The 57,671-nt window shown below is 44.3% G+C and carries 53 protein-coding genes, 1 tRNA gene, 1 pseudogene and 1 riboswitch (2 of these 56 running past the window's edge); of the genes and pseudogenes, 8 read left to right on the top strand and 47 right to left on the bottom strand.

Annotated elements, in window-relative coordinates; genetic code table 11:
• Both CI597_RS03290 and CI597_RS03285 read right to left on the bottom strand, forming a co-directional pair.
• Nucleotides 1-156, bottom strand: partial view of an electron transfer flavoprotein subunit alpha/FixB family protein gene (locus CI597_RS03290; protein WP_034549674.1) — the start only. Its footprint begins 825 nt before the window's first position; the window shows 156 of its 981 coding nt (coding positions 1-156); its start codon is at nucleotides 154-156; its stop codon lies off the left edge, out of view.
• A gap of 12 nt (nucleotides 157-168) precedes the next feature.
• Nucleotides 169-915, bottom strand: a complete 747-nt coding sequence (locus CI597_RS03285) for an electron transfer flavoprotein subunit beta/FixA family protein (protein WP_024728150.1) — start codon at nucleotides 913-915, stop codon at nucleotides 169-171.
• 263 nt (nucleotides 916-1,178) lie between these two features.
• On the opposite strand from CI597_RS03285, the gene CI597_RS03280 reads away from it, so the two are divergent.
• Nucleotides 1,179-1,568 carry a tautomerase family protein gene (locus CI597_RS03280; RefSeq protein WP_024728151.1) on the top strand — a complete coding sequence of 130 codons (390 nt, stop codon included), beginning with the start codon at nucleotides 1,179-1,181 and terminating at the stop codon, nucleotides 1,566-1,568.
• 21 nt (nucleotides 1,569-1,589) lie between these two features.
• Here CI597_RS03280 and CI597_RS03275 read toward each other — a convergent pair whose 3' ends face one another.
• The 10 genes from CI597_RS03275 to CI597_RS03230 all read right to left on the bottom strand — a co-directional run bounded on the left by CI597_RS03275 (nucleotide 1,590) and on the right by CI597_RS03230 (nucleotide 14,931).
• Nucleotides 1,590-3,131 carry an AAA family ATPase gene (locus tag CI597_RS03275; protein ID WP_024728152.1) on the bottom strand — a complete coding sequence of 514 codons (1,542 nt, stop codon included), beginning with the start codon at nucleotides 3,129-3,131 and terminating at the stop codon, nucleotides 1,590-1,592.
• Nucleotides 3,132-3,193: 62 nt separating this feature from the next.
• Nucleotides 3,194-4,627, bottom strand: coding sequence for a glycoside hydrolase family 1 protein (locus tag CI597_RS03270; RefSeq protein ID WP_024728153.1), 1,434 nt, complete (start codon nucleotides 4,625-4,627; stop codon nucleotides 3,194-3,196).
• Nucleotides 4,628-4,640: 13 nt separating this feature from the next.
• Nucleotides 4,641-6,416, bottom strand: coding sequence for a beta-glucoside-specific PTS transporter subunit IIABC (locus CI597_RS03265; protein WP_024728154.1), 1,776 nt, complete (start codon nucleotides 6,414-6,416; stop codon nucleotides 4,641-4,643).
• Nucleotides 6,417-6,512: 96 nt separating this feature from the next.
• A complete protein-coding gene (gene licT / locus CI597_RS03260; RefSeq protein ID WP_024728155.1) occupies nucleotides 6,513-7,376 on the bottom strand; it encodes a BglG family transcription antiterminator LicT in 864 nt (287 codons plus the stop codon).
• 354 nt (nucleotides 7,377-7,730) lie between these two features.
• On the bottom strand, nucleotides 7,731-8,882 hold the full coding sequence (locus tag CI597_RS03255) for an iron-containing alcohol dehydrogenase (protein ID WP_024728156.1): 1,152 nt from the start codon (nucleotides 8,880-8,882) through the stop codon (nucleotides 7,731-7,733).
• 37 nt (nucleotides 8,883-8,919) lie between these two features.
• On the bottom strand, nucleotides 8,920-9,705 hold the full coding sequence (locus CI597_RS03250; RefSeq protein WP_024728157.1) for a 5-deoxy-glucuronate isomerase: 786 nt from the start codon (nucleotides 9,703-9,705) through the stop codon (nucleotides 8,920-8,922).
• A 15-nt stretch (nucleotides 9,706-9,720) separates the two neighbouring features.
• Nucleotides 9,721-11,658 carry a 3D-(3,5/4)-trihydroxycyclohexane-1,2-dione acylhydrolase (decyclizing) gene (gene iolD / locus CI597_RS03245; protein ID WP_024728158.1) on the bottom strand — a complete coding sequence of 646 codons (1,938 nt, stop codon included), beginning with the start codon at nucleotides 11,656-11,658 and terminating at the stop codon, nucleotides 9,721-9,723.
• 6 nt (nucleotides 11,659-11,664) lie between these two features.
• Nucleotides 11,665-12,681 (bottom strand): 5-dehydro-2-deoxygluconokinase, encoded by a 1,017-nt coding sequence (gene iolC, locus CI597_RS03240; protein ID WP_024728159.1) that lies wholly within the window; start codon nucleotides 12,679-12,681, stop codon nucleotides 11,665-11,667.
• A 359-nt stretch (nucleotides 12,682-13,040) separates the two neighbouring features.
• Nucleotides 13,041-13,652 (bottom strand): DUF3793 family protein, encoded by a 612-nt coding sequence (locus CI597_RS03235; RefSeq protein ID WP_024728160.1) that lies wholly within the window; start codon nucleotides 13,650-13,652, stop codon nucleotides 13,041-13,043.
• Between the two features lie 247 nt (nucleotides 13,653-13,899).
• Nucleotides 13,900-14,931 carry a LacI family DNA-binding transcriptional regulator gene (locus tag CI597_RS03230; RefSeq protein WP_024728161.1) on the bottom strand — a complete coding sequence of 344 codons (1,032 nt, stop codon included), beginning with the start codon at nucleotides 14,929-14,931 and terminating at the stop codon, nucleotides 13,900-13,902.
• A gap of 174 nt (nucleotides 14,932-15,105) precedes the next feature.
• On the opposite strand from CI597_RS03230, the gene CI597_RS03225 reads away from it, so the two are divergent.
• The gene (locus tag CI597_RS03225; RefSeq protein ID WP_024728162.1) at nucleotides 15,106-15,708 is read left to right on the top strand and encodes a flavin reductase; all 603 of its coding nucleotides are present in this window, start codon (nucleotides 15,106-15,108) and stop codon (nucleotides 15,706-15,708) included.
• Nucleotides 15,709-15,786: 78 nt separating this feature from the next.
• On the opposite strand, the gene CI597_RS03220 is transcribed toward CI597_RS03225, so the two are convergent.
• Nucleotides 15,787-16,629 (bottom strand): Cof-type HAD-IIB family hydrolase, encoded by an 843-nt coding sequence (locus CI597_RS03220; RefSeq protein ID WP_024728163.1) that lies wholly within the window; start codon nucleotides 16,627-16,629, stop codon nucleotides 15,787-15,789.
• 280 nt (nucleotides 16,630-16,909) lie between these two features.
• On the opposite strand from CI597_RS03220, the gene CI597_RS03215 reads away from it, so the two are divergent.
• Nucleotides 16,910-17,674 (top strand): DeoR/GlpR family DNA-binding transcription regulator, encoded by a 765-nt coding sequence (locus tag CI597_RS03215; RefSeq protein WP_024728164.1) that lies wholly within the window; start codon nucleotides 16,910-16,912, stop codon nucleotides 17,672-17,674.
• A gap of 391 nt (nucleotides 17,675-18,065) precedes the next feature.
• Here the strand turns inward: CI597_RS03215 and CI597_RS03205 are convergent, their stop codons facing one another.
• Nucleotides 18,066-18,665 carry an AAA family ATPase gene (locus CI597_RS03205; RefSeq protein WP_024728166.1) on the bottom strand — a complete coding sequence of 200 codons (600 nt, stop codon included), beginning with the start codon at nucleotides 18,663-18,665 and terminating at the stop codon, nucleotides 18,066-18,068.
• A 224-nt stretch (nucleotides 18,666-18,889) separates the two neighbouring features.
• Nucleotides 18,890-19,498 (bottom strand): DUF3267 domain-containing protein, encoded by a 609-nt coding sequence (locus tag CI597_RS03200; RefSeq protein ID WP_095142876.1) that lies wholly within the window; start codon nucleotides 19,496-19,498, stop codon nucleotides 18,890-18,892.
• A 169-nt stretch (nucleotides 19,499-19,667) separates the two neighbouring features.
• On the opposite strand from CI597_RS03200, the gene CI597_RS03195 reads away from it, so the two are divergent.
• A complete protein-coding gene (locus CI597_RS03195; RefSeq protein ID WP_024728182.1) occupies nucleotides 19,668-19,925 on the top strand; it encodes a type II toxin-antitoxin system Phd/YefM family antitoxin in 258 nt (85 codons plus the stop codon).
• Nucleotides 19,926-20,015: 90 nt separating this feature from the next.
• On the opposite strand, the gene CI597_RS03190 is transcribed toward CI597_RS03195, so the two are convergent.
• Together CI597_RS03190 and CI597_RS03185 are read right to left on the bottom strand one after the other, a co-directional pair.
• On the bottom strand, nucleotides 20,016-20,618 hold the full coding sequence (locus tag CI597_RS03190; protein ID WP_034549691.1) for an AAA family ATPase: 603 nt from the start codon (nucleotides 20,616-20,618) through the stop codon (nucleotides 20,016-20,018).
• 221 nt (nucleotides 20,619-20,839) lie between these two features.
• Nucleotides 20,840-21,673, bottom strand: coding sequence for an AraC family transcriptional regulator (locus CI597_RS03185; RefSeq protein ID WP_024728183.1), 834 nt, complete (start codon nucleotides 21,671-21,673; stop codon nucleotides 20,840-20,842).
• A gap of 147 nt (nucleotides 21,674-21,820) precedes the next feature.
• Here CI597_RS03185 and CI597_RS03180 point away from each other — a divergent pair, with 147 nt between their 5' ends.
• The gene (locus tag CI597_RS03180) at nucleotides 21,821-22,000 is read left to right on the top strand and encodes a hypothetical protein (protein ID WP_024728184.1); all 180 of its coding nucleotides are present in this window, start codon (nucleotides 21,821-21,823) and stop codon (nucleotides 21,998-22,000) included.
• A 99-nt stretch (nucleotides 22,001-22,099) separates the two neighbouring features.
• Here CI597_RS03180 and CI597_RS03175 read toward each other — a convergent pair whose 3' ends face one another.
• The 5 genes from CI597_RS03175 to CI597_RS03155 all read right to left on the bottom strand — a co-directional run bounded on the left by CI597_RS03175 (nucleotide 22,100) and on the right by CI597_RS03155 (nucleotide 30,445).
• Complete coding sequence (locus CI597_RS03175; RefSeq protein ID WP_024728185.1) at nucleotides 22,100-23,182, bottom strand: transaldolase family protein; 1,083 nt, start codon at nucleotides 23,180-23,182, stop codon at nucleotides 22,100-22,102.
• A 412-nt stretch (nucleotides 23,183-23,594) separates the two neighbouring features.
• Nucleotides 23,595-27,344, bottom strand: coding sequence for a phosphoribosylformylglycinamidine synthase (locus CI597_RS03170; protein WP_024728186.1), 3,750 nt, complete (start codon nucleotides 27,342-27,344; stop codon nucleotides 23,595-23,597).
• 11 nt (nucleotides 27,345-27,355) lie between these two features.
• Nucleotides 27,356-28,303, bottom strand: coding sequence for a M14 family metallopeptidase (locus CI597_RS03165; RefSeq protein WP_024728187.1), 948 nt, complete (start codon nucleotides 28,301-28,303; stop codon nucleotides 27,356-27,358).
• Complete coding sequence (locus tag CI597_RS03160; RefSeq protein ID WP_024728188.1) at nucleotides 28,300-29,238, bottom strand: M14 family metallopeptidase; 939 nt, start codon at nucleotides 29,236-29,238, stop codon at nucleotides 28,300-28,302. The genes CI597_RS03165 and CI597_RS03160 overlap by 4 nt, the downstream gene beginning before the upstream one ends.
• A gap of 4 nt (nucleotides 29,239-29,242) precedes the next feature.
• Nucleotides 29,243-30,445, bottom strand: coding sequence for a cation:proton antiporter (locus CI597_RS03155; protein ID WP_024728189.1), 1,203 nt, complete (start codon nucleotides 30,443-30,445; stop codon nucleotides 29,243-29,245).
• Between the two features lie 194 nt (nucleotides 30,446-30,639).
• Between CI597_RS03155 and CI597_RS03150 the strand changes: the two genes are divergently transcribed.
• Nucleotides 30,640-30,957 carry a DUF1292 domain-containing protein gene (locus CI597_RS03150; RefSeq protein ID WP_024728190.1) on the top strand — a complete coding sequence of 106 codons (318 nt, stop codon included), beginning with the start codon at nucleotides 30,640-30,642 and terminating at the stop codon, nucleotides 30,955-30,957.
• Nucleotides 30,958-31,310: 353 nt separating this feature from the next.
• Here the strand turns inward: CI597_RS03150 and CI597_RS03145 are convergent, their stop codons facing one another.
• The 4 genes from CI597_RS03145 to CI597_RS03130 all read right to left on the bottom strand — a co-directional run bounded on the left by CI597_RS03145 (nucleotide 31,311) and on the right by CI597_RS03130 (nucleotide 35,147).
• Entirely contained in the window at nucleotides 31,311-31,889 is a 579-nt protein-coding gene (locus CI597_RS03145) for a Maf family protein (RefSeq protein ID WP_024728191.1), read from the bottom strand.
• 116 nt (nucleotides 31,890-32,005) lie between these two features.
• Nucleotides 32,006-32,572 (bottom strand): pyridoxal 5'-phosphate synthase glutaminase subunit PdxT, encoded by a 567-nt coding sequence (pdxT, locus tag CI597_RS03140; protein ID WP_024728192.1) that lies wholly within the window; start codon nucleotides 32,570-32,572, stop codon nucleotides 32,006-32,008.
• A complete protein-coding gene (gene pdxS / locus CI597_RS03135; protein ID WP_024728193.1) occupies nucleotides 32,572-33,447 on the bottom strand; it encodes a pyridoxal 5'-phosphate synthase lyase subunit PdxS in 876 nt (291 codons plus the stop codon). Before pdxS ends, pdxT begins: the two co-directional genes overlap by 1 nt.
• Nucleotides 33,448-33,734: 287 nt before the next feature.
• Nucleotides 33,735-35,147: an alanine/glycine:cation symporter family protein gene (locus tag CI597_RS03130; RefSeq protein ID WP_095142875.1), complete on the bottom strand. Its 1,413-nt coding sequence runs from the start codon at nucleotides 35,145-35,147 to the stop codon at nucleotides 33,735-33,737.
• A 316-nt stretch (nucleotides 35,148-35,463) separates the two neighbouring features.
• Nucleotides 35,464-35,557: riboswitch (glycine riboswitch) on the bottom strand.
• A gap of 124 nt (nucleotides 35,558-35,681) precedes the next feature.
• Here CI597_RS03130 and CI597_RS03125 point away from each other — a divergent pair.
• Nucleotides 35,682-36,188, top strand: a complete 507-nt coding sequence (locus CI597_RS03125; protein WP_081723867.1) for a DNA-deoxyinosine glycosylase — start codon at nucleotides 35,682-35,684, stop codon at nucleotides 36,186-36,188.
• A 14-nt stretch (nucleotides 36,189-36,202) separates the two neighbouring features.
• Here the strand turns inward: CI597_RS03125 and CI597_RS18350 are convergent.
• The 7 genes and pseudogenes from CI597_RS18350 to CI597_RS03090 all read right to left on the bottom strand — a co-directional run.
• Nucleotides 36,203-36,856 (bottom strand): annotated as a pseudogene (locus CI597_RS18350) (metallophosphoesterase); the annotation flags it as partial.
• Between the two features lie 333 nt (nucleotides 36,857-37,189).
• Nucleotides 37,190-38,323 carry an aminotransferase class V-fold PLP-dependent enzyme gene (locus CI597_RS03115; protein WP_024728195.1) on the bottom strand — a complete coding sequence of 378 codons (1,134 nt, stop codon included), beginning with the start codon at nucleotides 38,321-38,323 and terminating at the stop codon, nucleotides 37,190-37,192.
• A gap of 19 nt (nucleotides 38,324-38,342) precedes the next feature.
• The gene (gene yedF, locus CI597_RS03110) at nucleotides 38,343-38,963 is read right to left on the bottom strand and encodes a sulfurtransferase-like selenium metabolism protein YedF (protein WP_024728196.1); all 621 of its coding nucleotides are present in this window, start codon (nucleotides 38,961-38,963) and stop codon (nucleotides 38,343-38,345) included.
• 15 nt (nucleotides 38,964-38,978) lie between these two features.
• Entirely contained in the window at nucleotides 38,979-40,004 is a 1,026-nt protein-coding gene (gene selD, locus CI597_RS03105; protein WP_024728197.1) for a selenide, water dikinase SelD, read from the bottom strand.
• Between the two features lie 10 nt (nucleotides 40,005-40,014).
• Complete coding sequence (locus CI597_RS03100) at nucleotides 40,015-40,251, bottom strand: DUF3343 domain-containing protein (protein WP_024728198.1); 237 nt, start codon at nucleotides 40,249-40,251, stop codon at nucleotides 40,015-40,017.
• Nucleotides 40,248-40,928 carry an MBL fold metallo-hydrolase gene (locus CI597_RS03095; RefSeq protein WP_024728199.1) on the bottom strand — a complete coding sequence of 227 codons (681 nt, stop codon included), beginning with the start codon at nucleotides 40,926-40,928 and terminating at the stop codon, nucleotides 40,248-40,250. The genes CI597_RS03100 and CI597_RS03095 overlap by 4 nt, the downstream gene beginning before the upstream one ends.
• A gap of 3 nt (nucleotides 40,929-40,931) precedes the next feature.
• Nucleotides 40,932-41,834, bottom strand: a complete 903-nt coding sequence (locus CI597_RS03090; protein ID WP_024728200.1) for a deoxyribonuclease IV — start codon at nucleotides 41,832-41,834, stop codon at nucleotides 40,932-40,934.
• Between the two features lie 146 nt (nucleotides 41,835-41,980).
• Here CI597_RS03090 and CI597_RS03085 point away from each other — a divergent pair.
• A tRNA-Leu gene (locus tag CI597_RS03085) sits at nucleotides 41,981-42,065 on the top strand.
• A gap of 282 nt (nucleotides 42,066-42,347) precedes the next feature.
• Here CI597_RS03085 and CI597_RS03075 read toward each other — a convergent pair.
• The 14 genes from CI597_RS03075 to CI597_RS03010 all read right to left on the bottom strand — a co-directional run.
• Nucleotides 42,348-42,701, bottom strand: a complete 354-nt coding sequence (locus tag CI597_RS03075) for a PTS glucitol/sorbitol transporter subunit IIA (protein WP_024728201.1) — start codon at nucleotides 42,699-42,701, stop codon at nucleotides 42,348-42,350.
• A gap of 17 nt (nucleotides 42,702-42,718) precedes the next feature.
• Nucleotides 42,719-43,633, bottom strand: coding sequence for a sugar phosphate isomerase/epimerase family protein (locus CI597_RS03070; RefSeq protein WP_024728202.1), 915 nt, complete (start codon nucleotides 43,631-43,633; stop codon nucleotides 42,719-42,721).
• A gap of 27 nt (nucleotides 43,634-43,660) precedes the next feature.
• Nucleotides 43,661-44,554, bottom strand: a complete 894-nt coding sequence (gene iolE / locus CI597_RS03065; protein WP_024728203.1) for a myo-inosose-2 dehydratase — start codon at nucleotides 44,552-44,554, stop codon at nucleotides 43,661-43,663.
• Nucleotides 44,555-44,578: 24 nt separating this feature from the next.
• Nucleotides 44,579-46,012 (bottom strand): MFS transporter, encoded by a 1,434-nt coding sequence (locus tag CI597_RS03060; RefSeq protein WP_024728204.1) that lies wholly within the window; start codon nucleotides 46,010-46,012, stop codon nucleotides 44,579-44,581.
• A 24-nt stretch (nucleotides 46,013-46,036) separates the two neighbouring features.
• Nucleotides 46,037-46,870 carry a sugar phosphate isomerase/epimerase family protein gene (locus CI597_RS03055; protein WP_024728205.1) on the bottom strand — a complete coding sequence of 278 codons (834 nt, stop codon included), beginning with the start codon at nucleotides 46,868-46,870 and terminating at the stop codon, nucleotides 46,037-46,039.
• A gap of 49 nt (nucleotides 46,871-46,919) precedes the next feature.
• Complete coding sequence (locus CI597_RS03050) at nucleotides 46,920-47,924, bottom strand: Gfo/Idh/MocA family oxidoreductase (protein ID WP_024728206.1); 1,005 nt, start codon at nucleotides 47,922-47,924, stop codon at nucleotides 46,920-46,922.
• Between the two features lie 257 nt (nucleotides 47,925-48,181).
• The gene (locus tag CI597_RS03045; protein WP_024728207.1) at nucleotides 48,182-49,210 is read right to left on the bottom strand and encodes a LacI family DNA-binding transcriptional regulator; all 1,029 of its coding nucleotides are present in this window, start codon (nucleotides 49,208-49,210) and stop codon (nucleotides 48,182-48,184) included.
• A gap of 239 nt (nucleotides 49,211-49,449) precedes the next feature.
• Nucleotides 49,450-50,286, bottom strand: a complete 837-nt coding sequence (locus CI597_RS03040; RefSeq protein WP_024728208.1) for a class II fructose-bisphosphate aldolase — start codon at nucleotides 50,284-50,286, stop codon at nucleotides 49,450-49,452.
• A 25-nt stretch (nucleotides 50,287-50,311) separates the two neighbouring features.
• Nucleotides 50,312-51,553 (bottom strand): MFS transporter, encoded by a 1,242-nt coding sequence (locus CI597_RS03035; protein WP_024728209.1) that lies wholly within the window; start codon nucleotides 51,551-51,553, stop codon nucleotides 50,312-50,314.
• Nucleotides 51,554-51,937: 384 nt separating this feature from the next.
• A complete protein-coding gene (locus CI597_RS03030) occupies nucleotides 51,938-53,389 on the bottom strand; it encodes an ATP-binding protein (protein WP_024728210.1) in 1,452 nt (483 codons plus the stop codon).
• A gap of 121 nt (nucleotides 53,390-53,510) precedes the next feature.
• Entirely contained in the window at nucleotides 53,511-54,008 is a 498-nt protein-coding gene (locus CI597_RS03025; protein WP_024728211.1) for a hypothetical protein, read from the bottom strand.
• An 831-nt stretch (nucleotides 54,009-54,839) separates the two neighbouring features.
• Complete coding sequence (locus CI597_RS03020; protein WP_024728212.1) at nucleotides 54,840-55,835, bottom strand: electron transfer flavoprotein subunit alpha/FixB family protein; 996 nt, start codon at nucleotides 55,833-55,835, stop codon at nucleotides 54,840-54,842.
• Between the two features lie 19 nt (nucleotides 55,836-55,854).
• On the bottom strand, nucleotides 55,855-56,652 hold the full coding sequence (locus CI597_RS03015) for an electron transfer flavoprotein subunit beta/FixA family protein (protein WP_024728213.1): 798 nt from the start codon (nucleotides 56,650-56,652) through the stop codon (nucleotides 55,855-55,857).
• 26 nt (nucleotides 56,653-56,678) lie between these two features.
• A protein-coding gene (locus CI597_RS03010) for an acyl-CoA dehydrogenase family protein (RefSeq protein ID WP_024728214.1) crosses the window boundary here: on the bottom strand, nucleotides 56,679-57,671 show its 3' portion. 150 nt of this gene lie beyond the right edge of the window; 993 of the gene's 1,143 nt are visible here — the last part of the coding sequence; its start codon lies beyond the right edge, outside the window; it ends in the stop codon at nucleotides 56,679-56,681.

Raw genomic sequence — 57,671 nt, 5'->3', positions numbered from 1 at the left:
GATTCCCCGGATCCCGCTGCCTGCAACTGCCAGAAATAGTCTGGCGCCCGTAAAAGACGCAAGCCTCTTTCCCTCTCCTATCAACTCCAATGTCACCGGAACCGGCTTCCCATTTTGTATTTCTCCAATGATCAGTATCTTTCTTGATCTCTCCATACGACTCTCCCTCTACTCCAAAACGTCCTGCTCTCTCAGCACCTGATACAGCTTTTCTGCCAATTCCTGTTCATCTTTCCCATCCAGCAGCTTTCTTTTCTTCGGCGTTTCTTTTGGTGTATATTCTCTGACCTTTTGGATCATCCTTTCGGTCTCACTTTGTCCTGTTCCAAAAACGGGAATGGCTGTACTTTCCGCATAGGCTGACATAATATCTGCAACATTCGGATGCCTTATTTTCTGATTCTCCTTCACTGAAAGAACCAGTGCCGGCATGCTGCACTCTGTCTGTTCTGTCCCATTCTCTGACATGCACCAGTTATAGAGCTTTCCATTTGCTGCTTCTATTCTTCTGGAATACGCAATAAGAGGGATCTTTAGAAAAAATGCCGTCATAGCCGCCATATGTGCCGCGTCTCCGTCGAGAGCCTGCCTGCCGCATAACACAATGTCAAATGCCCCTTCGGCCTCTATGGCTCTTGCAAGCAGCCTGGCGCTCTTCCGGACATTCCCTGTCCCGTTCCTTCCTTGTAAAACCAGGATCGACCGGTCAACGCCCCAGGTCAATGCCTCTCTTGCCGTCTTTTCCGCCCTGGACGGTCCGATGGTCATGACTGTCACCGTTCCTCCTTCTTCATCCCTCAGATTCAGAGCTTCCATCAGGACATTTTTATCGCTGTCATTGAGGCCTTCTGTATCCTGGTATTGATCCCGCTCTTCCTCCGGAGGTATTTCTTTTAAGTACACTAAGATCCTCATATTGGTTTCACTCCCTTCACCGACGTAATATTTTGTAAAAATTTCTTTAATATAAATTAAAGCTGACTCTTCAAAAATGCTGTACCCAAAAGGGCATCCCGTGTTTTATGCCCTTCGGGCTTGACGCGCTCCGCGCGATAAGGTATACTATGATAACCATACAAATTAATTTGCATCCCATTAGTTCGTATGCTAATTAATTTTTACTGTTATAATATCACCATTCATTTTATATGTCAATCATAGAAAGAAAGGAATCTATTATGCCATTAATTCAAGTAGATCTGTTAAAACAAAACGATAAAGCGAGACTTAAAAATATTCTGGACACGATCCATCAGTGCGCTGTTGAGGCCTTTGAAATCCCCGAGCGCGACCGCTATCAGATTGTAAATCAGCATGAACCGGAAGAGATGATCCTGTTAGACACAGGCCTTGGATTTGAACGGACAAAGGACCAGATCGTCATCCGGGTCACAAGCAAACAGAGAACCCGGGATAAAAAAGAACTGCTCTATACTCTGCTCTGCCGGCGGTTAAAAGACCGGTGCCAGATCAACCCCCAGGATCTTCTTGTCTCCATCGTGGAAAACGGGGATGCGGACTGGAGTTTTGGGTTTGGAAAGGCACAGTTCCTCACCGGAGAACTTTGATTATTTTATAAATGATACCGGTCAACAATTAAACTGTTGGCCGGTATCATTGAATAGAAATCTCTTGATTATAACTTTACAGTTTTTCTTATAACATGCAATGCCATATTTTAAAATCTTCTGCATCCCATCTGCTAAGAGCCTGTCTGCATATCTATTTTTCTCAATCTGTTCTAATGCTTTCCTGCATTCAGCATCAAGATCAGCGTCATGGGCATATTTAACTTCAATAATAATTCTAACTTCTTCGTCATCAATCTCAACCTGAATATCATTATAGCCATCCCCTGACTCCTTGTTTGACGCTACACTCCACGTCTCTTTAAATCCTAAAATTTCCAACAGAATGCCGCGATAAAAATTTTCTTTTGTCTGTTTTCTTACAAATGTATTCCGAATACTAATTGTTTTCTTTAAATATTCTGTAAACTGATTTTCTACACCCCTGGCATCACCATTTTTCAACACTTTGCAGAATATATTTAATGTCTCTCCACCTTTACATACATTTTCCTTAAACAGTTCTATAATCTTCCTTGTAAATATCTTACGGATTTCCATATTGGGAATCACTAACTGAAAAGTATCACTCATTGCTTTCCCGCGCTGTGTCAGGTAACCTGTGGTAAATAAAACACTCCAGATATTATCTATGGAATCATACAATTCTTTATAGGTTAGTTCCTGATGAAGTTCTTTTGATACTGCTTCTCCCGCAACAAGCCTTTCAATCTCTCGCTTTATCGTCCCTGTGCCCGCCTTCTCAATAAAATTTCTCACAACATCATTGCCGCTTGTGTTCGACCAGTAATCTTTCGGAACAGCCATTTTGTCTGCCCCCAGCTCGTCACAATAACTAATGACAGCCCACGGACAGTATACGTCAATACTTCCAAACCGATATCCGTCATACCATTCCTTCACAGCATCATAGGCATCTGTAAGTCCGTAGTATTCCAGCATTTTTCTCACCTCTTTGTCCGTAAATCCAAAATATTCATCAAAACGGACATCTGCAATAGATAAGACTTTCAGATTGTTCATTCCTGTAAAAATACTTTCCTTTGCAACGCGTAGGCATCCAGTCAGCACAGCAAAAAAAAGTGATTCATTTGTCTTAAACGTTTGACCAAAGATATTTCGGATCAATGCAGCCATCGAATCATAATAATCCTTTTCATTCGCCTTTGCCAGCGGTACATCATATTCGTCAATCAAAATAATGACTTTTGTCCCATAATGCTTTTGAAGAAGAGCGGAGAGGGTCAAAAGGCTGTTCATCAGCACTTCATCCGACATTTCAAAATTTCCGCTGTCATCCACATTGATCAAGGCATGATACCGCATTTTATCCACTTTTGACAGTTGCCTGCTCTTTGCCAGAACTTCAAACCGCAGCGCTTCATTTCCGACAACGGAGCACATCATAGAACGGGCGGTTGTGAAGTTGTCTCCGTTTACACCTTTTAATGAGACAGAAATCACCGGAAATTTTCCCATATATTTTTCACACAAATCGACCTCTTTTCCATTGTATGCACACACTCCTTTCTGAATCCCCATGATTCATGGTTCTTATTTTACCATCAGATGTTGGAAATAACAAGCTATGCGAAATCCTGGTTTTAGAGTATTTCCCCATTGGATTCGATACATTTTTTATACCAATAGAAACTGTCTTTTTTTATCCGTGAGTAATCTCCCATCCCATCATCATTTTTATTGATATAAATCAAACCATATCGTTTTTTCATTTCACCAGTGCTGGAACTGATAAGATCTATAGGACTCCACATAGTATATCCGATCAGATTTACGCCGTCATCAACCGCTTTGCTCATTTGTTTTATGTGATCCTTCAGATATGAGATACGATACTCATCATGAATTTTTCTATCTGCAGTCAATTCATCGACAGCACCCAATCCATTTTCAACAATCATCAAAGGAATACCATAACGGTCATTTAGCTTGTTCAAGGTATATCTTAATCCAATCGGGTCGACCTGCCATCCCCACTCACTGTTCTTTAAATAGGGATTTTTAACGCCTCCTAGTAAATTACCGGCACTTGTCTCATAATCTCCTTCAGCAGAAACACAGTTGCTCATATAGTAAGAAAATGTATAATAATCCACACAGCCTTCTTTTAAAATGTCCATGTCATTTTCTTCTATGTTAATCTCAATATTATGTGCTTTATAATAATTTTTCATATAAGCAGGATATGTACCGAATACCTGTACATCTCCACAAAAATCATTAAATAAATGATCTAAATCTTGTACCTTTATCATATCCTTTGGGCTGCATGTTCTGGGATATAAAGTGACATGGGCGATCATACATCCAACTTTGTTATCGGGATTAATTTTATGAGCTGCATTTACTGCCTCAGCACTTGCGATCAATACATGATGTAACGCCTGATATCTTTTGTTCAAGTCATCGTAAGGGTCCGTATAATCCGTGGTCCGGTCGTCGTAAATCCCCAATACTTCCAGGTTCCCGGAAGGTAAACAAGCAAAATTAATTTCATTAAAAGTAATCCAGTATTTCACTTTATTTTTATATCGTTTGAATATAGTTTCCGCATATCTAACAAAATGACGGACCACTTCTCTGCTGCAAAACCCTTGATAATGGTCCAACAAAAAATATGGCATATCAAAATGCATTAACGTTACAATGGGTTCAATTCCATGTTTCAGGCATTCATCAAAGATATCGTCATAGAATTTTAAACCTGCTTCATTAGGTTCATCTTCTATTCCTTTCGGAAAAATTCTGCTCCAAGTGATGGACATCCGAAAAGCCTTAAATCCCATTTCGGCAAATAGTCTGATATCCTCTTTATAATGATGATAAAAATCTACTGCTTCATGGCTGGGATAAAATGTATCTGCCTCAATCACTCTGGTAAATCTTCTTTTAATACTGCGGGACCCACCACTTATATGATCGCTGATGCTGTCACCTTTTCGGCCTTCAAGATATCCACCTTCTATTTGATTGGCAGCTGTGGCGCCTCCCCATAAAAAACCTTTTGGAAAACTCATTTTTCACCACCTCCTAATAAGTGGCTTCCAACAGGATTCCACTACTATTTACTGTTTTTATTTCTTCATAGTCACTTGAATTTGTGATTATGATCAATGTGTCCGTAGAATAGCCTTCCTCTTTAATTTTATCAATGTCAAAAGAAACTAATAATTGGCCCTTTGATACTTTATCACCCTGCTCCACATGTGCTTCAAAGTATTTTCCTTCAAGCTTAACTGTGTCTATACCAATATGAATCAATACTTCGCACCCATTGTCACTCACGATACCAATGGCATGTTTTGTGGGAAATAGTGATAATACAGTTCCATCAAATGGTGCATATGCTTTACCCTCACTTGGCACAATCGCAGCACCTTCTCCTAAGGCACCCTGTGCAAAAGCGTCATCTTGCACCTCACTTAACGGCTTGACATCGCCTTTCACCGGCATATTGATTTTTTCTAATTCTATCTTGGCTTCATCTTTATAAAACACATATGCCAATACAAAACTCACAGCAAATGCGATCACAGTAGCAGTTGCCGCCTGGATCATCACTGTCTGTACCCCTGTTTTTGGAAACATAGCAGGAATCTCGAAAATTCCCATACCGGCCATCTGTTGGTATTTCAATCCAGCCAGTCCGGCAAATCCTCCTGAAACAGCCCCTCCAATACAAGAAATAACAAACATTTTAATTCTCGGCAACGTAATACCGTAAATTGCCGGTTCTGTCACTCCGAACATTCCTGAAATAAAGGCAGGAATACAAACCGATTTTAATTTTTTATCTTTTGTTTTAAGTGCCACTGCTAATACTACTGCTGATTGTGCAAAGGCTACAAAAACCGATAATGACAGAATTGGATCCGGTGTTCCTGCCGCAATATTCATAATAGCCAAAACAACGAGCGTCATATGAACTCCAAATACAACCATTATCTGCCACAAGCCGCCGACCAAAACACCTGCTAATAACGGACTCATATTATAGACGCCTGATAAAGTACTGCTGATTATATTTGAGAGATAATTAGCGATTGGTCCGATCACCATAAATCCTAAAATTGTAGAGCTCAATAAAACAATCATAGGAGTAAAAAATGATTTAATAAGGTCAGGAAGAATTTTATTCAGCCATTTTTCCATAGGCGCTGCCAGTGCAACGGTTAAGATCACTGGCAGTACAGTTGATGTATATGTTACATTCATGCTTATCCCAAAAACCACCAAATCAACCCCATTGATCGTTGGATAGCATAATGCTGCACCGATCATCATTCCTACATATGGGCTCAGCTTAAATTTCTTGGCGCTATTATATCCGATTACGACCGGAAAAAAATAAAAGATACAATCTCCAACAGCGTTGATCAAAGTATAGATCCCAGACGTGTCTGTATAGACGCCGGCAAACTGCAGAATTGAATTTAATCCTTTGATCATCCCGCATGCGCAAAGAATAGAGATAGACGGCATAAAAATAGAAGTCAGCAGATCAATAAACTTTTCTTTCAATGTCATCTTTTCTTTCTGATGATGATTATCTTTGCTTAAATTTAACTTGGCACATGCTTCATCGTAAACATCTCTAACATGATTGCCAATAACAATTTGATATTGTCCCGCACTGTGCATCACAGTTATAACTCCATCAAGATTTTTAATAATATTATCCTTTGCTTTGTTTTCGTCTTTCAACCGAAATCTCAATCTTGTCACACAGTGAGTCAAGGAAATAATATTGTCTTTCCCTCCGACATTTTGAACGATGTGTTTTACTAAACTTTCATATTTACTCATTACAGTACCTCCATTTTTCATTGCTAAGTTTTCAAATATGAATTTTGAAGGTTAAGCCAACTGAATGTTACCATCCTCTGAGTGAAATTAAATCAATTATTTTCCATCGCCTCCTTTCGCATTCATTTTTGTGACAATCCGATGTATATGGATTGTCAGATATAATAACTCATCATCTTTTAGATGATAGTCATACTTATGAATCAAAAAATCCTTGATCTTTTTTGCACAATCATACGCAGTTGTATATTTTTCAATCACCATATCCAATAATTCAGTTTCATCATTTTCATCATATTGATCATGATTAAACAGCCTCAATGAAAAAAATTTCAGATGAGTGATAAACCGGTAATAATATGCTGAACCAGTATCAAATTCAATGTGAAAATGATACTTTACAATCGTGGTTATTTCCTGAATTAACTTCGTCACTTTAAATATATTTTCCATGCTGTTTTTATCCAGTTGGGCATTTACGATGTGCAGAGCTATAAAGCCCGCTTCATCCTCCGGAAAATCTATCTTCATTTTATCTTTTATCAACTCAACTGCCCTTAAGCCGATCTCATATTCAATTTCATAGAAATTTTTTATATCCCAAAGCAAGGCATTCTTAATCAGCAGCCCTTCTTTACATCTCTGGATTGCTGTATATAAATGATCGCTTAAAGTAACGATCATACTATCATGAAAGCTTTTCGCGAATTCCATTTTAGCCATTTCTGCTATATCATAAGCTAACCTGATATACTCAATCGGTACATCTTTTAAAAGTTGTTCAAATTTTATGACATTAGAATCATTTTGTAAAATAAATACTTGATTTATCAATGAAGGATCGATTTCATCACCGCTTCTTTTTTTAAAAGCAATCCCTTTCCCACAAACAATCTTATCCTTGCCATCATCTCCAATAGTAATGACTGCATTATTTGTTAAAACTCGTTTTATTAGCATTGAAACTACTCCTTTGAAATAAAAAAACCTGTCTACATAAATTTTTAATACAAAAAATTTATGTAGACAGGTTAAGCTTGACAAAATCAATTACCATCCTATTTACAAATTTTATTGTAGCATAGCATTTTCATTAATTCAATGCTTTTTAAAAAAAAAGTATGGACCCAGGAGAAAAAAGGTCCATACTTTTGTAATGCAGATATTACACAATAACAATTCATTTTTGAGCCAGGTATTGGAGGGTTTGGCCCGGGGTATTCTTATTGTTTTTATTTTTAGGAGTTTCAGTGGCATAAATCTGCATTGATCTATATTTAAGTACGTTAAACGCACGTACTTACTACATTGTGATTACCACAGATTGCGGTAAATTTCTTTGACATCTTCCGCTGTGATGGCTTTTCTTGTGTTGGACGGGCTTCCGCTGTCCATGGCATCGTTGGCCATTTTGTCGATCACACCGAAAAATTCTTCTTTATTGATTCCATATTCCTCTAAGGAAGGAGTTTCAAGCTCATCGCAGATATCCACAACTGCCTGAAGGAATTTCTCACTGGCTGCCTGGTCTGTGTCAGTCTCAGCCGCCACGTTAATCGCTTTGCCAAGCTCGCCAAAACGGTCATAAGCCCCGTCCAGCGCATAGATAAAGCATTCCTTCAGCAGCATGGCATTGGAAAGTCCATGTGCCACATGGAACATAGCACCGATTGGACGGCTCATTCCGTGGACTAAGGTCACGGATGCATTGTTAAATGCAATTCCTGCTTCCAGTGCTGCTATTGACATCTGTTCTCTGGCTTCAACATTCTTTCCGTCTTTGAATGCAACCGGAAGATATTTGAAGATCCTTTTAATAGCAGAAAGCGCAAATGTATCGGATAATGGCTGTGCCAGCTTTGATGTATAAGCCTCTGCCGCATGAGTCAGGGCGTCAAGTCCTGTAGCCGCAGTAATCTTAGGAGGTGCAGTCATTGTAAACTGTGGATCGATGATGGCAAGATCCGGCATTAGAACAGCGCCTTTGAGCAGCATCTTGATATCATTTTTTGTATCTGTGATGATGGTAAACTGAGTTGCCTCAGAACCTGTACCCGCTGTGGTAGGAATTGCAACAAGTGTCGGTGTTTCCTCTGTGATAATCTTTCCCATGTAATCTGAAATCTGTCCGCCGCTGGTTACCAGTGCACCGATTGCTTTCATAGAGTCAATCGGGCTGCCGCCTCCGAGAGCGACAATAAAGTCACATCCTTCTTCTTTGTAAAGATTCAGTCCGTCTTCAATCATTGTGTCGGTCGGCTCACCGTTGATCTCGCTGTAGATCACATATTCAATGTTCTGGTTTTTTAAAACAGTTTCTACCTTTGCTGCGTTTCCAAGCTCGACCATCACCTTATCTGTGACGATCAGCGCTTTTTTGCCGAGAGTTCCTAACTTTCCTTCTGCCATATCCAGTGCACCCTCACCAGTATAAATCTGGCCCGGCGCGATAAATTCTCTTGCCATGTTCTTATCCTCCTATACTTTCTTATGATTTTCTATCTTAGAATTCTGCGTCATGAAGCCAAACGTAGCGTTCATCTTCATTTCTGTCTGTCTGAAGCCATGGGTTCCCTTCCAGATGACGGATCATCCAGCAAGTATACATCTGGTATCCCGGAGCCACTGCCTGAGGATGAAGTTCTCCCCCTGGAATCGCTGAAAAGCTTCCGTCTGTACTCTTAAATACCTGGTCTCCCACAAAGCTTGCCCCGAATCCTTCCGGATGGTCAAACAGGAAGTAATAAGTTTCCGGCTGCGGATGTCTGTGAGGAAGATATCCTGACCAGTTTCCGCGGTCATTTAAGACTTCACCTAATACCATGTTGGAGTATGGTGCAATGTCATGGTCAAAGATGGTATTGACACGGCGTTTCGCAACATTTCCGAACTTTCCTACACAGGAGTATCCCCAAGGAGCATCTTCCGGCGCATACAGTTTACTCTCAAATGTCTGGTCATTCATTGTGGACTGTACCAAGATTTCAGAGTCTGCCTTTGCTTCCACTGTGACTTTGGCTCCTGTGCAGATATGTACTGCCCAGGGTCCTTCTGTAAATACATCTTTTCTTGTGACTTCCCTGGAAGTTTCATCAAATGAGAATACGACATCCCCTTTTAGTAAAAGAACCGCGGTCTCCTCTTTTTCTTTGCAGAAGGTCTTCACATCTCCCGCTTTTAAGCGGAAGACGCGGATATCCATCAGCATTTCTTTATAATCATTGTCATATGTTGTTAAAACCTTTTCCCCGTTTGCATCAAACTCAGGATAGCCGAATACTTTACCCATTGTCATACCTCTTTTCTAATACTGTCTTGCGTTTCTGCGGCCTTCCAATACTCCTTCACATGCTTTCTGCACGCTTTCTTTCACAGAAGTTGTCGCAATACCTACGTTCCACCATGATTTGTAACCATCTGTCATTGTTTTCGGAATGACCTTCAGGTCGATCAATGTGGCTACGTCCTGTTTCTTAGCATCGATCAATGCTTCCTCAAGCTCTTTGATCGTTCTTACACTGTATGTCTTAAGTCCGTATCCTTCACCGACTTTTGCATAGTCAACCGGGATCAGATCGCCCTTGATCTCATTGTTTTCATCGCGGTATCTGAACTCTGTTGCAAGACTTCCCACTCCATGATTCATCTGAAGGTTGTTGATGCAGCCGAATCCACAGTTGTCAAATACGAGGATGTTGATCTTCTGTTTTTCCTGCATTGCTGTCATGATCTCACTGTGGAGCATCTGGAAGCTGGCATCCCCCACAACCACATAGGATTCATGCTCAGGCTCTGCCATCTTTACGCCGAGCGCTCCCGCCACTTCATATCCCATGCAGGAATATCCGTATTCTGCGTGATATCCGCCTCGTTTGTCTGTAGTCCAGATTCTCTGCATACAGCTCGGAAGACTTCCCCCTGCTGTCACAATATTAGCGTCTTCATCAATGACCTCACGAATCTTGCACAATGCTGCAGTCTGAGTGATAAGTCCCCCTGTAAGTTTTACGAATTCAGGAATCGTACGAGGATCTCTCGCTTTGATCTCCGGCTCAAAATCATCACCTGTATATTCAATGTTTGCAAGGCGGTCCATCTCTTTATCCCAGGCTGCCTTTGCGTCCTTGATCTCTGTTGTGTAAGCAGATTTGTATCCTTCTTCTTTCAGACTGGCAGAAAGAGCTTCTACTGTCACTTTTGCGTCTCCGACAGCTTTCACTGCATCCATTTTATATGCATGGTATTTGTTGTTGTTGATGGTTACCATTTTTACATCAGGGTTTTTGAACTGTCCTTTGGAGCCTGTTGTAAAGTCTGAAAGTCTGGTTCCCACTGCGATGACTACATCGGCCTGCTCAGCGATCGTATTTGCAGCCAGAGTTCCTGTGACACCGATTCCTCCTAAGCAGTAAGGGTGGCTTGACTTGCAGGCACTTTTTCCTGCCTGGCTCTCTCCGAACGGGATGTTAAAGTCTTCGCAGAACTTTTCTACAGTTTCTCCTGCCTCTGAATACTTCACACCTCCACCCACGATCACTAACGGATTTTTAGCTTCTTTAATAACTTTTACTATATCCTCAATCTCTTCTTTTACCGCGCAAGGTCTGGTGATCCTGTGTACGCGTTTTTCAAACAGGTAATCAGGGAAATCATAAGATTCTCCTTCTACATCCTGAGAAAGTGCGATGCACACAGCGCCTGTCTCTGCCGGATCTGTGAGAACACGCATAGCGTTGACCATGGCTGTCATCAGTTGTTCCGGGCGGATGATCCTGTCCCAATATTTACAAACTGGTTTGAATGCGTCGTTTGTTGTTGTAGAGAGACTATCGCTCTTTTCTAACTGCTGGAGCACCGGGTCCGGCTGTCTCGTGGCAAATGTGTCAGAGGGCACTACCAAAAGCGGGATATTGTTCACTGTGGCTGTAGCCGCTGCTGTCACCATGTTTGCCGCTCCAGGTCCTACAGAAGATGCGCAAGGGATGATCTTTCTTCTTCTGTTCTGTTTTGCGTAAGCTGTCGCCACATGGCACATTCCCTGCTCATTTCTTCCCTGAAGAACCTTTAAGCTCCCAGGATTGCTGTCCAGTGCCTCTCCGAGACCAACGGCGATCCCGTGTCCGAAGATTGTGAAGAAACCTTCTACAAATTTTGTCTCTTCCCCGTCAAATTCCACATACTGATTGTCAAGGAATTTTACAAGGGCCTGCGCTACTGTCATTCTGGTTGTACTCATTTTCATATCCTCCTATACTCTCGCAATCATTTCGCCATATTTGTCTTTTGTTTCGCGGATAAAGTCTTTGACTTCCTGAGGGTTTGGAAGTTCCTCAGAACAGGAATGGCTTCTCACCATCATGGCCGCTTCCGCACTTCCGAATTCCAGACACTCGATCATATCCCATCCTTCAAATACTCCATATAAGAAGCCGGATGCATATCCGTCTCCGCCTCCAAAACCTTTTAACGCCTCAACCGGGAACGGTTTGATTGAATAGTCATTTCCGTCATTGGTATATGCTGTAGATCCTTTTTTGCCATGTTTGATGACAACGATCTTTGCATTTTCATTGTTCCAGGCCTGTGCAGATTCTTTGTCTGTTCTGCCCGGTTTTATCAGTTTTTCTGTCAGGTCAAATTCTTCTCTTGATCCCATGATGATATCTGCTTCTCTGGCTACTAAAGAATAGTAGATTGAAATCTCATCGGAATTTTTCCAATTATATTCTCTATAATCGATGTCAAAGATGATCTTTGTTTCATTTTTCTTGGCAAGCATCACTGCTTTTAACACTGCTTCCCTGGATGGGCTCTGCGCCAAAGCTGTTCCGGAAACCAGGATCGCCTTTGTGTTTTTTATGTATTCCTCATCGATGTCATCTACAGATAACTGTAAGTCTGCGATGCAGTTGCGGTACATTAAGATGCTGCTCTCTTCCCTGGAGAGGATTTCTGTAAAGGTAAGTCCAAGCTTTTCTCCGTTCGTACATTTTGTAATATGGGATGTATCGATTCCCTCTTTATTGAAGAAGTCTACTACATACTCTCCGAACTGGTCGTCGGAAACTTTGCCGATGAATCCTGCTTTCTTTCCGTGTCTCGTGATCCCCACTGCGATGTTTGCCGGAGATCCTCCCACATACTTCTTAAATGTAGTGCACTCAGATAACGGGTGGAAATAATCTACCGGGTTAAAATCGATGGCTACCCTTCCGATGAGTACTAAATCCATTGGTCTTGTCTGGTCAAATTCAACATACTTCATAACTTTCACCTCAGTTTTGTTTTCCACGCACATTGCGTGTTATTTGCGTGTTTTATTATTTGCTTTGCTTTTTTCAAATGCGTTTTATGTGCTTTACTTATGTGCTTATAGTATCACGCACGCCATTTATGTGCAAGCACTTTTTATAAAAAAGATTGTTTTTGCTACATTACACAAATGTATACAGACTTCTTAGTCATTATTGCACAATCGTTTGACACGCATATGCACGCAAAAAAAAGAAGAGCAAGACACTATATTTGTGTTTCACTCTTCTATCAAACTGACAGTATACCTTATCGTGCGTAGCACGCCTATCCGGAGGATATAAAATACGGTGTGCCCTGCGCGTATATTTTTTAATATTGTTTATGGATCCTGTAATTGGTGTAGGAAGCGGCAATCTGCGCCAAAGGCTTTTTGTGCTGTACCTGTTTGATGATTTGATACCTCACAAGGTCATAAACTTCAAACCGTTTTCTGGTGTCCTCCGGGTTTCCGTAAACCTTCCAATACCCTGAAAACAGATAGCTGTGCCCCTGATGTCGGATAAATCCTTTTACATCACACAGCGGGTATCCAAGAATCAGACCCAGTTCATGGGGAAATCCTTTTCTACCGTTTTTGTACTCCCAGTAGTTTTTACAAAAAACCGTAAACATGTCATTTAGCTGAACAGAATCATATCCACAATCCCTCATAAATATTTGATGTTCTCTTTTCATCAGATATTGTTCAAGGTCTTGTTCCCTGTACAACAGCCAGACGCACCGTTTCGCATCGGCATATAACAGTCTGTATTGAATTCCAGTGTCTTTCAGCGCCTGCGTCAGGGAAATTGTTTCTTCCCTGTCCAGAGTCACCGCATTTGAAGGTTTAACTCCGGCAAACACCTGCGCACAGTGAGCCGCAATCTTCATCTGCACATCATTTTTATATGTGATCCTGCCAAGCTCTAATCGGCAATTCATCCGGCCGCTCCTTCCTTTGGTTATTAGTATAACCTTAGGATGGACACTTCCGAAACTTATTATGTATGAGTTTTTCTTCATTATCTCCAGTCATCTCTGGAAAGGTCTCCTTCCGGCAATGAAGAAAAACTCTCGTAGGATAGCACCTTTTGGCTTGCGGTAACCTAATCCGGCAGATACTACGTCCATGTTCTACATGATTGGAGTGAGGCATTCTAAGAGCCGAACGGAAATCATGTGGAACATGTCACACATTGTATTTGTTCTTGATCTTTATATCGGTATAGATATGGTCCTTCTCCGGCATTTCCTCTTTTTGGATCATGTTATAAAGCAGGTTCGGAGGCCTGTAGCCCTGTTCGTAGCCTTCCTGGTCGATCAGGAAATCATACCGGTCTTCTTTGAGGGCTTTTGCATTCTTAGGCGTGGCGTCATAGACTATGACATATGGCCTCTTTTCAAGCTTCAGCTTCTCAAAAGCCAGGCATACTCCGGCCTGTCCGCCGGATGCCACAAAGACTCCGGCCAGATCCGGTGCAATGGCCATTGTATTTTCGATAATCTTTTCCACTTCCTTTGTCTCATCGAAGCTGCTCTGGACGCCCAGCAGTTCCATTTCCGGATAGGAATTCTTGATCTCCTGCACGAAGCCTTCCACACGCAGACTGTTTACACTGTTGGTAAAGAATCCCGTGATCACGAGGACTTTGCCCTTTCCTCGTGTCAGCATTCCCATGAGCCCTGCGGCGGTTCGCCCGCTTTTCTTGTTATCCAGTCCCACAAAACATGCACGCTTGGTGCCCACGATATCGGAGTTAAATGTGACCACTGGGATCCCCTTTTCCTCCATTAAGCGGTTCAGCCGTTCCCTGACACACTCTGACTGCACCGGCATGATGGCAAGGCCGTGGATCCCCTCCGCTTCCAGTTCGTCAATGGCTTTTATCTGGGCTTCTTCATCTACGGATTCAATATCCTTCAATAAAAGCTCCACTCCCAGATACTCAAGCTCCCGCTCTGCATCACGGATCCCCGCTTTAACAGGGATCATAAAGGAGGCTTCTGAGAGCTGGGTGATGACCCCTATCTTTATATTTTTGTCCGCTTTCTGCGTGTTCTTTTTTGTCTTCCTGTTAGAATGATAGTCTAATTCTTTGGCGATGGCCATGATCCGCTCCGCCACTTCCGGCTTGATTCTGCCCCGGTTATTAAGCGCCCGGTCCACGGTTCCCCGGGAGACCCCGGCACGCTCTGCAATTTCTTTGATTGTTCCTGCCATGTGCTTTCCTCACTTTTCCTTTTTATTTGACACATTGCACGCATTTGTTTTATTATAACCGCGCATTTCTGAAAAGTAAAGCAATATCCCATTCGGGCATTGCAAATGTGTCATAAAGGGATTATAATTCGAATATATTGACAATACTCATCAAGTATAGAAAGGGGTTTTTATATGAATCAAGCAGCAATGTTTCAACTAAGCTACGGTTTGTTTGTACTGTCAGCAAAAGACGGAGACAAGGACAACGGTTGTATCGTCAACACAGTCCAGCAGGTCACGACCACACCGAACCGTATTTCCGTAGCAGTCAATAAAGGCAATTACACTCATGATATGATCCGGGACACCGGTTCCTTTAATGTATCCATCCTGTCCGAGGAGGTTCCCTTTGATATTTTTAAGCATTTCGGATTCCAGAGCGGCAGGGATGTTGACAAGCTGAAGGATTTCTCCGGCTATGACCGTTCCTCCAACGAGATTATTTATTTAAGTCAATATGCGAACGCATTTCTCAGCGCTTCTGTGGCAGAGACAGTTGATCTGGGCACACACACAATGTTTATCGCCGATGTCACAGACGGAGAAGTCTTATCAAATATACCTTCTGTTACCTACGCATATTATCACAAGAATATCAAACCCCAGCCGCAGGAAACAAAGAAAACCGGCTGGCGCTGTAAAATCTGCGGATATATTTACGAGGGTGAAGAACTCCCCGCCGATTTTGTATGCCCGATCTGTAAACACGGCGCTTCTGATTTTGAACGAATCTAGCTGGAATAGGGTTGCTCTTACAATAAAATACCTCTAAAGCAGACACGGCAGACAGCCAAAACTGCTTTAGAGGTATTTTTATATTTCTCGGTTCAAAACCAACGTTTCAATTGCCTTGGCCACTCCGTCACTGTTGTGATCGTCAGTTATATAATCGGCAATCTCTTTCATCTCATCACTGCCGTTTTCCATGACAACCCCGATCCCTGCCGCCTCGATCATCTGATAATCATTTTCCGCATCGCCGCAGGCCATAATATTTTCTTTCTTTAAGTCCAGGTGCTCCATTAGATGGGCCAGCGCATCACCCTTATTGCAGGAATGAAGAGAAATCTCCAAATTATTCTTTAAGGAAGCCACAACAGCATATAAACCACATTCTGTCAGTTCCTTCCTCGCCTTTGCCCGTTCTTCCTGGTCTTCAAAAAACAGCGTCATTTTTTCTGAAGTTCCGCCTTCCTTTTGGATAAATTCTTTTAAATCCTCTACCGGCGTCCTGGAGGCACGGATCATCTCCTCGGAATACTCTCCCAGATGAAATGATTCCAGCCTATAAAGCTCTTCTTTATAACAGTATACCTTTCCATCCTTTGCTATGCTCCGGAAAGCATGGTACGGTTTGACCGCTTCCAAAAGCTTGAGGATCTGATCTGTGTCAAACTGGTTTTTGTAAATCAATCTCTGTTCGTGTAAATCATAAACCCTGGCCCCATTGCTCAGAATGCAGTATCTTAATCTCTTAAGATCCGTCAGCTCCTTCGGAAGCCCATTCACTGACCGTCCGGTAGCCGGGACGATCTGGATCCCTCGGTCCATTGCTTCTTCTAATACTTTTACTGTCTTTTGTGTCACTTCCTTCCGGCTGGTCAGAAGTGTCCCGTCCATATCCATGGCGATCAATTTGATTTCTTGTTCTTTCATCCCGTCCCCCACTGTTCCTTTCAGCATGTTTTATACCCTTACATTCTTGTACTTCACGCGTTAAGGTTGCTTGTTTCTGCTTTATTATACCTCAGAAAAAATGTCAGGAAAAGACCTCCTTGATGATAAAAGTATGGACTAAAGTTATTAGCATTAAACTTTATCACAACTTACCAATTGCTTCTTTTCAATTTACTCATAATATACTATAATAAAACAAAGCTTTTATTTTTATGGCCAGACTGGGCCTAAATTTGAATAAACGAGAGGGAGTTTTCATATGCGTACAAAACGAATCGATGAAATAGAACAGTATATCACAAAAGAAAAGTCGGTTTCCTTGGATACCTTATGCGAGGTTTTCCAGGTCTCCAAAAATACGATCCGAAGAGACATTGACACGCTTGCAAAAGCAGGAAAAATAAAAAAAGTGTACGGAGGAGTCACATTAAATGACACTCTTCCGTCGAAAAAGCTGCTTCCTTTTGCAGAACGCCACGAAAAGTTCGTAGAAGAAAAGAAGGCCATCTGCCGCCTTGCAGCCGATCATATTGAGGATGATGACATTATCTATATCGACACCGGTACAACCTGCCACAATATTGTGGATTATATTTCAGAGAAACGCTGCACCATCATCACCAACAGCCTGCAGGTTTCCCTGAAAGCCCTTCCTTATAAGAATCTGACCGTTATTTCCCTTCCAGGCTACTTAAAAAGGGAAACCCTCTCCTTTGTGGATGCGAAGATCTCTGAGTATCTTAAAGCTTTTAATATCAGCAAAGCCTTTATGGCATGCACCGGCCTTTCCATTGAAAACGGCCTGACAAACGCGTCTGAGGAGGAATACCGGGTAAAGGAAGCCGTCGTCTCCAACAGCATGCAGCGATATGTGCTGGCAGACCACTCAAAATTCGGCATCTTTTCTCTGATGACTTACTGCCCGCTGGAAAAGATTAATTATATCCTCACGGATCAGCTTCCCAAGGAAGAGTATACAGATTTCTGCCGTTCCAATTCCATTACAGTGGAAACCATTGATTAAAGGTCCTGTATCAAGTGGTCAAGGACAGCGCCGGACAAAACCGGCTCTGTCCTTTTTTATCATAGTTAGAAATAATTTCTCCTATCAACAACCAAATAAAAATAGTCTGGAAGAGATCATAAACCGCGTTGTAGATCATCTTATACCTTATCGCGCAAAGCGCGTTCACCCGAAGGGTATAAAATGCGGGATGCCCTTTTGGGTATACCTTATCGCGCAAAGCGCGTTCACCCGAAGGGTATAAAATGCGGGAAGCCCTTTTGGGTATACCTTCCCAGTCATTACCATAATATTGATATGTCAGAAAAAGAGCAGGGCTAATGACCATATTCCCTGCTCTTCACTCGTCAATTTAACTAAATACTGTCTTCATGATAGACATCACTTATAATTATCTGTGTTTTTCAATATATGACAAAATAACATCTGCCGCTTCTTCAAAACTGATCTTCCCCATGTTCAGCGCAAGATCATAGTTTGTCACATCGCCCCACTTCTGCCCCGTGTAATAATTGTAGTAGGATTCTCTAGTCTTATCTTCCTTTTTGATGTCAGCCATAGGAACTTCCCGTCCCTCGGCTTCTGAAAGACGCTTCTGCCTGAATTCATCATCTGCATAGAGATATACAGAAGTTACATTCTCAAAATCTTTTAAGATATAGTCAGCGCATCTTCCGAGAAAAACGCCGGATCCATAGCCTGCCAGCTTCTGTATGATCTTTCCCTGTTCTTTGTACATCTGGTTATACACCGGAATATGGCCTGGAGTTCCCATCATGACACTCAGTCCTTCCATATATTTTGAGCTCTTCTTGTAGTTCAGCTCCTCCATGGCCTGCTCATCCAGGGAGTCAAATCCAATCTTGTCTGCCGCAATGTATAAAATCTCTCTATTGTAATACCATACCCCAAGTCTGTCTGCCAAAATCCGCGCTACTTCGGTTCCGCCGCTTCCATGCTGACGGCTGATCGTGATCAATGTTTTTTCCATTTTTCGATTCCTTTCTGATTTACTTTTGCGGGTATACCCGAAAGGGCATACCATAAGATACCCATCTTATTTATGACTTATCACTATTATTGCTCTTGATTTTCTGTTTTCGCTCTCATTATACTCAATTAGTCCCCAGAATACTATAGTAAATTTTATTTTTAGTGAATTGATCATTCTTTATGTAAAAATCAGTCCGTCTCTTGTCAGGTTTATACAATACTTTATTTTTCAAATGAAATAAATCCGCAGTCGGTTGGGTGATCCAGGATCAGCCCATTTTTATGCTTCAGAAGATAACATCCGATGGTAAGGTCCCCGCCTGCAGACAGCATATTCAGGACTGCAAGCAAAAAAACCGTATTATTGGGAACGATCATGGAAACTGCAAAAAGGCCCAAACCTAATACACAGAAAGGCAGATATAAGCCCACCGAATAACTGCCGAACTTCAACGGCTCTCTGCAGTGGCAGTATGGAGTCAACGAACTCCACATCACACCAAATGCAATACTTTTCCATCCATCTTTACAATTCAGACTCCACCCCAAACCATGAAGCAGTTCATGGACAAATATGGCTGCAAAAAATAGTGCAAAAAAGAAGATCAGATTTCTTCCATTCATGGTCCACCCACTTTCTCCCCAGCGAATGAAATATAGTATATAAGCTGCAATACAGATTGGTCCGGCAGTAGCAAACGCCAAAACATTGGCCCTCAGCACAGAAATGATCCCGGAGGATTCCTTGTACCCTGCCTTTTTCATTTTTTCTCTCTGACTTTCAAAATTTTCAATCCGTTCCTGCTTTTTGTCTCTTTTTTTATCCAACATTTGCGATATCTCCTGTCCAATGTTCCTTTTTCTAAATAATTTTTTGTATTCTCCTTTTAATCTACCATAATGATTAAATATTGTCTATAATACTTGTAATCTATGAGTCGATAGCTTATAATAAAAACAATGATAATATTACGATAAATTATTGATAAGGAGTGATGATTTGATACAGATCAAACCTGTTTCTGACTTAAGAAATAAGTTTCCCGATATAGAAAAATTGGTCAACAAAGGGGAGCCTGTGTATCTTACAAAAAATGGTTACGGTTCTATGGTAGTTCTTAGTCTGGAGGCATATTCCAATCTAACAGACGGTTTAGAGACTGCTCTTTATAAGGCTGATGCTGCCGCCCAAAATAACAGTAGGCGTTATTCACATGAAGAAGTTTTTGAAGGGCTAAGAAGGAAAATAAATGACTGATAGCAAATATAGTTTGCGGTATCTCCCATTATTTCTAAAAAGACATCCTCAAAGTTAAATACAAACTCTGAGGATGCCTTTTTATTATTCTTATTTTCTTCTCTTTTCAATGTACTCAAGAATTAACTCTGCACAGTTTTCAGGGCTGATTTTCGTCATATTGACAGCCAGATCATAATTCTGTACGTCGCCCCATTTCTGTCCAGTGTAGTAGTTATAGTAAGATTCTCTTGTCTTATCTTCCTTCTTCAATTCAGATTTTGTAATCTCGCGGCCTTCCGCCTCAGACAGATGACTTATACGGAATTCATCATCTGCATAGAGATATATTGTATAAACATTATCCATATCTTTCAGCACGTAATCTGCACATCTTCCAAGAAAGACTCCAGAGCCGTATCCGGCAAGCTTGCGGATGATCTTGGACTGTTCCTTAAACATCTGATTGTAGACCGGAATGTGTCCCGGTGTTCCCATCATGACACTCAGTCCCTCCACATATCGGGAGCTTTTTCTGTAATTCAGCTCTTCCAGCGATTTCTCATCCAGATCATCCACGCCGATCTTCTCAGCAGCCATATACAGGATATCTCTGTTATAGTACCAGACATCCAGCTTGTCCGCCAAAACCTGTGCAACCTTTGTTCCATCACTTCCGTACTGGCGGCTGATGGTGATCAATGTTTTTTCCATAGTTTCTCCTTTCCAATCTCGGTTTCAGAAAATTATCATAATATATTCATAATTTGCAACAGTTCCCTAACAATATTCAACTATATTATAAATATATATTCTAATTATACTCAATTTATTACCAAAAGTCTATCTCTTTTCCAAATTCCCGACTTTGTATACAGATAACCGATGGGAAAAACGTTTTCTATAAAAGAAACAAAAGCAAGCTTGCTTTTGTTTTATGTCTGTCCTTTTCTCTCACTGCGGACTTCCCTCGGTGTGCTCCCATAGATTTCCCGGAACATTTTAATGAACAGTTTATAATTTTTAAATCCATGCTTCTCAATCAGATCCATGATCCCCTCCTCCGTGTTGCAGATATCATAGTATATGTGCAGCAGACGGACCTGGTTGACATATCTTGAGAAAGACACTCCCATATTCCTTTTAAAAAAGCGGCTGAAATACTCACGGTTTAGGTAAAAATGGGAAGCGATCTCCTCCAGCGGGATCGGATCTCTGTAATGCTCTTCAATATAATCCGTGATCTCACCCAGACGTTTTAAAGCTCCTTCCTTCTCTGCGGTCCTCCCGGTATCCTCTTCCCCAAAATGATTCAGCAGCTCATACAGGATCTCCATAGCGACTGCCTGGCTTTTTAGCTCATATCCCACGGGCTGCCTCACATACAAAAGGGGAAGCTTACGCAAAAGTCCGCAGACCGACTGGTATTCCTTTTCTTTTCCATGCTCCGCGCTCTCCCGGCTGCAGGACAGGCGGAAGCTGTCAATGTCCTTGACGTAGTTCTTCATTCTTTTCCTGGAAAACTGGATTATGATCATCATGGAGACTTCCGCACACTTCATCTCATGGATTTTATTGGAGTCAACGACCAGAAGATCCCCCGCTTTTGTGAGATGCTCTTTCCCGTCAAAGATCACGGATCCCGTGCCGTTCAGCACATAGATCAGCTCGATGGCCGTATGCCAATGGGGAGGGGTATACTGTCCCTTGTTAGTCCAATATTTGATATCTATACCTGTCTTTTCAAGTCTGTAGAGTGTTTCATACATATGTCAGCGCTTTCCTTTCCTATCACCCAGCCTCCTTGTCAATATTGCCCTAAAAACTGGTCAAAAAATCATCTAATCAATCCTTGTATACAATGATATCATAGGAACCGTAAAAGAAAAACATCATTTAAGAAAGGAGGAACCGATATGACAAATACAAAAGCAGTACAGATGAATGCAGCAAACTCTTCTCCAGCCAATACAGCAAAACTGTCCTTGAAGGAGAAAGTGAAAAAATATTTAATTGATAACTGTGACATCATCAGCGCCGGGATCACCGCAATGAACGGCGGTCATTACTATATCCCACCGAAGAAAAGAATGTGAGGTACACGTGCAGAACGATGAAACAACCAATGAACCAATGAAAGAGTAAAACAGCAGGTATGATCCATAGGATACCTGCTGTTTTGCCGTCTATTTATTTTACTTTCTAATAGGGTCTCCCACCATCAGTTTTCTGATCACCCCGAGAAGGCTTTCGTATCCTCCCAGGAACTGGCTGATGGTCTTTACAAAGGCTCCGTAATGTACAAATTCTTCTGGTTTCAGGCCGTCTTCTTCATATGCCATGATAAAATCAGGGATCTTCTTCAGTTCATTTAGATATTTTTCGGGAACCGGGCGGCTCATACGCTCTTTTACTTCCACGTCGCTTCCGTTGATCTTCTCCTGCCAAGGCTGTGTGATGGTGAGCACCACGTCTCCGCCGATAAACTCTGACCAGTGGAAATAATTCCTGTACGCGGCAGCCAGAAGTCTTGTCTTATATCCGCGTTCCTGATAGATCTTATATGCATTCTTGAATGCTGCAACTCCCGCATACTCTAATGCGCATGGATCCAGACACAGATTGTCCCGTTTCACTGCTTCTTTTACCCAGTCATCCGTGCGTCCCACCATGATGGTGCACACCGGTGTTATATTCTCGTTAGAAAGTCCCGCTTCTTCTCTCCGTTTTAATCCGCGCTCTACTGCCTCTGCCACTGCTACGGCCTGTGCCACAGTGAAGGATACAGTGGCGTTGATACTGATACCGGCGAAGGTAGCTTCCTCAAATGCCTTGATTCCCGCTGCGGAAGTCGGCATTTTAACCATGATATTCGGTGCCAGGTCCCCGAATCCGATTGCCTGTTCTGCCATTGCGTCTGCGTTTCTGTATAATTTTGCATTGGTCTGGATGGAGATTTTCCCTTTTTTATGATTTGTCTTTTCATAGACCGGATTAAGAAGTTTTGCTCCGCGCACTGCCATCTGTTCGATCAGGCGCCATGCAACCTCCTCCTCTGTTGCGTCCGGCATTTCATCGATCCACTTTACAAGAGTATCTTCCCAGAGATCCATCTCCTGATTTAATACATTTCCTACGATCACAGGATTGGTGGTAGCCCCGGTTGCTCCACGGTCGATGGCATACTCCAGTTCTTTTACCGCACAAGAATCGTTCCAATATTCGGTCTGTGGGAATTTTTCATTAGTTTCAAACAGTTTTCCTTTTGCATCTGACATAAAGAAGACTCCTTTCATGAGAAAGTCGTTGGTTACATAATGATTATATATTAGTATATTTAGATAATATTTTCAATATTTATTCCGAATTTTAACCAAAATATTATCAGCTCATTCACATGAACCTTTTCTTTTTCTCCAGAAACACAAGAATTCTACACCCGAAGGGTATAGAATACGGGGTGCCCTCTGGGTATAAGATTTGTTTATATTTCATTTAGAATTGTTTATTTTCTATCCATTGTTTCCTACGGTAATCCTGCTATACTAAAAACATACCTCATAAGACATGAAACACAGCATGTCCCTGAGGCAATCGTTTTTCATATATATTTTTAATCCTCTCTTTTCATTAAATATAAGAACCCCGCAGAGTACACTGCGGGGTTCTTATTATGATACCGGGATCTGATTATTTAAAATAGTTCACTCCTGAAAGGAAAATCTTCTGGTTTTTGTTTCCGGCAATGTTATTGGAAACAAAACGTCCCATACGTTCTGAATGGCCCATCTTTCCCAAAACCCTTCCGTCCGGGCTTGTGATACCCTCGATGGCATAATAGGAACCATTCGGGTTAAAGTCCTCATTCATAGTAGGATCTCCATTCAAGTCCACATACTGGGTTGCCACCTGGCCGTTTTCAAACAGCTTTTTGATCACATCGTCATTTGCCACAAAACGTCCTTCTCCGTGTGAAACAGGGATACTGAAAATGTCTCCCGCATTGACTTCATGGAACCATGGTGACAGGTTTGAAGTCACTTTGGTATAGGCTACTTTTGAAATATGACGTCCAATCCGGTTCATCGTCAGCGTCGGAGACTGCTCTGTCTGCTCCACAATCTTTCCTTCCGGTACCAGTCCAAGTTTGATCAGTGCCTGGAACCCGTTACAGATTCCCAGCACGAGACCATCCCGATTGTTCAGCAGGTCCATGACAGACTCTTTGAGCTTTTCATTTCGGAAGGCTGTTGCAAAGAATTTGGCAGAACCTTCCGGCTCATCACCTGCACTGAAGCCTCCCGGGAACATGATCATCTGTGACTCTTTGATTGCTTTTTCAAACTCATCTACAGAGTCACGGATTCCCTGTGCGTCCAGGTTCTTAAATACCTTAGTAATGACCTCTGCCCCTGCGTCTTCAAACGCCCTTGCAGAATCATATTCGCAGTTTGTACCCGGGAATACCGGAATAAATACTTTTGGTTTCGCTATTTTATTCTTGGCAAAATGCGCCTTGCCTTTGGTGTAGTTTCTTGTCTCTACTACATCCTGGCTTCCTTCAGAGCGGGTCGGGAAGACTTCTTCCAAAGGCTTGGTCCACGCATCTGCGGCCTCTTTCAGCGGAACCACTTCATTTCCTAATACAAGTTCCGGTGTTGTGGTGATCTCACCGAGGAGAAGGCTTGGGATCGCAAGTTTTCTGATATCCCTCGTATCCATTTCCACCACGAAAGATCCGTAATGGTTCTCAACAAGATCTTTGATTTCAACTTCCTGGTCAAAAATAACTCCAAGGCCATTTCCGAAGGCCATCTTGGCAACCGCTTCAATGGTTCCTCCGAATCCGATGGCATAGCAGGATTTGATCGCACCTTCTTCTATGAGCCTGTGGATACGTTTGTAAACTTTTTTCGCCTCACTGTAAACCGGAAGGTTATAGACATCCCTCGGAATACAGATCCGCACGAGGCGGTTGCCTGCGCGTTTCAGTTCCGGAGTGATCACGTGTTTTCCGTCTGCCACATCTACAGCAAAGGATACGAGCGTCGGAGGCACATCAATGTCGTTGAAGGTTCCGGACATACTGTCCTTTCCTCCGATAGATGCAAGTCCAAATCCGATCTGTGCGTGGTATGCACCGAGCAGTGCCGCGAATGGCTGTCCCCAGCGCTCCGGATCTTCTCCAAGGCGTTTGAAGTACTCCTGGAAGGTCAGACGGATCTTCTTGTAGTCACCGCCAGCTGCCACGATTTTTGCGATGGAATGAGTGATCGCATAAACTGCTCCGTGGAATGGACTCCATTTGGACAAGTATGGGTCAAATCCATAACTCATCATGGTCACGGTATCTGTCTTTCCGTGAAGCACCGGAAGCTTGGCTACCATCGTCTGGACCGGTGTCATCTGATATTTTCCGCCGTAAGGCAGAGTGACGCTGCCTGCACCAATGGTGCTGTCAAACATCTCCACAAGTCCTTTCTTGGAGCATACATTCAGATCTTTCAGTGTATTAATACATGCTTCCGTAAAACTCTTTGGAATCTCCTTATCAAAGAAGCTGCTGACGCGGTGTGGAATCTCTACATATACATCATTTTCCTGATGGGCTCCGTTCGTGTCCAAAAATGCACGGGACAGATTTACGATCTCTTTTCCTCTCCAGGAGAGAACTAATCTTGGCTCCTCGGTTACAACGGCAACCGCCACTGCTTCCAGGTTTTCTTCCTCGGAAAAGGCTAAGAACTGATCCACATCTTTTGGGTCCAGGACAACCGCCATACGTTCCTGGGATTCAGAGATGGCAAGCTCTGTTCCATCAAGTCCCGCATACTTTTTCGGCACCTTGTCAAGATCGATCGTAAGTCCGTCTGCGAGTTCTCCGATCGCCACAGAAACACCGCCTGCACCGAAATCATTGCACTTTTTGATCAGCCTGCTGACTTCTTTCCTTCTAAACAGTCTCTGGATCTTTCTCTCTGTCGGAGGATTACCTTTCTGTACTTCCGCGCCGCATGTCTCGATGGACTCTTCTGTGTGGACCTTAGAAGATCCGGTAGCTCCTCCGCAGCCGTCACGTCCGGTTCTTCCGCCGAGCAGAACGATGATATCTCCGGGATCTGAGCTTTCCCTTACGACGTTCTTTCTCGGCGCAGCACCCATGACAGCCCCGATCTCCATACGTTTTGCCACATAATCCGGATGATAGATCTCATCTACAAATCCAGTGGCCAATCCGATCTGGTTGCCGTAAGAACTATATCCATGAGCAGCTCCGGTCACGATCTTCCTCTGCGGAAGCTTTCCTTTTAAAGTATCTTTTAATGGTACAGTAGGATCGCCGGCTCCGGTCACACGCATAGCCTGATACACATAAGAACGCCCGGAAAGCGGATCTCTGATCGCTCCGCCGAGGCAGGTAGCCGCACCACCGAACGGCTCGATCTCAGTAGGATGGTTATGCGTCTCATTCTTAAAGCTTACGAGCCACTCCTCCTCTTTTCCGTCTATGGAGACAGGCACTACGATACTGCACGCGTTGATCTCTTCACTCTCTTCCATGTCATTTAAGGCACCTTCCCGTTTGAGCCGGCGCATAGCCATCAGCGCAAGGTCCATCAGGCAGACAAATTTGTCTTTCCTTCCCTGGAAAATGCTCTTGTGATCCAGCATATACTGCTCATAGGTCGCCTCCAAAGGAGCACGGTAAAAGCCTTCCTGGAACTTAATATTTTTAAGTTCCGTTGAAAAGGTCGTGTGACGGCAGTGATCAGACCAATATGTGTCCAGAACACGGATCTCGGTCATGGACGGGTCTCTCTGTTCCTCTTCTTTAAAATGCTTCTGGATGTGCAGGAAATCCTTAAAGGTCATAGCCAGGTTCAGGGAATCATAAAGTTCCTTAAACGGCTGTTCGTCCATATCCCTGAATCCTTCCACAATCTTTACATCTTCCGGCTCTTCAAACTCCATCACAAGAGTATCCGGTTTTTCTTCAGAGGACTCTCTGGAATCCACCGGATTGATGCAGTAATCTTTGATCTGCCCCATCTCATCCTCAGATAATGCTCCCTTTACTACATATGTAGTGGCGCTCCGGATGACCGGTTCTTCACTTTCATTTAACAGCTTCAGACACTGCTGGGCAGAGTCTGCCCTCTGGTCAAACTGCCCCGGGAGGAATTCCACGCTGAAAGCCGTTTCCCCTTCTTCCGCAGGGAACGCTTCCTCATAAACTTCATCCACAGGAGGCTCACTGAACACGGTGCCCAGCGCCTTTTGATAGCTTTCCTCAGAAACATTTTCCACATCATAGCGGATCAGTACGCGGATATTTTCCACATCCAATCCCAAGTACTGCCTCACTTCCTCCAGCAGTTCCTTTGCTTTGATGGCATAGCCCTGTTTCTTTTCCACATAAACTCTCTTTACTTGTCCCATATGGTCCTCCTCTATTCGTGCAGCTTCTTTATGATTTGAAACGCAGAAGCATTCTCCAAGATCATTGGATCTTTCTTCGCGTAAAAAACGATTCCATCCACGGTGGAATGCACCGCAGAAATAATATCTCCCTCGTAAGGGTCCAGGATCTCTCCTAAGAGCTGTCCCCGGTGCACTTCCTCTCCGACATTGACAAGACGCCGGAAAAATCCCGGTGCCTCCGTCTTAACTTCCGCCATGTCCTCTTCTTCTATAATACTTGCAATATAGCCGTTATGGCAATTATATTTTAAAATTCCCATTCTGGTTAAAAACCGCAAAACAGCAGATACAGCCTGTTTCGCCGAAAACTCATTGATATGTCCCGTATCACCGGAATAGACTGAAAATGCATCTGTCCCGTTGATCTGCCAGTTATAATTTAACGTCTTCACATCAAAGCTTCTCGGCTTGCTTGTGATCACATAAGGCAGTCCGAATAAATTTGCCAGACTTGCACTTTCCTTTCCCGTAGTCTGCATCCGCACATGGGGTATAAAATCTCCCTTCCGGTAAAATGAAGGAAACTGGATTCCATAGCGGTAGCCCTTTACTTTCTCAAATATATTGGCCGCCAGACGGCTGGTTGGCTCTCCCTGCGGATTCCCCGGAAACTCCCGGTTGATGTCACTGTTGTCCGATACCCAATACCGCATCCCTACATTCATTGATGAATTATTCATTGAAGGGATGACCAGGATCTCATGATTTCCCACAATCGAGCCGGATGCTTCCAGCTCCTTCAGTCTTTTTACCAGCAGAGAGCAGATAAAAAGCTGCTGAAATTCATTGCCTCTCATGGAGCCGACAATGCAGGCAGACGGTTCTGAGTCTTCGCCTGTACTGCCGAACCGAAATCCTTTTATTTTAAATTCTTCCCTGAGGTAAGAATCTGTCGTATACAATGTCTCTTTGATCATACCAGGGCACCTCCCACGACTCTGGCGATCAGAGACCCCTCCGTCACGCCCGGGTGTTCTCTGACAGTCATTAAGATACCGTCCACCGGCGCAATGATTTCTTCCTCCACCGCTCCCAGGATGGGACTGGTGATGCTGCCGATGATCTCACCCTTTTTCACATAATCTTTCACCTTCTTGTGAGTGACAAACAGACCGTTCGTCTCGCAGTTCAGATAATGAATCCCGTCATCATGGACGACCGGGGCCCTTTTCGGTTCTGCACACGTTCCCTTCCAGATGCCCAGTTCCTTCATGATGGCAAACACTCCCTCTATGATCTGTCTGCAGAAGTCATATTTAATCCTGAATGCAGCCCCTGATTCTGTGACCATACAAGGCACTCCCCGTTCATTCAGGGCATAGGAAAGGCTTCCCTCATTCACTGTCGTAGACGGATGTATCCAAATCAGATCAGTATTCATATATCCTGCGAGGCGGAGCAGGCGCTCGTCCGCATCGCTGTTTAATCTCACCTGGGGGATCTCCTGAAGGAAAATATTGCTGGAATGAATGTCGATTACACAGTCTGCACTCTCCATATCCTCCAGCAGCTTGGCCGCTGTATATTCCCCGAGTTCCCCTTTTAAGTCTCCCGGAAAAACCGCGCTGTAATCCTCCTGTGTAACTGGGATGCTCCGGCTCCTGGCATCCAGCCCCAAAGGGTTGACCGACGGATATACGTCCACGATTCCTGACAGGGAATCATAGTCCTCTTTGATCCTCTTTATGATTTCTCCGCATATATACTGCCCTCCAAGCTCATCTCCATATAAACCTGAAACGAGGCATATTCTCTTTTCTCTTCCCGTCATCACGTCCGGATGCAGGGAATTCTTCTTAATCCTTAATGTCTCCCGCACCGGGAGCTTTACTGATACTACTGTCTCAATCATCCTGTTATCTCTTTCCTGTCCTGTACGTCAATCCGCTGAACCACTCTGAAAAAAACAGCTTGAGAAGAATCGGCGCCAAAAGGGTTGTCACCAACACCATAATGACCATAGGTGCAAACATCTCTTCCCTGAGCAGCCCGACATGGATTCCTTTTTGTGCAACGATCAGTGCTACCTCTCCCCTGCAAACCATGCCGGCTCCGATCTTTAGGGACTCCTTATAGGAATACCTGCAGACCTTGGCCCCGATGCCGCAGCCGATGATCTTCGTCAGGACAGCGGCAATACTGATAAGTACAGTGAAGATGATCATCGTCTGAGTCATTCCCGCCACTTCGACTTTGAGGCCGATGCTGGCAAAGAAGATCGGGGTGATCAGCATGTATGAGATACACTCCACCTTCCGGTGAATATAGTAAGTCTCCGGTATTCTGCACAGGATGATCCCCGCCAGATATGCCCCGGTGATGTCTGCAATTCCAAATAATTCGGCCAAAAATGCCAGAAACAGGCAGAATGCCAGTGCAAGCACCGGAACCCGCCTTCTGTGGACCTGTTCGTTGTTTACTTTCATCGTGGACATCCTGCGGAAAAACTTGTACACAACAATTCCGCCGGCACCTGAGAGCACAAAAAACAGAGCCATCTTGCCGATTATCATAAGAACTCCTGTGACCTCAACCGTTCCGGCCCTGCCGATGCTTGTCATCACAGAAAGCAGTATAATACCCAGGATATCGTCAATGATGGCCGCACCGAGTATTGCCGTTCCGACACGGCCCTTAAGCTTTCCCATATCCTGAAGAGTTTCTACCGTTATACTAACAGACGTGGCAGTCAGAATAACCCCCACAAAAATATTTTCCATTAAATTCTTTTCAAACATAAAAGAGATGACCGCTCCGACCGCCAGGGGCACGACAACTCCGCACAGCGCGATCACCATGGCTGCTTTTCCGCTCCGTTTCAGTTCCCTGATGTCGGTCTCCAGCCCTGCCTGAAACATCAGGACAATAACACCGATCTCTGCCAGACTCAGGATAGTATCAGACGGTTTGATCACGTTCAGCATCACCGGTCCCAGTATAATACCCGCAATCAACGCTCCGACTACAGGAGGCATGTTTACTTTTCTCGAGAACAGGCTGAAAGACTTTGTCAAAACCAGTATCACCGCTATATCCAATAAATATCTGTATTCTTCCATAATAATAGCCTCCGCTGCCAATATTCGATGGTATCGTATCACACAGGAAAACACTTGTCAAACCTGTAACAATCTCTTTGTCCCCTTGCTTTTTCCTTTATTATTTAGTATATTAAGAACAGCCCAAAAATGCAAATAAAATTAGTAGAATTTCTGTGCTCACAAAGCCGGATTCTAAGAAAAGAGGTAGTCTTATGAGTGAAGATATCAACGTAGAAGCTGACGTATTTGAAGAAGAAAATCCAATCATCCATCTGGAAATGGAGGATGGTGTCCAGCTCGACTGCGCCGTGATCTGTATCTTCGGCATCGAAGAACAGGATTATATCGCCCTGGTTCCCGTAAAAGACCTTGAGAACGATGAGGAAGAAAGTGAACTGCTTCTTTACCGCTATAAAGAATTGCCGGATGATGAGGTTCAGCTGGACAATATTGAGGATGACGAGGAATATGAGATGGTTTCTGCTGCTTTTGATGCTATTTTAGACGACGAGGATGATGAAGAAGAATAAAACATTCCTGTTCCTCTGCCAAGCTTTGGCCCATTCCATATAAACAATATAAAAACCTTCGGAAACGGCTTTTTCTCTGCCGCAGCCGAAGGTTTTTTACTATTCAATTCATATACTTCTTAACTCTGCAGATCCAAAAGCCATCTCTTCTTCTGTTCATCATTTGTTGCGGTCCAGATGGATATCCCGGATGATCTTCATATCAATCTTGAGATATTGGGCTGTCACTACAAACACAAGAATCTTGTTAAATTTGTTGGAAAATGAAAACAGCTGATCTGGCTTCCGTTTTTTGCAGCTTTCGGAGTGTACATCTTATTACCGTAAACATCAAAAAAAACAACAGCCAGACTTTACGTCCGGCTGCTGCTTCGCTCATCCCATTTTTTTAATACCTGAAGAAAGCTGGCGACAGGAAATCCTACTACATTGTAGTAGTCTCCTTCGATTCTGCGAATGAAACGCGCCGCCCTGCCCTGAATTCCGTAAGCTCCGGCTTTATCCATCGGTTCTCCCGTCTCAATATAGCATCTGATCTCATCTTCTGAAACAGGATAAAAGAAGACGGATGTCTCTTCGTAAAAAACATGTTTCTTTCCCCCGCAGATACACGCAACACCTGTATACACCTGATGTCTGCTTCCGCTGAGCATGCGGAGCATCCGGGCAGCATCATCCTTATTCTCAGGTTTTCCGAGTATACTGCCCTCCATGGCAACTACGGTATCAGCGCCTACAACCATACAGTCTCCGTCAACACGGCCAGCTATATCTTCCGCTTTTTGAAGAGCCAGCTCCATCACCGCATCTTTCGGTTCCTGCTTTGTGATCACTTCCTCTTTTGTGCTCGGGATCACCTCAAAATCGAGTCCTGCCTGCTTCAGTATCTCCCTGCGCCTCGGAGATGCGGATGCCAGTATTAATGTTTTCATTCTTTCTCCTCTTTTCTGATGGACTAAGCGGGCAAGCCCGCTTCATCTTCCCATTCTTTCTCTCTTTGAAGGACTTTGAAGCTTATTATAATGCAGCAGAGCCTGCTTGTCGACCGTTAAGCCTCTTTTATCATACCAAGGAAATACCGGTGGACGGTATTGTCTTCATCCAGTTCGGGATGAAAAGCCGTGACCAGCTGATTATCCTGTCTGGCAGCTGTGATCTTTCCTCCCGATAAGGCCAAAACCTTAACTCCATTTCCCGTCTCTTCAATATAGGGTGCGCGGATAAACGTCACGGGAATTTTTCCTTCTTCCCCAAACTGTTCTTCTGTTCGGAAACTTCCGAGCTGGCGTCCATAGGCATTTCTCCTGGCTGTGATATCCATCGTCGCAAGATAAGCGCTCTCCCCTTTTATCCTTTGAGCCATCAAAATCAGCCCGGCGCAGGTTCCAAAAGCCGGAAGCCCGTTTATGATCATATTTCTAATCTGATCGGCCATCTCAAGATCCCGCAGAAGCTTTCCCATGACCGTGCTCTCTCCTCCCGGAAGGATGATTCCGTCCATCTGGTTTTCTAAGTCTTTCTTCCTCCGTATTTCAAAACTCCGTACACCCAGTCCGTCCAGCTTCCTGCGGTGTTCCGTAAATGCTCCCTGTAAAGCCAGTACTCCGATCCTCATTACCGGCCTCTTTCTGCCATCAAAAGCTGAATCTCATCTTCATTGATGCCCACCATGGCTTCTCCCAGATCTGTGGATAATTCAGCAAGTATCTTCGGGTCACGGAAATTCGTAACGGCCTTTACAATAGACTGTGCACGCTTTCTGGGATCACCCGATTTAAAAATACCGGAGCCAACGAAAACTCCTTCCGCCCCAAGCTGCATCATCAGAGCCGCATCCGCCGGAGTCGCCACCCCGCCCGCCGCAAAATTGACTACGGGAAGCCTGCCGTCTTCGTGCACTTTCAGCACCAATTCGTAAGGTACTCCAAGTTTTTTTGCCTCGTCGAATAATTCGTCTTCCGACATAGAGGCAATCCTTCTGATGTCCCGGTTCATTTTCCGCATATGACGCACAGCCTGGACAACATCTCCGGTTCCCGGCTCTCCTTTGGTCCGTATCATAGATGCACCTTCATTAATCCGCCGGAGCGCTTCGCCAAGATCTTTTGCCCCGCAGACGAACGGCACATGAAACTTCGTCTTATCAATGTGATATACATCGTCGGCCGGCGAAAGCACCTCGCTCTCATCAATATAGTCGATCTCAATCGCCTCCAGTATCTGTGCCTCCGCAAAATGCCCGATTCTAACTTTTGCCATCACGGGGATGGATACCGCTTCCTGAATCCCTCTGATCATTTTCGGATCGCTCATTCTGGACACGCCTCCGGCTGCACGGATGTCTGCCGGAATCCTTTCCAGTGCCATGACCGCACAGGCCCCGGCCTCCTCTGCTGTTTTTGCCTGCTCGGGAGTCGTCACGTCCATAATGACTCCTCCTTTTAACATCTGTGCCAACTGTTTATTTAACTGGTAACGCTCATTATTCATTTCTGAAATCCTCCAAATGCAAACTATTTAAATATGTTATTATATCAGCCTGATATAGTAATTCATTATACAGTTTGCTGGTACTATATAAATATCCAGTTTTTATTTTTTTGACAGGGCCAGTTTTTAATATTATAATTGACCGCTATTCCAGTGCTCCTTTAACTTTCTTTTTGCGCCCGCAGAGTCTGGCTTCCGCATTGTTTACTTGATTTGCGTATGCAGAATTCGTCCATCGACAAAAAGATATCTTCATTAATTATACGAAGATATCTTTTTACAGTTCTTTATTCTTTATTCGATTTTATTTTGTTAAAATAGGCTTTTGTCTCTGCGATAACGACCGGACTTAATGCCGCCAAAGCGATCAAGTTTGGAAGTGCCATCAGCGCGTTAAAGATATCTGCGATCTTCCATACTGCTTCCACCGTCATAAATGGTCCGATAAACACAGCCAGAATATATAGATACCGGTATCCCATAACGATCTTCATTCTGCCGTTTGTGAGGTATTCCAGACACCGTTCCCCGTAATAATTCCACCCGAGAATTGTGGTAAATGCGAAAAACACAAGGCAGAGCATCAAGATGAAGGATGGCACGACCGGTGGAAACGGCATTTCCATCTGGAACGCTTTTGTGGTAACTTCCACTCCCTCAAGCCCTACATTCCATGTACCGGAGATGACAATGCTGAGCCCGGTCATCGTACAGATCACAATTGTGTCGATAAATGTTCCTGTCATGGACACAAGTCCCTGGCGCACCGGCTCTTTTGTCTGGGCTGCAGCTGCCGCGATCGGCGCGCTGCCAAGGCCCGCCTCATTGGAAAAAATACCTCTTGCAATCCCGGACTGCATGGCAGCCAGCATCGTTCCGAGAGCTCCGCCTGCCATTGCCTTGACTCCGAATGCACTTTTTACCACAAGTGCGATCGCCGCAGGTACTTCCTGTATATTAAAAATGATGATACTCAGCGCAGCAAGAACGTAAGCCACCGCCATAAACGGCACGACTACCTGGGAAACAGCCGCGATCCTTTTGATCCCTCCGAGAACTACTGCCGCAACACAGAGCGTAATGATCACGCTGGCAACAAGCACCATATAGGAATAGTCTTTTCCGAACAGGGAGATCACATGGGCATTGTTTGGATCAAAGAAATTTTTGACTGCTCCTGAAATACCGTTCACCTGTGTGAATGTTCCGATTCCGAACAGGCCGACGCCCGCTCCGAAAAAAGCAAAAATCTTGGCCAGCGGCCTCCATTTGCGCCCCATACCATTTTCTATGTAATAGAACGGCCCGCCGAGCACGTGGCCCTTCTCATCGATGGTCCGGTATTTGATCGCCAAAAGGCCTTCCGCATATTTCGTGGCCATGCCGAAAAATGCCGCCAGGATCATCCAGAACAAAGCTCCCGGTCCCCCGGCACAAAGCGCCGTCGCTACTCCAACGATATTTCCGGTACCGATCGTTGCAGAAAGGGCCGTACAGAGAGCACCAAAACTGGTGACTTCCCCGGAGCCTCCCTCCTCATTTTTCACCATATATTTTAATGCTCTGGGGAGATGCCTGATCTGTAAAAGCCTCAGACGCATGGTGAGATAAATACCCACAGATAAAATGAGGACGATCAGCGGTATCCCCCAAACTACATCGTCAAGCCAGATAATAAAATTGTTCAATTGTGTCAGCATGTTTCCTTCTCCTCTTTCGTTTCCTGTATTCTTTTCATTAAAAATTCATGGAGAACTCTTTATGGAAGAACTTAGTGGGCAAACCCACTTTAACTCCCCAGCACCTCAATCTTTGAGGGGCTTGCCCACTTTGCGTGCCAGATGCGATTTGACGTAGCCAAATAATTTTCTTACGCATCTGTGTACAACCCGCGGAGCGTTTTTATTTCACAGGGAAGGTCGTAGAACTTTCTTATGGAATAAAAAAAGCCAAACCCAAAGTTTGACTAAGAAAGAGTAAGCAAATATACAGTACACCGAAAACGTGCCGCACGATTATGTCTGCTCTGTCCTTTTGCCTGAGAGATAAACAGCTTGCGCTGCCGTACACCTTCGGCGCTCTTTCTTTGAGACTCTCCAGAGTGTATATAGTATCTATACATACGTTAAGATATTAACATACCTTGTTTTGCAAGGCAAGAAAATCTTACCTTGAATCCGTGAAAAAAATCCATTACCATTAGAAATAAAGAAAATCAGAAAGGAAACTCCCCGATGGAACACATGATACATGAAATAAAGCCAGTTTTTAACGACAAATCCAGAATCCTGATCTTAGGAAGCTTCCCCTCTGTAAAATCCAGAGAAGGGCAGTTTTTCTACCATCACCCTCAGAACCGCTTCTGGAAAGTGCTTGCCGCTTCGCTCTCCCAGCCTGTTCCCGCCACCGTAGAGGAGAAAACCCTCTTTCTCCTGTCCAATCACATAGCGGTCTGGGATGTAATCGCATCCTGCGACATCCGGGGTTCCAGCGACAGCTCAATCCGTAACGTGACCCCAAACGATCTGACCAATCTGCTTTCCCTTGCCCCCATCCGCAGCATTTACACCAACGGCGGAACTTCCCACAAGTTATTCTGTAAACACATTGAGTCTTCTCTCGGAAGATCTGCCGTCAAGCTTCCATCTACGAGTCCGGCCAATGCGGCATGGACACTGGAACGTCTTGTCAGTGTGTGGGGACCCGCCATCCGCGAAGGTTTATTTCCCGGAAATATCTGACCGTCGTGGGTATGTCCGGACAGGTCCAGATCGGCGCCAGCCTCCGACAACTGTTTAAACTCTTTCGGCTCATGATCCATGACGATGACCGGTTTTGTCAGGTCGCAATCTTTCAGCAAATCTTTTGCTCCCCTGCGCAGTTCTCCTATTTTCCGTGCTTTTGAAGAATCTTTCCTGCCCGCCAGATAAAACGCCCCGTCAATCAGGATTGTCTTGTCATCCAAAAGTCTGATCCCCGACCGGGATAAAAGTTCTTCCATCTGTCTGTCATTATCAGATGCTTTTTTTGTGCCGAACGTAAAGCCTCCGAGGATTTTTTCGCCTATATCGTGATTTCCCCAGCACGCATATGTACCGTAAGTACTCTGTATTTTCCCAAGCTCCTTCTCTATCTTTTCCGGATCTTTTACCGCCCTGTATTCATTGTCAAAAATGTCTCCCGCAATACAGACCAGATCAGGCTTCCCCTGATTAATCTGTTTTACAATCTTTTTCACCTGAGAAAGTCCGCTGTTATAGCCGAGATGCAGATCTGCAACTAAGGCGACTCTGAGCTCCTTTCTGCCTGCACAGGCTTTGTCCACCGTCACTACATAGTCAGTAGTATCAATATGTCTGGCATGGATACTGCCGTAAACCGTAAAAACCAAGACCGCTGCTAAAATCATCACTCCTGCCGCCGCCAATATACTCTGGTCTTTCTTCGGGATGAAAAGTCCGATCAGATCACCGGCCGCTGCCAAAAAAAGGGCACAGAAAAAAATTCCGATCCAGTAATTACTCAGGATTTTAAAAATCCTCTGAAGCCGCGACTGGGGCAGCACAAATGCGATCAAAAGGGAAAAACCCGTGATCCAGTACAGGATTCTGTAACAAAAACGAATCTTGTCCGGATGGATAATATGAATACATACGGTAAGCCAGCTAAAGCTCCGCTTATATAGATAATAATTCAGCGCCAGGTAAAACGGCGCCAATATCACTGCCAGCATACCTTTTCCTCAACTTTCTGCAATCTCTCTTACTGCCTCCACTGCCTTTTCTGTCTGTTCTCTTGTATTAAAGCTGGAAAAGCTGAACCGGACCATTCCCTGCTCCTTTGTCCCAAAGGCTTCATGCATCAGCGGCGCACAGTGTCCTCCGGATCTTGTACAGATCCCGTATTCCTCTGTCAGCCAGCAGCTTACTTCTCCGGAACGCATCTCTTTTATATTCAGGCTCACAATCGGCGCCCTCTCCTCTTTTGTAAAATCACCATACAGAGTAACCCCCGGTATCTCACGGACGCCTTTATAAAACATATCGGCCAGGCACTGTTCTTTCTGCCGAAGCTTTTCCATGCCCTGTGACCTGATATAATCGATGCCGGCTCCCAGCCCGGCGATACCATGGCCGTTTAAAGTACCGGCTTCCAATCTCTCCGGCATCTGCTCCGGCTGTCCTCTGTCAAAGGTTTTGATCCCGCTGCCCCCTGTTTTTAAAGGGGCTATGAGAAGTCCCTGCCGCACTGCCATGCCTCCGGTTCCCTGGGGTCCAAGCAGACTTTTATGCCCTGTAAAACAAAAGACGTCCACATGGTCTTTGACAAGATCAACAGGAAAAACACCTGCGGTCTGTGCACCGTCCACGATCATCAGAATTCCCCTCTCATGAGCCAGTCTTCCGATCTCGCGGATGTCCGTCAGATTGCCGGTCAGATTCGACGCATGGGTGCAGACTACGGCTCTTGTGTTTTTCTGAAACAAGGACTCTATATCCTGGGCACTCACATTTCCCAGTTCATCACATCCCGCAGCGGAGAACTCCACTCCCTGCTGTTCCAGACGGTACAGAGGCCGCAGTACGCTGTTGTGTTCCAGCACGGTTGTCACCGCATGATCTCCTGGCCGGAGCAGTCCGCAGAGGACAGTGTTCAGACTCTCCGTTACATTGGATGTAAATACGATCTGAGAAGTCCCGCATCCAAACATATTTCCAAGCTTTTCCCTCACTTCGTATATAGTTCTGGAAGCATCCAAAGACGCACCATGAAGCCCTCTGGAGCTGTTTCCCATATGCCGGACGGCCTCCGCCACCGCAAGCGCCACGGATTCCGGGCGGTAATAGCTGGTGGCCGCACTGTCAAAATAAATCATAAATACCTCCCGGCTGCCTTTAAGGCTTAATGATCTGCGATGCCTGCATCATTGTCTCCGCAATCATATACATATTTGTCACCTCTCCCACGGCAAGCTGTTCTTCCAGACCGTAGTGGTTCAGACAGGTTCCGCAGGTAAGAATCTCAGTTCCGCCTTCCTCCAGAGTTTTTAAATCCTTTAATGCATCAGACCCCTCGCAGGAAAGCTTCGCGCCATTATTAAACAAGAGCATCCTGTCCGGCTTTTGGTCCAGCTGGGTCAGCGCAAAGACAAACCCTTTCATGAGCATCTTCCCAAGGACCTCATCTCCCTCTCCCATCTTATCTGAAGAAAGTACGACAACCGTGTCCCCTGTTCTTTCCCGAATATTATCAGTTCTTTTCCCGGTTTCTTCCGCAGTTTGTTCCTTGTCTGCGGTTCCCACTGTCATTCTTACTTCATACGTGTTTTTGCCTGTCTCTCTGGACACAAAACCGTATTGCTTCTGCACTGCCAGCTTTGACAGGTTCTGGACTGCAATATCATTGTCTACGACCACCGTGACTGTTCCGCCTTCCGGTGTTTCTTCCAAAGCCTTCTTTGCCAGGATCACCGGCATTGGGCACTGTTTTCCGACAGCATCAATTCTTTTTTCCATCTTTCTTCCTTTCCCTTAGTAAACAAGAATCTTTTTCTCTCTCCGTTTTGTGATCCTGCCCACAGCGGCACACGGCAGGCCGAGTTTTTTTAACTTTCCCAGCGCGCTCTGTGCATCTTCCGGCCGAATGCCTGCCAGAAGCCCTCCTGAAGTCTGAGGATCAAACAGGATTTCCTCCATCCAGAACGGAACATCTGAAAACCACACATCACTTCCGACCGAATTTCTGTTTCTCTGTCCCGCCGCGGTCAGATAAAATTCATCTGCATACCGCGCCGCATCCTCAATATATGGGATTTGGGAAGAGTCGATTTCGGCCGTATACTGTTCTTCGATCATTTCATCCAGATGTTTTAAAAACCCGAAGCCCGTTACATCTGTACAGCCATGGACCTCATATCCCGAAAGAATTTCTGCCGCATATTTATTCAATGTCGTCATAGAATTCACCGCCTGTTCATACGCCGCAGCAGAAGCCGCCTTCATCTGGTTCGCCGCCAGCACAATGCCGACCCCCAGAGGTTTTGTCAGCAGAAGGATATCCCCTTCCCTGACTCCGTTATTTGCATAGACTCTGCCGGGATGAATGGTCCCCATGACCGACAGGCCGTACTTTACATCCTCATCCGCAATAGAATGACCTCCCGCCAGCGTTCCTCCTGCTTCCTGGACCTTGGAATTCCCGCCGAGCAGGATTTCTCCCAAAATGTTTAAATCCATCTTTTCCGGAAAACACACGATATTCAGGGCAGTCTTCACCGTACCGCCCATGGCATAAATATCACTCAGTGCATTGGCAGCGGCGATCTGTCCGAATATATAAGGGTCCTCCACCATAGGCGGAAAAAAATCCAGTGTCTGCACCACGGCCAGATCATCGCTGAGTCTGTAAACCGCCGCATCATCCACATGGTCAAACCCAATCAGCAGATTGTCATCCTTTTTCTTGGGGAGCCTGCTCAAAACGTGCTCTAACACCCCGGGGCCCAGTTTCGCCGTACAGCCGCCGCTTTTGCAAAACACAATATTCTCTTCACTCATAGAACTCTCCTTACAACAAAATCCGGTAAATTCCTTCCGTCTCAATGGACTGCCCGTTAAGAACTTCTTTCACCGCAGCCTCCTCTTCCGGCTCTGCGCACCAGGCCATTCCGCAGCCCGCCGTAATAGAGGGAGGAACCGCGATCAGCCTTCCTCCCACACCCCGCTGCCTGCAGTACTTCTCCATCGCCATGGCATTGGTAGTATTGGGAAACGCAACTACCAGCCTTAAGCTCTTTTCTCTCATAGAATAAACTCTTCCCCGGCCTTTGTGATCTCTCTGACGATGCCCTGATAAGCCCGTCCGTCATCACAGTTCAGATAATGCCTGGAGATCTTATACTCTCCGAATGCGTGCATCGGGAACACAGCTTTCGGATGAATCTCTTTCATGAAATAATTGATCCCTTTACAGTATTTATCCTCCTGTCTAGGATCAAGGAGAAGAAATGCCAGATCGATCTCTCTTCCTCTAAGGCGGGCCACTTCTTCTTTATAGGTCCGGATCATAAATTCATTGTCCTCCTCCGGTTCCCCGTTCCAGTACCACCAGTTTAAATCTCCTGCATGATAAATCGTCCTGCCCTCGGCAGTAACCAGGAATGCAACGCCTTCGTCATTGGACTTCAGCGTCTCGATCCGAACGGAACCGACCATCCGGTCTTCATGTTCTCTGATCTTTGTGATATTTTGAGAAGCTTTTGCCGGGATATCATCGGATAAAATATATCTTACATTCGGGTATTTCTCTTCCAGATCAAAAATCCTGCGACAAAAATGGTCCGGATGGCTGTGGGAAGCAAACACATAAAGCTCTTTGTCTTTAGGTATCTCCGGAAATGCTCCTTTATAGTAGTCAAACAGCAAAACCGTCCGGTCAAGTTCCACACAAAAACCGCTGTGTTCAATAAATGTAACTTTCATTGCCTATTTACCTCCTGTCTCTAAAATCTTTTCTTTCAGACTCGGATCAAATGTCCCATTTTTGAGCATCTCGATCTCATATTTGTACGGAGGATAAGAATTTTTGGTCCCTTCCTCTTTAATATACGGAGTCTCCAAAATCTTCGGCACCTGTGCGAAATCTTCATGGTGCACAATGTAATTCAGTGCATTGAAACCAATCTCCCCAAAGCCGATGTTTTCATGCCTGTCTTTCGCCGCACCCCGGGGGTTTTTACTGTCATTAATGTGAAACACCGCAATCTGATCTTTTCCTACGGCCTTATCAAAGGAATCCATGACTCCCTCAAAATCACTGACAATATCAAGCCCGCTGTCGCTTGTGTGGCAGGTATCGAAGCATACTCTTAATTTATCATTATATTTAACGCCGTCGTAGATACGCTTCAGTTCGTCAAAATTCCTTCCGACTTCACTGCCCTTTCCGGCCATGGTCTCCAGAGCCACAAAAACCGGTGTATCTTTTGTGAGAACTTCATTCAGCCCTTCAACGATACGTTCAATTCCTGCGTCCTCTCCGGCGCCCACATGAGCTCCGGGATGAAGTACCAGGGTTCTGCTTCCCATGGCACTGGTCCGCTCGATTTCAAGTGCTAAAAACTCCACCGCCAGTTCAAATGTCTCCGGCTTCACCGTATTTCCGAGATTGATGATATACGGTGCATGGACGACAAATGTTTCAATTCCTGACTCCTCCATCAGAGCTTTTGCTTCCTCAATCCTAAGCTCGCTTATATCCTTTCTCCTTGTGTTCTGCGGCGCACCTGTGTACACCATAAATGTATTGGCTCCATAAGACAATGCTTCTTTGACTGACCCAAGAAACATCTCCTTTCCTTTCATTCCCACATGTGATCCTATTAACATCTATTTTCATTCCTTTTCTATTATATTTGTAAAGCATCTCTTATTATAAATGAAACCCTCCGAAATGTAAAAGGCTTCATGTTCAGAAAAAAATACAAATTTTTATTTGCATTTCCATAAAATCCATGATATTATAACTGTGTTGTGCAGTCGTGGCGGAATTGGCATACGCGCTAGACTAAGGATCTAGTCCGGGCTAACTGGGTGCGGGTTCAAGTCCCGCCGACTGCATTCTTTTTATGTAAAAAACTGCTGTACCATTGATTTTTCATCATCGGTACAGCAGTTTTTTCTATATTTCCGTCTTAAATTTCACCGTTCCAGGCATGAACTAAAATATCCTTTAATACCAAACCCGCGTCTGTGTCATTATATCCATAGTCTCTTTTTAAACTTTCCAGCATCCGTTTCATTTCATCTTCATGACTCTTATATCTCCTTCTCATTTAGTATAAGACGATAGGAAAACGAATGCCACCAAAGATACTGTTCAATTCTTCACTTTTTCTCTTTTTATTCTATAATAGAAATCCGGCTTCCCGCTTTCAGTTCCGGCATCCTGCTCTTTTCCACACAGATGCTCCCCGGGAGGCATTCTCTGTCTTCGTGAAAGAATACTGTCAAATGCCCGAGTTTCCCAAGATTCTCTGCCGCAATGCTGCCGACTTCTGTAATCCTATACTCGTTTCCGTCAATGACCAGTCTGCTGCCCGGCTTTATTTCTCCCATGACAGGATTCACTTCGACAAAATAACAAAAGTCTTTAAGGCTTACAAGAGCCGGCTCACCGAATGTTATGAAAAATCCTTTTTTAGCAAATGCCGCCACATCACTTCCTGCAGCTTTCACTGTTGTATGGTAGATCATAATTTATCACCCTTTCTTTAGAGAAGCTCCCGCTCAATGCGTTCTCTTGCTTCCGGCGCCTGTTTCTCCATCTTTTCCGGAAACCCGAACATGGATACACATGCGATATTGTCTCCTCCGGCTTTCGGTGCATTTTCTTTCAGCTGTTTATTGGCAAAATCCATCTCTCTCAATGTCTCAAAGATTCCTTCAAAATCCACGTCTCCCTCGCCCATAGCCAAATGCTGGTGGATCGTCACATCGGCCCTTCCACGGCTGTTTAACCATGGCGGGTTGGCGATATAGCGGCAGTCCAGAGTCTGATTGAACGTATCTGCAAACAGTACATGGGTCAGTTCTTCTCCCGCATATTTTAACATTGATCTCACGTCACCTTTTCCCTCGTCATAGAAGAATCCGTGCGGAGAAGAATATACATATCCAAGGTTCGGAGATCGAAAGGATTTTACCAGATCACAGGTCTCATTATTCAGCTCACAGAAATCATACGGATGAGACTGGATCTCTACTCGGAGCCCTTCCCGTTCGATGATCGGGAGCAGTTCTTCGATAGACCGAAACCACATGCCGCTGCAGATCTCCTGCTGATTGGGATCACCGGAGAGTTCGGTGTTGATCACGGGCACGCCCATGTCCACGGCGATCTCGATCATCCGTTTCCAGTTGGCTACTGCTATCTTCCTCTGTTCTTCGGTCGGCCCGGACCAGCGGTACACCACGATAAAAGAGGAGATCTCCACTCCGGTTTCCCGGAGTGCCTTTCTGTATTCCGCCTCACATTCTTTGGAAAACAGAGGATGTTTATAAAACGGATTGATCCTCGGATGTGGAGACTGTTCAATGTATTTGTATCCCCAGTCTGCCACCTGATGTACCATCCGGTTAATATCCATCTGCTTTGCCAGCACATCCACGTCAAATGCTATTTTCATAGAGCAGCTACTCTCCTTTCCGACAACTTATAAACCTGTTTTTTGAGCAATGTATTTTCTTGCCTTCACTGCATATTCCAGCGGATTGGCAACGGCAGGGTCCTGCTCTGCCTCCACTACGACATATCCTTCGTATCCGCTCTTTTCGATGATGTCAAAGATTGGTGTGAAATCCACGTCTCCGTCTCCGGGAACAGTGAAGGTTCCTTTCCTGACTCCTTTTAAGAAGCTCCAGCTTTCTTTTTTTGACTGAGCCACCACATCAGAACGAAGGTCCTTCAGGTGGATATGTCTGGTTCTGTCAATATACTTCTCAAGCACTTTCACCGGGTCCATCCCTGCAAAGGAGCAGTGTCCGCTGTCAAACAGCAGGTATACAAGCTCCGGATCAACTTCTGCCATAAACCGGTCGATCTCTTCTTCCGTCTGTACGACAGTTCCCATGTGATGATGGTAGGTCAGGATCATTCCCTTTTCTTTTGCAATTTTACCTAGTTTGTTCAGTCCCTGCACGAGAAGCTTCCACTCCTCATCGTTCATTACATATTTTCCTTCAAAGATCGGATGGTCCTTTCCCTGAATGCTGTAACTCTGTTCGGACACTCCGATGACTTTTGCTCCCATTGCTTTCAGGAAATCGGTCTGTTCGATAAATTCTTTTTCTGTTTCTTCATATGGTTTGGAGATCAGGAAACTGGAAAACCAGCAGTTACAGATCTCAATTCCTCTTAAGTCCAGGGCTTTTTTCAGTTTGGTGACATTCTTCGGATATTTCCCTCCGACCTCAGACCCCGTAAATCCTGCCAAAGCCATTTCACTGACACACTGTTCAAAAGTATTTTCTTTTCCCAGATCCGGCATATCGTCATTGGTCCATCCGATCGGCGCGATTCCCAGTTTTACTTTCTTTTTATCCAGCATTTCTATCATTACCTTTCTTTATTTTTAAAGCTTCCCTGACAGCTCCCTCACGGTCAGCTCCGCTATCATTTCCTTGTACGTCTTGTCCAGCTTATAGCACAGGGCGATCAGCATCATCACGACCCATACAGCAATCGGTACATAAAGATAAGTCACCTTAATGACTGCAATGGCAGCCGGTGCCTGTTCTGCCGCTGTCTGTGCCATTCCGTTGTATCCCACATAGGATAATGCCGCTCCTAAAACTGCGTTGGTGATACCCGCTCCAAACTTCTGTCCGAAACTCATGGAAGAGAACATAAGTCCCTCAATCCGTTTTCCAGTCTTCCACTGTCCGTACTCGATCGCATCGCTCGGCAGCGAATACTGCACACCATAGAACGGTGACATTCCGATACCACGGATAATGGATGAAAAGATTGCCAGCGGCACGCTTGTGATATTAAACAGGAAAACAATCTGGCCTGCAATGCCGAGAAGGCATCCGGCTACGATCATATTTCTTTTCCCGTACTTCGGTATCAGCTTCGGCAGAAGAAGGATGACAAAGATCATCGGTACTTTCTCAGCCATGGATAACGGCATGACCAGGTTTACATCATTCAGCACATACTGACAGTAATAGGTGAGATCGATCCCAAGGATGATCTGATAGATCGTATAGAACAGCATAAGACCCAGGGAGATCAGGAAATACCGATTCTTTGCCATCAGCTTCAGCGCTGTGAATATCGGAAGTTTTTCCTCAGATTTTTCAGAAACCTTTACCCTTTCCTTACAGCAGCGGAATGTATTTAACAGAATGAGGACAGAGATGACCGAAAATACTGCTGTTACAATGATCCATGCCAGCTGGGTATTGTCGATCTTTACTGCCACCCAGTTGATGATCGGCAGTGTCAGTGCTGTGACCACCATACTTGCTGTGATGGATAAAGACATACGGATGTTGCTGATGGTTTCCCTCTCATGCTTATCACGGCTCATCAGGGAACCGAGTGTATGGAACGGCTGACTAATTCCGGTATACATTACGGTGTTAAGTAAGTTATATGTAATGAACACATAGGCTGCCTGCACTGTTTTTGTACCCTGCGGGACTGTCATCAGCAGTACCGCAGCAATGGCATAAGGAATGACCAGCCGCAAGATCCATACTCTGGACTTTCCGTACTTGGAATGAGTCCGGTCAATGATCGTTCCCATGATAACATCGGATACACCGTCAAATGCTCTGGACGCCAACATGATCATTCCTATGACTCCTGCTGAGAGTCCGATTACATTTGTATAGAAGTAAACCAGCAGAGTGTTCGCCAGAGTATATACAACCGTCAGCGCAGGATCGCCCACACAGTATGCCAGTTTTTCAGAAAGCTTTACCCTGGCAAACTCCCCTTCCAGCTCCTCAAAATTTTCTTCCACGTTCATAGTCATCTTTATTGCTTGTTCACTCATAGACATCTTTGTCCCCCTTATGCTTTATGCAAAGTATTTTGCTACAAAATCCCTTGTCACTTCAGCAGATTTCTTTACGTTCTCGTCATGGGACATTTCATAATACTCCGGACGGAATTCTTCAATAGTACATACTCCGTCAAATCCGATCTTCTTTAAGGCCGCTGCTATCCCCGCATGGTCTACCACGCCTTCTCCGGGCCACAGGCGTTTGTCATCGCCGCAGGAACCAAGAGGCAGGTCTTCACAGTCATTTAAATGATAAGCAAAAATTTTCTTTCCGTCTGCCGCTTCCAAATCTTCTAATTCAGAACACATCTCATGGAAATGGAACGTATCCACTGTAATGCCCACGTTGTCGCGGTCTGTGGCTTTCACTACATCATAAGCAGTTCCGAACTGGTTAATGGAACAGTTCGGCGCACCACAGAATTCCAGTGAAATTTTAATGTCTTCTCCGACTTTGTCTGATAAGTAGCGGAGGCGTTCCACTGCTTCTTCTTTGATCTCTGAAATACTCTTGTCTTTGACATCAAATGAAGGAACCGTGATCAGCATCTTCATGCCGATGGCTTTGCAGACTTCGATGATAAAATCTGTTTCTTCATCAATTTCTTGCACTCCTTTTTCGTCTCTCTGGTTAAAAAAGATCAAGGTATTGTAAGCCCAAGGTTTTAAATGGTGATTTTTAAACCAGTCAGCCAGTTCTTCCAGCGTGTGTTCTTTCAGATAATCCTTTATGCAGTCAAATCTGATCTCTATGTAATCAAATCCGTATTTTTCACAGGCTTCCAGATCAGCCATCAGAGACTGTCCTTTACATTCCAGTGCTGTTGCTTCATTAAATCCAATTTTCATATCTATTTCCTCCTGATTTATGTAATGATCCTATGGCAGATTCTCCGATTTATTTATAGAATTCAGGTTTTTCTGCTGTCACGATCGGTTCAATCTGTCCTGTCTCCTGTGCTTTTACCAATGCGTCTGCTGTCACAGCCGCCAGGTATCCGTCCCATGCAGTAGGTCCGCTGATCACTCCCTGCCCGGCACAGTCTACCCAGTTCTGGACTTCTGTGTCATATGCATCTTCAAATCTTACAAAGCAGTCCGTGTCAATGGCTGTTGAAACTGCCGCATTCTTCCTGATGCTCGGGTAAGAAGGTTCAGCCATCTTGATCGCACCGTCTTCACATACCACTTCGCAGTTGATGTCATATCCGAACTTGCAGTTGACGAATACTTCTACGTCGATGCAGATTCCTCTCTTTGTGCGGAGCAGCATGATCTGAGGATCTTTCAATTCTGAGTGGGAATATTTTGTCACTTTCGGCATGATCACCTGTGCACTCTCATATTCATCGTCTACTAACCAGTGAAGTGTGTCGATCTCGTGGATTGCTGTGTCATGGACTGCCATCGGCGTATTATAATTGGTTCCCACTTCTGGATTCCTGTGTGTGCAGTGAAGGATCAGCGGTTCACCATACTCTCCGGACTGGAGCGCCTCCTTTACCTGTACATATCCCTTATCATATCTTCTCATAAATCCAAGCTGGATCAGATGTTTTCCTGAAGCAGCTTCTGCATCCACAACCTTTTTGCAGTCCTCTGCCGTCGTTGCCAGCGGTTTTTCACAGAAAACACGTTTTCCCGCTTCAATAGCCTGAAGCAGAGAGTCTGTGTGGGCAAAACCCGGGGATACAATAAATACCGCGTCTACATCAGGATCATTAATCAGATCTTTTCCGTCTGTATATACCTTAGCTCCTCCGGCCAATGCCGCTGCTTCTTTTGCTCCTTCTTCAAAGACATCAGAAACTGCCACTACGTTTGCTCCCTGGATCTTGTTTGTGAGACGTTTGATATGATCTTTTCCCATTCCGCCGCATCCAATTACACCTACATTTAACATTACTCTACCTCCATATGTTCGTTGATTTGTTGTTTTTTATTGTGAACTTATGATAACATTGCGTGCGCGTGCACGCAATCAGCAACATACACAATAATTCCAATTATTTTTTAAATAATTTCACTTATACTATCCTTTTTGCACAAAAAAATACAATATCGCAGTCCGATATTGTATTTTTATTTATACATTCTGTATAAACAGAAAATTTAAAATGATTATATTATGATAATATTATTATTATATTTTTGTAACAATCAAAGATTGCATCTTGTTTTAATTACAATATCTGTGTGCCAAAACTCTCCCTGTCTCGTTGGATTGCCGCAGAGTGTATGGAATAGTTCCATGACAGACTCATACCCCTGAACATAGGAATTTTGTCTCAGGATGAAATTAATGATTCCTTTTTTGAGATTTTCACGGTTTTCTCCCTCATAGTCATGGGCGATCACTTTGATCTTCTTTTCCAGCCTGTATTTTTTTAATGTATCGCAGACCCCGCTCTCCCCCTGCGCCGTGATATAGATGCCTGCCAGATCCGGAGTCTCTTCCAGCTGTTCTTTCAGGAGCTTCCCGGCAACCCAGTCGTCATCATATGCATATCTTGGCTCCAGGACCTTTATCCTTGAATAATGGTGCTCCAGTTCATCCAAAAATCCTCTTGTACGCTCCATAGTGGCTACATTTTCCTGAGAGCCGGACAGGATCATAACCTTCCCGTCTCCGGGGATAATCTCCCCCATGAGTCCTCCGGCCACTCTGCCGCTGGCATAGGAGTCCTGCCCGATGAAGCAGAGCCTCTTTGTATCCTCCAGGTCAGAGTTGATCGTAATGATTGAAATCCTGTCCTTTTCCACAAACTCATTGATCGTCTTTTTGAGCAGTTCATCGTCGGTGGGAACCAAAGCGATCCCCTTCACCCCGGCTTCCCTGAAATCTTTCATTGTCTTGAGCAGCTTCTTTACGTCCCCACCGTGAATGCACTCCACAAATACATGTCCTCCGAAGCGTTCGACTTCTTCCTTCGCGAATTCCGTGCCTTCCAGCACTGCCTTCATAAACGGAGTCTCTGCGTACTGAATGATAACTCCAATCTGAAGTGCGTGATTGGCGGTGGAAAGTGCCTTTGCCGCCATATTGGGCTGATATCCAAGTTCCTTTGCGATCCCTTTGATCCTTTCTGCCACTTCCGGCCGGATTCTTCCCCGGTTATTTAATGCCCGGTCCACCGTACCCCTGGATACCCCGGCCAGGTCTGCAATCTGCTGAATCGTAACTGCCATACTCTTTCTCCTCTCGCGTTCTCGTGCACGCATTGTTGATATCATTATATCATACTCTGCTGAATATTTAATAATCTCCAGCTTTCTCCCGCCATCGTTTGTCTTTAACGGCTGCTATGACACTATTTTAAATTCCTCTTCTCTTACCTCAAAACAAAAATATTATTAAAAAGGAGAAATGCTCCGGTAAAATAAGCCGGTGCGCTTCTCCTTTTAACAAAATATAATTTGGAATACCTTTACTTGCAGTTAAAGATCTCAATATGACGTTTTACGTTGTCATAGACACCTTTTACCATAGCTTCATTCATGTCAAAATAATTATGTTTTCCTTCAGACCCTATGTATTTTTCTACTTCTTTTGTCAGGCTGTTAAAACTTGCCGTTGCAATGTTGACTTTGCAGATTCCAAGAGAGATAGCTTTTCTGAAGCCGTCATCTGTAATTCCGCTTCCGCCGTGAAGTACCAGAGGTTTCTTGGTAATATTGCGGATTTCTTCTAAAACACCAAATTCCAGCGTCGGCGCCACCGGATAATCACCGTGTGCATTTCCTATGGCCACTGCCAGAGCATCTACACCGGTCTGTTCACAGAATATTTTTGCATCCTGCGGATTGGTACACTGAATCCCGTGATCACTCTTTCCATCTTCGCTTCCGCCTACAAGCCCTAATTCGGCCTCCACAGTTGCTCCATATTGAGCTGCCAGTTCCACTACTTCTTTTGTCTTTCTTATATTTTCTTCAAACGGATCTCGGGAAGCATCCAGCATGACAGAAGTAAATCCTAATTCCAGTGCTTTTTTTACAGTCTCCAGTGTAAGACCGTGATCTAAATGAACCGCCACATCCACCTTTGCTTCCTTTGCGGCCCGGACCATCATCGGGCCCATTAAGTGCAGGGGAGAATGTTCCAAACGCACTTCTGCGATTTGGAGGATGATTGATGTATTCATCTCTTCTGCAGCTTTGACGGCCCCTTTGACCATCTCCATATTTCCAACACTGAACGCGCCGCATCCTCTGTTTTCTTCTTTTGCCTGCTCCAGTAATTGTTTCATTTTCACTAATGCCATAATTGATACTTCCTTTCTCTTAATATCATTTCAACTGTAATTTTATCTGTGGTTCCAGCCTCTGTTTCCCGTTTTCCTGTTTTTCATTCTTAATTTCTTTTTCCAGCCTGGTTAAAAACAGAAATGCCGCTGCTGAAAATACAAAGCCGATTAAAAATGTCGTATTCACCGGATACTGCCCTGCCGCAATTAAGTTTGTAATGCATGGAGACAGTGCCGTCACGACGACAATCCCAAACATAACGATTCCATAATTCTGTCCGGAATGTCTCAGCCCGAAGATAGAGCTTGCCAGGGAAGGAAAACTTCCCATTATCCCTCCGAAGCATCCATAGATCAGGATCACTGCCAGAGTTGTCAATATCTTCTGTCCCGTTATGAGAAACACCATAGCTGCCATAGAGAGCAGGAGCACACCTTTGATGCACTGTATCCTGCCGATTTTATCTGAAAGAGACGGGAGCACCAGCCTCATCCCTGCATTCAATATGGAACCTGCCATGACCGAACCCACTGCGAGGGCTGCGCTGATGCCTCTGTCCGTCTGCAGTGTCTGCGATAACGGCGATGTGAGATAATATGCCATAAGTCCGCACATCATCGTGCATAACAGGTAATAAAATTTTCTGGTCTTTACCATCTCTGCTGAGGTGTACTGACGTGTTTCCCCGTAAGATACCGGCATCTTCTCTTTTGCTGTTTCCTCTGGTTTCCTGATGAACAATGTTCCCAGAATCCATGAGACTCCAATCAGTAATCCCACGGCCAAAAATGCCAGCTGAGGGCCTCCGGCCTCCAATAGTGTTTTGCTCACCGGTGCCATCAAAAGGCCGCAGATTCCGTTTGCCGTGATCACAACGCCGGATGCAAACCCTGTTCTTCCCGGAAACCACTTTTGAGCCGTTGAAAGGATCGGTGCGTAGATCATTCCTGACCCGATGCCCTGCATGACTCCGAACGTCAGGTACATCCAAACGGGTGACGGCAGGAGCATGTATCTGGACAACAGCACTCCTGAAGTTAAGACTGTTCCCCCGATAAACACAGCGGGAGTCGGCCCCTTTTTATCCTGAAGCCTGCCCCCTAAAATATTTCCCAGTACAAAAAACATGGTCGGCAGATAAAAGCATATGGAGGCCTGCCCCGTGCTCCATCCTGCCGATTTCATCACATATGGCTGGTAGATAGACCAGACATGAGGATATCCGGTAAATAATATGGCAAAGGCTCCAAAAGCCATCATTGTATTGCGTTTTTTTCTGTTCATATTACACTCCCCAACCATCATGATTATATTTTGATCATATTTTGATTATATTTTAAGTTGATTTTAGCATTATTATTGAGCATTGTCAATAATAATATCAACAATCTCTCATATAGTAATAAGCAAAGAAATCGGGCAGGAAGGGAATGATTTCATTTTCCTTCCTGCCCGATCTCTCATTTATATATCATTTTCCTTAAAAGCTTTTATTAGCCTGTGCCAGGGTTGTTTATAGGTGTATCCTCTCGTTCCACAAAATCAATTTACTCAGTTGAATCTGCTTTACCATTATATCAAAAAACGATCTTACAGATATCTCCCGTAAAATTATCGTTCAGCTTTTCAATTATCTGATTTAGGTTCAACTCTGCCATGTTATCACTTTCATTCCGGGAACTGTTCACCCGCAAGATACATCGTGTTTCTTGCGTTTCCACTCTTCTTTAAGATGTTCTTTTTTACAAGGCTTCCAAGAATAACTCTTGCTCGTCTATCTTTTACCAAAAGCAGCTCGGCCACTTGTGAAGTCGTACAGCTGCCATTGCTTTTTACAAATCCGACTATTGCAATTTCTTGATCCGGCATTCTGGCAGTGCCGGATTGTGCCGGATTTCCGAATTGTGCCGAATCCTCTTTCATCATTTCCAAATTGGTATTTGGGGCGGCTTTCCGATACATATTCACCCGGAAGTCTCCATCAAAATCAAAAAACTCCGGCTCAGGCAAGCCATATTCATTGCATTCTCGAATAATACGAGGAATGCCGCTGCCCCATTTTTCAATAATCTTCATGTAGGAAAATGCATTGGCAATAGCTCTGTTTCTAATCTTAGAATAGCCTTCCTTCATCTTGGCAATGGAAACACCGTTCAGCAGCATACCGGGAGAAGTGACCTCCAGCCGGTCATCGAACAAAGCGATTTGAATATTGCCCGATTCCAAGTAGCTGCGGTGGGCAACAGAATTTGCGATCAACTCACGCACACTGTCCAAAGGCAGTTCGTAAACGTCCTGCCGGTACATTCCTTGGATTTTCATACCACGGTTGATTTTCTCCTGCACGTACTGGAACGCTGCTTCCATCTGATCCTGAATGGAGCCTTCAAACTCTCGGCGGTCTACAAAATACGCTCTGTCAGTTCCCTTGAAAACAGCACATTGAATAATTGGCTGCTCATGTGCCTGCCCTGTCAGCAGCGCATAGGCATTGGTCGGAACAGCTGCCCCATCCTTTTCTATCAAAACGCCCCAAGAAATCAGAACGTTTTGCGTAAGGTCTTTGACCTTTGCCTTCTCTGCATCAGTCAGAGTGTTTCGCAGCGCCATTGCTTTCATATTGGAACACAGAATGGCAATGTCCTCAGAAGTGACAGCTAGTCCTTCACAGGGTTCGCAGTCATAATAACGGTTCTGGCCTTCCAGAATCAGCTCCTGCACCTGATAACGTTCTGCATGACGTGTCGTACCGCTCACCCGGACATACGTCCCATCCAAAAGACCTTGGCTCTTGATATAGTAAGGACGCGTCATACCGGACATGATTTCCACTTCAATAATGGATTTCCCATCAACTTCCTGCACACCGATACTGGGTATGATTTTCGGTTCACAGCTGTCAAAAATGGCATTGGTGATGGCATCCATTTTTTGAAAAACCTCTTCTTTTGAAAAACCGGTGACTTTCCAAGTGTTGTTTTCCACACCAAAGATCAGCTTGCCGCCTCTGCCGTTGGCAAAGGCCACAACAGTCTTCATATACCTTTCGCTTTTTACCGGGATTTCTTCTTTGAATTCCACATTGTCGGATTCACCGGCAAAAATCTCTTCTGCTGTCATTGGTCACACCTCCTGTTCTATTCAAAGTATTATACTCAAATTTTAGAAATAAAACTGTGCAAAATGTCTATAAATCCGTCCCACCCAAGGGCAATAGTAATAATTGAGCTAAGCAAACCAATTAGTGTAAGAGAATTCCACTTCCAAAACATAAGAATGGATTCAAAATACTCTTTTTTTCTTGTTCAATCACCCTGTCTAAATTGCCAACATGCCTTCTAAGAGCATCATCACACAAGCCTGGCAATTGACCTATTCGCTCTCGAATCATTATACTGTCAAGCTGGTTTACCATGGAACGCATCTCAGGGAGTATATTCATGAACAGTTGATAGTTTCTCCCCTTGATTTGTTTGAATGGATCAACAAACTCAGCTAGTACACCATCGTTCCCCAACTCCTTTTGGATTTTATCAACATCATGAATGCAAACAGCATACAACTCAGGCTCAATCGAACAGTGTTCGATATAGTAATTTGCCAATTCTATGAATCTATTTGAGAATTCTATCGTTTCATCTCTTCGCTTCTTATATTCGAGCAGTGAAGTCCATTTTAAGACATGTCCTATTAGGACAATCGCTGCTGTGATCAACGCTGGATAAAACCTATATCCCATAGGACACCTCCTCGTCATTTCTTGGTCATAATGGATTTTGAGTCGGCCAACACTTCGTAGAACTTCCCATCAGATCCTATCTACACCTTACGGTAATTGGCTTTAATACCATAATCCAAGTGGATGGCAATACAATCCAGCGCAAGATGAACAATTCTTTCATCATACTCCTTACATTCCCATAATTGTACTCTCATTGCTTTACATCAGAACAAAACTCATTGCCAATTATTATATCACTTTATCTTCACAAGCGGAACCTCTACATATAGGTTCTTGAAGACAATATCCAAAGATAATTTTTCTGTTGTTCAAAGTCAACGCAGATCACGGACAGAATCGGTCACATAAAGTGGACTTTGGCACCTTTTAACTTAAAGAGTCCACCGCTGATATGGCTTTTTGTATAATTGTCATATTTTAGCGGTCACTTCGCATGCTTCTGAAGAAAATCCTTTAATTACAAGAATTAGTTTTCAATCAATAGTATCTCGTTAAGCTTATTCTTTAGATGTTGATACTCTTTCATCTGGTTAGTATCAAACGCTGGCAAAACACTAATGTAAATTAATGTCCGAATATATTCTAGTTCTAGCACTAGACATATCTTCTTTTTGTATTTCATAAACAATCATATTGGTAAAATAATTGCTTTGATAATCCTTTACTAATATGCTTTTCGATAGTTTTAATATCCCTTGATATCTTCTATTTCAAATAAAACAATCTATTTTTTATTTTATCCCTCGGCTAAAACAAACAAAAAGAAGGAAAATAATCTGCTATTCTCCTTCTTCCCTATATTATATATAATTATTCTTTCTATATATCTTATTTAGCTTTCAAAGCCTTAACCGCTTCCGTAAGCTTCGGCACGATAGTATTTAAATCTCCTACGATTCCAAGATCCGCAATGTCAAAGATCGGAGCATCTTCATCTCGGTTGATAGCTACGATAAATTCAGAGTTTTCCATGCCTGCTGCGTGCTGGATGGCTCCTGATATACCGCAGGCCAGATATAATTCCGGACGAACAGTCTTTCCTGTCTGCCCTACCTGGCGGTCAGCACTGATCCATCCAGAATCCACACAGGCTCTGGAAGAGGATACTTCGCCTTCCATAACATCGGCAAGTTCTTCTAACATCTTGAACTTATCTGCGCTTCCGATTCCTCGTCCTCCGGAAACAAGAATCTTCGCCTCTGTGATGTCTACAGATTTATGAGCTGTCTTTACAGTCTCGCGTACTTTTACATTCATGTCTGCAGCAGAGAATTCCACCTTGAATTCTTCAACCTCACCACTTCTGGATGCATCGCTTTCCAACGCTTTCATAACACCCGGACGGACCGTTGCCATCTGAGGACGGAAGTCTTCACACACGATCGTTGCCATGATATTTCCGCCAAATGCCGGACGGGTCATCATAAGAAGCTTTGTCTCCTCATCAATCTCGAGTGCAGTACAGTCTGCTGTCAGTCCTGTGTGAATTCTTGCGGATACTCTCGGCGCAAGGTCTCGTCCGATGGAAGATGCCCCATAAAGCACGATCTCGGGATCTTTTGCATTGATCACGGCTGTCAGTGCCTTCGTATACGGCTCTGTGACATACTCTTTCAGCATAACATCATCTACAACAACGACTTTATCTGCTCCGCAGGCAATCAGTTCCTGCGCTTTATCTTTCACGCCTGACCCAAGCAGAACTGCAGCAACCTGCTGTCCAAGGTCGTCTGCCAGTTCTCTTGCTTTGCCAACTAATTCGATTCCGACTTTCTGAAGTTCGCCGTCTCTCTGTTCAGCGAATACGTATACGTCTCTGCTCATTTTTAATTCTCCTCCTTGCTTAAATGATGTGCTTTTCCTGAAGTTTACCAACAATAGATGCCACTGCTTCGTCTGCTGATAAATCTTTTAAAATGGTTCCCGCACCTTTGGCCTGTTTTGTAAAAGATTTCTTTACTCTTGTAGGAGATCCCTTTAATCCAATGTTTGCCTGGTCTATGGTATCTTCTAAGTCTGCAAGCCCCCAGACTTTTACTTCTTTTTCTCTGTAGGCATCAAATGCACCGTGTACCGTCATATATCTGGGATCAGCCAGTTCAGCCAAAGCTGTGATCAGACAAGGAGTCTTTACTTCAATGATCTGATGACGGTCTTCAAACTGTCTCTGAACGATCAGAGTGTCCTCCCCTTCCACATTTAAATCTTCCACATAGCTGACCTGAGGAATACCAAGATGTTCTGCGATCTGAGGACCTACCTGTGCGGTATCTCCGTCGATTGCCTGACGTCCTGTGATAATCACATCAAAATCTAATTTTTTGATAGCCGCTGCGATCGTAGAAGAGGTTGCCCATGTATCTGCTCCTCCGAAAGCTCTGTCAGAAACAAGAACTGCATCATCACATCCCATAGCAAGTGCTTCTCTTAATGCCACATCTGCCTGAGGCGGTCCCATGGAAACAACGGTCACAGTGCTTCCCGGGCATTTTTCTTTTAACTGCAGGGCAGCTTCGATCCCCGCTTTATCATCCGGATTGATGATACTAGGTACACCGTCTCTGATCAGGGTATTTGTCTTTGGATCTAATTTTACTTCAGTTGTATCTGGTACTTGTTTTGCACAAACAACGATTTTCATCTCTTTATTCTCCTTCCGCTTTAAGCTTATCTTAACAATCCGCCGCCTACGATCATCTTCATAGCCTCAGATGTACCTTCGTAGATCTCTGTGATCTTGGCGTCACGGTACATTCTTTCTACCGGATATTCTCTGGAGTATCCATATCCCCCAAGGAGCTGTACAGCCGCTCTTGTCACTTCCACTGCCACATCAGATGCAAACAATTTGCAGGATGCTGCCAGCGGAGCATAATTTTCATGATCGTCTTTGGCCTTTGCCGCTCTCCATACCATAAGGCGGGCAGCGTCAATTTTCACCTGGAGTTCTGCGATCAGGAACTGTGTATTCTGAAATTTAGAAATCGGTTTCCCAAACTGTTTTCTTTCTTTTACATATTTGATCGCCTCATCTAACGCACCCTGTGCAATACCAACAGACTGAGCTCCGATTCCGATACGTCCGCCTGCCAGTGCCGACATCGCGATCTTATATCCTTTTCCTTCACCTGCGATCACATTCTCTTTCGGAACCCTCACATCAACCAGCGCAACTTCACAGTTAGATGCAGCACGGATACCCATACGAGGAATATTTTTGCTGACCTCTAATCCCGGTGTGTTTCTGTCAACAATAAATGCAGACATTCCTCTTGTTCCCGCACTCTTATCTGTCATTGCAAAAATGATAAAAGTATCGGCAAAACCTGAGTTTGTAGTAAATACTTTCTGTCCGTTTAATACATAATGGTCACCGTCCAGCACAGCACTTGTCTTCACACCGCTGGCATCCGTACCCGCTCCAGGCTCTGTAAGGCCGAAGCATCCTACTTTAGATCCGTCAACCAGAGGACGAAGGAATTTCTGTTTCTGCTCTTCGGAAGCAAAGTCATTGATACAGGAACAGCATAGCGATGTATGTACGGAAATCGTGATTCCTGTAGAGGCATCTACTTTAGACATCTCTTCCATACAAAGTGTATATGTTAAGACATCGGCACCCTCTCCGCCGTATTCTTTGGAATATGGAATTCCCATAAT

This window comes from Anaerostipes hominis (ex Lee et al. 2021) (assembly GCF_002270485.1).
Classification (GTDB): domain Bacteria; phylum Bacillota; class Clostridia; order Lachnospirales; family Lachnospiraceae; genus Anaerostipes; species Anaerostipes hominis.
Note: the sequence above shows the minus strand (reverse complement) of the source record. Positions and strands in the feature narration are given on the sequence as shown.

Bases quoted from the DNA above. Each gene is read 5' to 3' on its own strand.
- CI597_RS03285 (WP_024728150.1), bottom strand. From the start codon at position 915: ATGAGGATCTTAGTGTACTTAAAAGAAATACCTCCGGAGGAAGAGCGG.
- CI597_RS03280 (WP_024728151.1), top strand. From the start codon at position 1,179: ATGCCATTAATTCAAGTAGATCTGTTAAAACAAAACGATAAAGCGAGA.
- CI597_RS03275 (WP_024728152.1), bottom strand. From the start codon at position 3,131: ATGGGGATTCAGAAAGGAGTGTGTGCATACAATGGAAAAGAGGTCGAT.
- CI597_RS03270 (WP_024728153.1), bottom strand. From the start codon at position 4,627: ATGAGTTTTCCAAAAGGTTTTTTATGGGGAGGCGCCACAGCTGCCAAT.
- CI597_RS03265 (WP_024728154.1), bottom strand. From the start codon at position 6,416: ATGAGTAAATATGAAAGTTTAGTAAAACACATCGTTCAAAATGTCGGA.
- licT (WP_024728155.1), bottom strand. From the start codon at position 7,376: ATGCTAATAAAACGAGTTTTAACAAATAATGCAGTCATTACTATTGGA.
- CI597_RS03255 (WP_024728156.1), bottom strand. From the start codon at position 8,882: ATGGCAAGAGAATTTATCGCGCCGGGCCAGATTTATACTGGTGAGGGT.
- CI597_RS03250 (WP_024728157.1), bottom strand. From the start codon at position 9,705: ATGGGTAAAGTATTCGGCTATCCTGAGTTTGATGCAAACGGGGAAAAG.
- iolD (WP_024728158.1), bottom strand. From the start codon at position 11,658: ATGAAAATGAGTACAACCAGAATGACAGTAGCGCAGGCCCTTGTAAAA.
- iolC (WP_024728159.1), bottom strand. From the start codon at position 12,681: ATGAAGTATGTTGAATTTGACCAGACAAGACCAATGGATTTAGTACTC.
- CI597_RS03235 (WP_024728160.1), bottom strand. From the start codon at position 13,652: ATGAATTGCCGATTAGAGCTTGGCAGGATCACATATAAAAATGATGTG.
- CI597_RS03230 (WP_024728161.1), bottom strand. From the start codon at position 14,931: ATGGCAGGAACAATCAAAGAAATTGCAGAGCGTGCCGGGGTCTCCCGG.
- CI597_RS03225 (WP_024728162.1), top strand. From the start codon at position 15,106: ATGAATCAAGCAGCAATGTTTCAACTAAGCTACGGTTTGTTTGTACTG.
- CI597_RS03220 (WP_024728163.1), bottom strand. From the start codon at position 16,629: ATGAAAGAACAAGAAATCAAATTGATCGCCATGGATATGGACGGGACA.
- CI597_RS03215 (WP_024728164.1), top strand. From the start codon at position 16,910: ATGCGTACAAAACGAATCGATGAAATAGAACAGTATATCACAAAAGAA.
- CI597_RS03205 (WP_024728166.1), bottom strand. From the start codon at position 18,665: ATGGAAAAAACATTGATCACGATCAGCCGTCAGCATGGAAGCGGCGGA.
- CI597_RS03200 (WP_095142876.1), bottom strand. From the start codon at position 19,498: ATGTTGGATAAAAAAAGAGACAAAAAGCAGGAACGGATTGAAAATTTT.
- CI597_RS03190 (WP_034549691.1), bottom strand. From the start codon at position 20,618: ATGGAAAAAACATTGATCACCATCAGCCGCCAGTACGGAAGTGATGGA.
- CI597_RS03185 (WP_024728183.1), bottom strand. From the start codon at position 21,673: ATGTATGAAACACTCTACAGACTTGAAAAGACAGGTATAGATATCAAA.
- CI597_RS03180 (WP_024728184.1), top strand. From the start codon at position 21,821: ATGACAAATACAAAAGCAGTACAGATGAATGCAGCAAACTCTTCTCCA.
- CI597_RS03175 (WP_024728185.1), bottom strand. From the start codon at position 23,182: ATGTCAGATGCAAAAGGAAAACTGTTTGAAACTAATGAAAAATTCCCA.
- CI597_RS03170 (WP_024728186.1), bottom strand. From the start codon at position 27,344: ATGGGACAAGTAAAGAGAGTTTATGTGGAAAAGAAACAGGGCTATGCC.
- CI597_RS03165 (WP_024728187.1), bottom strand. From the start codon at position 28,303: ATGATCAAAGAGACATTGTATACGACAGATTCTTACCTCAGGGAAGAA.
- CI597_RS03160 (WP_024728188.1), bottom strand. From the start codon at position 29,238: ATGATTGAGACAGTAGTATCAGTAAAGCTCCCGGTGCGGGAGACATTA.
- CI597_RS03155 (WP_024728189.1), bottom strand. From the start codon at position 30,445: ATGGAAGAATACAGATATTTATTGGATATAGCGGTGATACTGGTTTTG.
- CI597_RS03150 (WP_024728190.1), top strand. From the start codon at position 30,640: ATGAGTGAAGATATCAACGTAGAAGCTGACGTATTTGAAGAAGAAAAT.
- CI597_RS03145 (WP_024728191.1), bottom strand. From the start codon at position 31,889: ATGAAAACATTAATACTGGCATCCGCATCTCCGAGGCGCAGGGAGATA.
- pdxT (WP_024728192.1), bottom strand. From the start codon at position 32,572: ATGAGGATCGGAGTACTGGCTTTACAGGGAGCATTTACGGAACACCGC.
- pdxS (WP_024728193.1), bottom strand. From the start codon at position 33,447: ATGAATAATGAGCGTTACCAGTTAAATAAACAGTTGGCACAGATGTTA.
- CI597_RS03130 (WP_095142875.1), bottom strand. From the start codon at position 35,147: ATGCTGACACAATTGAACAATTTTATTATCTGGCTTGACGATGTAGTT.
- CI597_RS03125 (WP_081723867.1), top strand. From the start codon at position 35,682: ATGGAACACATGATACATGAAATAAAGCCAGTTTTTAACGACAAATCC.
- CI597_RS03115 (WP_024728195.1), bottom strand. From the start codon at position 38,323: ATGATTTATTTTGACAGTGCGGCCACCAGCTATTACCGCCCGGAATCC.
- yedF (WP_024728196.1), bottom strand. From the start codon at position 38,963: ATGGAAAAAAGAATTGATGCTGTCGGAAAACAGTGCCCAATGCCGGTG.
- selD (WP_024728197.1), bottom strand. From the start codon at position 40,004: ATGAGTGAAGAGAATATTGTGTTTTGCAAAAGCGGCGGCTGTACGGCG.
- CI597_RS03100 (WP_024728198.1), bottom strand. From the start codon at position 40,251: ATGAGAGAAAAGAGCTTAAGGCTGGTAGTTGCGTTTCCCAATACTACC.
- CI597_RS03095 (WP_024728199.1), bottom strand. From the start codon at position 40,928: ATGAAAGTTACATTTATTGAACACAGCGGTTTTTGTGTGGAACTTGAC.
- CI597_RS03090 (WP_024728200.1), bottom strand. From the start codon at position 41,834: ATGTTAATAGGATCACATGTGGGAATGAAAGGAAAGGAGATGTTTCTT.
- CI597_RS03075 (WP_024728201.1), bottom strand. From the start codon at position 42,701: ATGATCTACCATACAACAGTGAAAGCTGCAGGAAGTGATGTGGCGGCA.
- CI597_RS03070 (WP_024728202.1), bottom strand. From the start codon at position 43,633: ATGAAAATAGCATTTGACGTGGATGTGCTGGCAAAGCAGATGGATATT.
- iolE (WP_024728203.1), bottom strand. From the start codon at position 44,554: ATGCTGGATAAAAAGAAAGTAAAACTGGGAATCGCGCCGATCGGATGG.
- CI597_RS03060 (WP_024728204.1), bottom strand. From the start codon at position 46,012: ATGAGTGAACAAGCAATAAAGATGACTATGAACGTGGAAGAAAATTTT.
- CI597_RS03055 (WP_024728205.1), bottom strand. From the start codon at position 46,870: ATGAAAATTGGATTTAATGAAGCAACAGCACTGGAATGTAAAGGACAG.
- CI597_RS03050 (WP_024728206.1), bottom strand. From the start codon at position 47,924: ATGTTAAATGTAGGTGTAATTGGATGCGGCGGAATGGGAAAAGATCAT.
- CI597_RS03045 (WP_024728207.1), bottom strand. From the start codon at position 49,210: ATGGCAGTTACGATTCAGCAGATTGCAGACCTGGCCGGGGTATCCAGG.
- CI597_RS03040 (WP_024728208.1), bottom strand. From the start codon at position 50,286: ATGGCATTAGTGAAAATGAAACAATTACTGGAGCAGGCAAAAGAAGAA.
- CI597_RS03035 (WP_024728209.1), bottom strand. From the start codon at position 51,553: ATGAACAGAAAAAAACGCAATACAATGATGGCTTTTGGAGCCTTTGCC.
- CI597_RS03030 (WP_024728210.1), bottom strand. From the start codon at position 53,389: ATGACAGCAGAAGAGATTTTTGCCGGTGAATCCGACAATGTGGAATTC.
- CI597_RS03025 (WP_024728211.1), bottom strand. From the start codon at position 54,008: ATGGGATATAGGTTTTATCCAGCGTTGATCACAGCAGCGATTGTCCTA.
- CI597_RS03020 (WP_024728212.1), bottom strand. From the start codon at position 55,835: ATGAGCAGAGACGTATACGTATTCGCTGAACAGAGAGACGGCGAACTT.
- CI597_RS03015 (WP_024728213.1), bottom strand. From the start codon at position 56,652: ATGAAAATCGTTGTTTGTGCAAAACAAGTACCAGATACAACTGAAGTA.